Source organism: Sphingobium olei (assembly GCF_042678845.1).
Taxonomy (GTDB): domain Bacteria; phylum Pseudomonadota; class Alphaproteobacteria; order Sphingomonadales; family Sphingomonadaceae; genus Sphingobium; species Sphingobium olei.
Window position 1 is genome coordinate 1 of sequence record NZ_JBHTLS010000116.1, and the last position, 45,059, is coordinate 45,059.

General features: G+C 62.4%; 43 protein-coding genes and 4 pseudogenes. 26 read left to right on the plus strand and 21 right to left on the minus strand.

Annotated features, from left to right (window positions below; all coding sequences use genetic code 11):
* Nucleotides 1-135: 135 nt before the first annotated feature.
* From ACFQ24_RS08660 to ACFQ24_RS08670, 3 genes are all read left to right on the plus strand, one after another.
* Nucleotides 136-321, plus strand: coding sequence for a hypothetical protein (locus ACFQ24_RS08660; protein WP_380910370.1), 186 nt, complete (start codon nt 136-138; stop codon nt 319-321).
* A gap of 156 nt (nt 322-477) precedes the next feature.
* Nucleotides 478-807, plus strand: a complete 330-nt coding sequence (locus tag ACFQ24_RS08665) for a hypothetical protein (RefSeq protein ID WP_380910372.1) — start codon at nt 478-480, stop codon at nt 805-807.
* Between the two features lie 108 nt (nt 808-915).
* The gene (locus ACFQ24_RS08670) at nt 916-1,854 is read left to right on the plus strand and encodes a hypothetical protein (RefSeq protein ID WP_380910374.1); all 939 of its coding nucleotides are present in this window, start codon (nt 916-918) and stop codon (nt 1,852-1,854) included.
* Nucleotides 1,855-2,047: 193 nt separating this feature from the next.
* On the opposite strand, the gene ACFQ24_RS08675 is transcribed toward ACFQ24_RS08670, so the two are convergent.
* A complete protein-coding gene (locus ACFQ24_RS08675) occupies nt 2,048-2,497 on the minus strand; it encodes a type II toxin-antitoxin system PemK/MazF family toxin (RefSeq protein WP_380910376.1) in 450 nt (149 codons plus the stop codon).
* A complete protein-coding gene (locus ACFQ24_RS08680; RefSeq protein ID WP_017503469.1) occupies nt 2,494-2,979 on the minus strand; it encodes a helix-turn-helix domain-containing protein in 486 nt (161 codons plus the stop codon). Before ACFQ24_RS08680 ends, ACFQ24_RS08675 begins: the two co-directional genes overlap by 4 nt.
* 598 nt (nt 2,980-3,577) lie before the next feature.
* On the opposite strand from ACFQ24_RS08680, the gene ACFQ24_RS08685 reads away from it, so the two are divergent.
* Nucleotides 3,578-4,513: an ArdC family protein gene (locus ACFQ24_RS08685; RefSeq protein ID WP_380910378.1), complete on the plus strand. Its 936-nt coding sequence runs from the start codon at nt 3,578-3,580 to the stop codon at nt 4,511-4,513.
* 496 nt (nt 4,514-5,009) lie between these two features.
* Here the strand turns inward: ACFQ24_RS08685 and ACFQ24_RS08690 are convergent.
* Nucleotides 5,010-5,681 (minus strand): annotated as a pseudogene (locus ACFQ24_RS08690) (SNF2-related protein); the annotation flags it as partial.
* 30 nt (nt 5,682-5,711) lie between these two features.
* Nucleotides 5,712-6,596 carry a WYL domain-containing protein gene (locus ACFQ24_RS08695; RefSeq protein ID WP_380910380.1) on the minus strand — a complete coding sequence of 295 codons (885 nt, stop codon included), beginning with the start codon at nt 6,594-6,596 and terminating at the stop codon, nt 5,712-5,714.
* 518 nt (nt 6,597-7,114) lie between these two features.
* Between ACFQ24_RS08695 and ACFQ24_RS08700 the strand changes: the two genes are divergently transcribed.
* The 11 genes from ACFQ24_RS08700 to ACFQ24_RS08750 all read left to right on the plus strand — a co-directional run bounded on the left by ACFQ24_RS08700 (nt 7,115) and on the right by ACFQ24_RS08750 (nt 15,573).
* Complete coding sequence (locus tag ACFQ24_RS08700; protein ID WP_380910382.1) at nt 7,115-7,306, plus strand: hypothetical protein; 192 nt, start codon at nt 7,115-7,117, stop codon at nt 7,304-7,306.
* Nucleotides 7,307-7,349: 43 nt separating this feature from the next.
* On the plus strand, nt 7,350-9,197 hold the full coding sequence (locus tag ACFQ24_RS08705) for a ParB/RepB/Spo0J family partition protein (RefSeq protein ID WP_380910384.1): 1,848 nt from the start codon (nt 7,350-7,352) through the stop codon (nt 9,195-9,197).
* A 294-nt stretch (nt 9,198-9,491) separates the two neighbouring features.
* The gene (locus tag ACFQ24_RS08710) at nt 9,492-9,893 is read left to right on the plus strand and encodes a hypothetical protein (RefSeq protein WP_380910386.1); all 402 of its coding nucleotides are present in this window, start codon (nt 9,492-9,494) and stop codon (nt 9,891-9,893) included.
* A 222-nt stretch (nt 9,894-10,115) separates the two neighbouring features.
* A complete protein-coding gene (locus ACFQ24_RS08715) occupies nt 10,116-10,415 on the plus strand; it encodes a hypothetical protein (protein ID WP_380910388.1) in 300 nt (99 codons plus the stop codon).
* Between the two features lie 300 nt (nt 10,416-10,715).
* A complete protein-coding gene (locus ACFQ24_RS08720) occupies nt 10,716-11,102 on the plus strand; it encodes a DUF3768 domain-containing protein (protein ID WP_380910390.1) in 387 nt (128 codons plus the stop codon).
* Between the two features lie 126 nt (nt 11,103-11,228).
* Nucleotides 11,229-11,486 (plus strand): hypothetical protein, encoded by a 258-nt coding sequence (locus ACFQ24_RS08725; protein WP_380910392.1) that lies wholly within the window; start codon nt 11,229-11,231, stop codon nt 11,484-11,486.
* 2 nt (nt 11,487-11,488) lie between these two features.
* On the plus strand, nt 11,489-12,778 hold the full coding sequence (locus tag ACFQ24_RS08730) for a Fic/DOC family protein (protein ID WP_380910394.1): 1,290 nt from the start codon (nt 11,489-11,491) through the stop codon (nt 12,776-12,778).
* Between the two features lie 682 nt (nt 12,779-13,460).
* Nucleotides 13,461-13,679 (plus strand): YdcH family protein, encoded by a 219-nt coding sequence (locus ACFQ24_RS08735; protein ID WP_380910396.1) that lies wholly within the window; start codon nt 13,461-13,463, stop codon nt 13,677-13,679.
* 32 nt (nt 13,680-13,711) lie between these two features.
* Complete coding sequence (locus tag ACFQ24_RS08740) at nt 13,712-14,464, plus strand: carbonic anhydrase (protein ID WP_380910398.1); 753 nt, start codon at nt 13,712-13,714, stop codon at nt 14,462-14,464.
* The gene (locus ACFQ24_RS08745) at nt 14,461-15,150 is read left to right on the plus strand and encodes a DUF2490 domain-containing protein (protein WP_380910400.1); all 690 of its coding nucleotides are present in this window, start codon (nt 14,461-14,463) and stop codon (nt 15,148-15,150) included. The genes ACFQ24_RS08740 and ACFQ24_RS08745 overlap by 4 nt, the downstream gene beginning before the upstream one ends.
* A 30-nt stretch (nt 15,151-15,180) precedes the next feature.
* Entirely contained in the window at nt 15,181-15,573 is a 393-nt protein-coding gene (locus tag ACFQ24_RS08750; protein WP_380910402.1) for an acyl-CoA thioesterase, read from the plus strand.
* A 400-nt stretch (nt 15,574-15,973) separates the two neighbouring features.
* Here the strand turns inward: ACFQ24_RS08750 and ACFQ24_RS08755 are convergent.
* From ACFQ24_RS08755 to ACFQ24_RS08775, 5 genes and pseudogenes are all read right to left on the minus strand, one after another.
* Nucleotides 15,974-16,339, minus strand: a pseudogene (locus ACFQ24_RS08755) (transposase); the annotation flags it as partial.
* Nucleotides 16,340-16,409: 70 nt separating this feature from the next.
* Nucleotides 16,410-19,379 carry a Tn3 family transposase gene (locus ACFQ24_RS08760; RefSeq protein ID WP_014072601.1) on the minus strand — a complete coding sequence of 990 codons (2,970 nt, stop codon included), beginning with the start codon at nt 19,377-19,379 and terminating at the stop codon, nt 16,410-16,412.
* 91 nt (nt 19,380-19,470) lie between these two features.
* Nucleotides 19,471-20,847 (minus strand): mercury(II) reductase, encoded by a 1,377-nt coding sequence (merA, locus tag ACFQ24_RS08765; protein WP_021222959.1) that lies wholly within the window; start codon nt 20,845-20,847, stop codon nt 19,471-19,473.
* Nucleotides 20,848-20,926: 79 nt separating this feature from the next.
* Nucleotides 20,927-21,256 carry a heavy-metal-associated domain-containing protein gene (locus ACFQ24_RS08770; protein ID WP_004213249.1) on the minus strand — a complete coding sequence of 110 codons (330 nt, stop codon included), beginning with the start codon at nt 21,254-21,256 and terminating at the stop codon, nt 20,927-20,929.
* A 12-nt stretch (nt 21,257-21,268) separates the two neighbouring features.
* Nucleotides 21,269-21,664: a mercuric transporter MerT family protein gene (locus ACFQ24_RS08775; protein WP_014072602.1), complete on the minus strand. Its 396-nt coding sequence runs from the start codon at nt 21,662-21,664 to the stop codon at nt 21,269-21,271.
* Between the two features lie 76 nt (nt 21,665-21,740).
* Between ACFQ24_RS08775 and ACFQ24_RS08780 the strand changes: the two genes are divergently transcribed.
* Together ACFQ24_RS08780 and ACFQ24_RS08785 are read left to right on the plus strand one after the other, a co-directional pair.
* Complete coding sequence (locus ACFQ24_RS08780) at nt 21,741-22,163, plus strand: MerR family transcriptional regulator (RefSeq protein ID WP_014072603.1); 423 nt, start codon at nt 21,741-21,743, stop codon at nt 22,161-22,163.
* Between the two features lie 167 nt (nt 22,164-22,330).
* Entirely contained in the window at nt 22,331-22,891 is a 561-nt protein-coding gene (locus tag ACFQ24_RS08785; protein ID WP_017184234.1) for a recombinase family protein, read from the plus strand.
* A gap of 84 nt (nt 22,892-22,975) precedes the next feature.
* Here the strand turns inward: ACFQ24_RS08785 and ACFQ24_RS08790 are convergent, their stop codons facing one another.
* The 4 genes from ACFQ24_RS08790 to ACFQ24_RS08805 all read right to left on the minus strand — a co-directional run bounded on the left by ACFQ24_RS08790 (nt 22,976) and on the right by ACFQ24_RS08805 (nt 27,237).
* Entirely contained in the window at nt 22,976-24,055 is a 1,080-nt protein-coding gene (locus ACFQ24_RS08790; protein ID WP_184106684.1) for a Cj0069 family protein, read from the minus strand.
* Nucleotides 24,056-24,143: 88 nt separating this feature from the next.
* Nucleotides 24,144-24,875, minus strand: coding sequence for a Fe-Mn family superoxide dismutase (locus ACFQ24_RS08795; protein ID WP_330900703.1), 732 nt, complete (start codon nt 24,873-24,875; stop codon nt 24,144-24,146).
* Nucleotides 24,876-24,886: 11 nt separating this feature from the next.
* The gene (gene chrA, locus ACFQ24_RS08800; RefSeq protein WP_122129123.1) at nt 24,887-26,284 is read right to left on the minus strand and encodes a chromate efflux transporter; all 1,398 of its coding nucleotides are present in this window, start codon (nt 26,282-26,284) and stop codon (nt 24,887-24,889) included.
* 2 nt (nt 26,285-26,286) lie between these two features.
* Nucleotides 26,287-27,237 carry a chromate resistance protein ChrB domain-containing protein gene (locus ACFQ24_RS08805; RefSeq protein ID WP_025160483.1) on the minus strand — a complete coding sequence of 317 codons (951 nt, stop codon included), beginning with the start codon at nt 27,235-27,237 and terminating at the stop codon, nt 26,287-26,289.
* A 168-nt stretch (nt 27,238-27,405) separates the two neighbouring features.
* Between ACFQ24_RS08805 and ACFQ24_RS08810 the strand changes: the two genes are divergently transcribed.
* From ACFQ24_RS08810 to ACFQ24_RS08820, 3 genes are all read left to right on the plus strand, one after another.
* Nucleotides 27,406-28,296 carry a DUF1259 domain-containing protein gene (locus tag ACFQ24_RS08810; RefSeq protein ID WP_008603797.1) on the plus strand — a complete coding sequence of 297 codons (891 nt, stop codon included), beginning with the start codon at nt 27,406-27,408 and terminating at the stop codon, nt 28,294-28,296.
* A complete protein-coding gene (locus ACFQ24_RS08815) occupies nt 28,293-28,697 on the plus strand; it encodes a PepSY domain-containing protein (protein ID WP_228165648.1) in 405 nt (134 codons plus the stop codon). The genes ACFQ24_RS08810 and ACFQ24_RS08815 overlap by 4 nt, the downstream gene beginning before the upstream one ends.
* 75 nt (nt 28,698-28,772) lie before the next feature.
* Nucleotides 28,773-29,099, plus strand: a complete 327-nt coding sequence (locus ACFQ24_RS08820) for a Rap1a/Tai family immunity protein (RefSeq protein WP_223178489.1) — start codon at nt 28,773-28,775, stop codon at nt 29,097-29,099.
* A 178-nt stretch (nt 29,100-29,277) separates the two neighbouring features.
* Here the strand turns inward: ACFQ24_RS08820 and ACFQ24_RS08825 are convergent.
* From ACFQ24_RS08825 to ACFQ24_RS08850, 6 genes and pseudogenes are all read right to left on the minus strand, one after another.
* Nucleotides 29,278-29,940: pseudogene (locus ACFQ24_RS08825) on the minus strand (IS110 family transposase); the annotation flags it as partial.
* A gap of 282 nt (nt 29,941-30,222) precedes the next feature.
* Entirely contained in the window at nt 30,223-30,528 is a 306-nt protein-coding gene (locus ACFQ24_RS08830; protein WP_380910404.1) for a hypothetical protein, read from the minus strand.
* A gap of 39 nt (nt 30,529-30,567) precedes the next feature.
* A pseudogene (locus tag ACFQ24_RS08835) lies at nt 30,568-30,765 on the minus strand (HWE histidine kinase domain-containing protein); the annotation flags it as partial.
* 227 nt (nt 30,766-30,992) lie between these two features.
* Nucleotides 30,993-32,435 carry a TolC family protein gene (locus tag ACFQ24_RS08840; protein ID WP_380910406.1) on the minus strand — a complete coding sequence of 481 codons (1,443 nt, stop codon included), beginning with the start codon at nt 32,433-32,435 and terminating at the stop codon, nt 30,993-30,995.
* A complete protein-coding gene (locus ACFQ24_RS08845) occupies nt 32,432-33,505 on the minus strand; it encodes an efflux RND transporter periplasmic adaptor subunit (RefSeq protein WP_380910408.1) in 1,074 nt (357 codons plus the stop codon). Before ACFQ24_RS08845 ends, ACFQ24_RS08840 begins: the two co-directional genes overlap by 4 nt.
* Nucleotides 33,489-35,177 (minus strand): ABC transporter ATP-binding protein, encoded by a 1,689-nt coding sequence (locus tag ACFQ24_RS08850; RefSeq protein ID WP_380910410.1) that lies wholly within the window; start codon nt 35,175-35,177, stop codon nt 33,489-33,491. The genes ACFQ24_RS08845 and ACFQ24_RS08850 overlap by 17 nt, the downstream gene beginning before the upstream one ends.
* A 527-nt stretch (nt 35,178-35,704) precedes the next feature.
* On the opposite strand from ACFQ24_RS08850, the gene ACFQ24_RS08855 reads away from it, so the two are divergent.
* The 5 genes from ACFQ24_RS08855 to ACFQ24_RS08875 all read left to right on the plus strand — a co-directional run bounded on the left by ACFQ24_RS08855 (nt 35,705) and on the right by ACFQ24_RS08875 (nt 41,092).
* Nucleotides 35,705-36,622, plus strand: a complete 918-nt coding sequence (locus tag ACFQ24_RS08855) for a hydrogen peroxide-inducible genes activator (RefSeq protein ID WP_380910412.1) — start codon at nt 35,705-35,707, stop codon at nt 36,620-36,622.
* Between the two features lie 162 nt (nt 36,623-36,784).
* Nucleotides 36,785-37,330, plus strand: coding sequence for a DUF1269 domain-containing protein (locus ACFQ24_RS08860; protein WP_380910414.1), 546 nt, complete (start codon nt 36,785-36,787; stop codon nt 37,328-37,330).
* Nucleotides 37,331-37,397: 67 nt separating this feature from the next.
* Nucleotides 37,398-38,240, plus strand: coding sequence for a universal stress protein (locus ACFQ24_RS08865; RefSeq protein ID WP_380910416.1), 843 nt, complete (start codon nt 37,398-37,400; stop codon nt 38,238-38,240).
* Nucleotides 38,241-38,266: 26 nt separating this feature from the next.
* Nucleotides 38,267-40,762: an NAD-dependent epimerase/dehydratase family protein gene (locus tag ACFQ24_RS08870; protein ID WP_380910418.1), complete on the plus strand. Its 2,496-nt coding sequence runs from the start codon at nt 38,267-38,269 to the stop codon at nt 40,760-40,762.
* 57 nt (nt 40,763-40,819) lie between these two features.
* Nucleotides 40,820-41,092 (plus strand): hypothetical protein, encoded by a 273-nt coding sequence (locus ACFQ24_RS08875; RefSeq protein ID WP_380910420.1) that lies wholly within the window; start codon nt 40,820-40,822, stop codon nt 41,090-41,092.
* A gap of 71 nt (nt 41,093-41,163) precedes the next feature.
* On the opposite strand, the gene ACFQ24_RS08880 is transcribed toward ACFQ24_RS08875, so the two are convergent.
* Nucleotides 41,164-44,133 carry a Tn3 family transposase gene (locus ACFQ24_RS08880; RefSeq protein ID WP_380910422.1) on the minus strand — a complete coding sequence of 990 codons (2,970 nt, stop codon included), beginning with the start codon at nt 44,131-44,133 and terminating at the stop codon, nt 41,164-41,166.
* A 140-nt stretch (nt 44,134-44,273) separates the two neighbouring features.
* On the opposite strand from ACFQ24_RS08880, the gene ACFQ24_RS08885 reads away from it, so the two are divergent.
* The gene (locus ACFQ24_RS08885) at nt 44,274-44,843 is read left to right on the plus strand and encodes a recombinase family protein (RefSeq protein ID WP_011607925.1); all 570 of its coding nucleotides are present in this window, start codon (nt 44,274-44,276) and stop codon (nt 44,841-44,843) included.
* A 123-nt stretch (nt 44,844-44,966) separates the two neighbouring features.
* On the opposite strand, the gene ACFQ24_RS08890 is transcribed toward ACFQ24_RS08885, so the two are convergent.
* A partial coding sequence (locus ACFQ24_RS08890) for an integrase catalytic subunit (protein WP_380910425.1) occupies nt 44,967-45,059 on the minus strand: 93 nt, incomplete at its 5' end.

Consider the following 45,059-nt stretch of genomic DNA (forward strand, 5'->3'; position numbering starts at 1 on the left):
CACAATCTCAGCTTCACGCAGCTTGCCGATAATCTCTTCCGGCTTGTGCTTCTTGCTCGGCATTCATCGTCCCTTTCGTGGTCCAGACTATCATAGTCTCTGGGCCACTCAGCGGGGGGCAGATCAGGCGCAACGATGGTCGCCCAAGGCTATGCCGTCGATTACCGCGTTTACTCCGGTGGGGCCTATGTCGAGCTGATGCAGAAGGCGGCTGCGCAGCGCGCAGGACTGTGGGGCGTGGATTATGAGGGAATGCGTCAGCTCGCTGTTCGAAGGGCGCAGGTGCCGCAGGGATGCGAAGTAGAAACGATCAAGCAGTAGAGGGAGCCTGCCTTAGGCCCGCGCTCTACTCTGCGCCGCTACCACGGCGCTCCGCGGAACCACGCGAGCGTGTTTCCGCCCATGCGGGTGACGATCGGCTAGGCTGCAACGGGCTGCCCTTGCGGACAGGCGCAGCTTGTCCAGAGATCTGCCGCAATGCTTGAGCGCGGCTCTCCGGTTGCGGTCTTGATCGGCCGCTGGGGCATGGCGCTGACGCTCGTGATAGGCGCCGTCCTGCTGGGCCGCGTCATCCGCAAGTTCCCTTACCTGCTTCCGAACCGGCTCCCTGGTCTGGTCCTCTATGAGTTGGGGCCAGGGCTGATCCTTGCCGTCGCGATCGGGACTGCTCTTGCCATCACACGCGCCGACGGGCCGCGCTTTTGTATCACTGTGCGGCTCGCCCTGTTCGCGCTTGCCGCAACGGTTGCCGGCACCGTCATCCTCGCTATCGAGTTTGGGGCAGCACTCCGGGGGATATGGCTGTGAAGCGGGTGTGCCACATGGCACACCCTTGAAAGCGTGCACGAACCCGTCACGACAGGCTATGACTGCGGGATGACGTGGAAACCTCGAAACTTGCGTGAATTAGGTCGGATGATCGTCGGTGACGCCGAGCACTTTCACTACCGCTCCAGCAAATACATCACCGAGTTTTTTGAGGATTGTGACCTAGAGTTCCTGCACCAGGGCGAAACCCGGCCTGTTTGGGCCGCTGAGCGGGGCGAAGAAGTTCTCGCGATGCCAAAGGCGTCGGCGACGACGATGCCGGACGCTTTCGTTCGAATCATTCGCCGCCTGCTCGATAGAGGAGAGGTCGTCAACGACGATGCCGAGCGCAGCCTTGCCCTCGCCGCCCTGAACATCACACTCGCACGCGAAGGCTGGGAAGCCTTCTATGATGACCACAGCATCGCCCAGATCAAGCATATTGCGACCAACACCGTCGCACAGATGGCCAATCCGCACCGGCCTTTCACACCTTCCGAGCTGGAGCGGCGCGATCAACTCCTCGCCTTCCTCGGCCGCTGCTCCGAAGACGAGTTGATCGAGGACGTGTTGTTGCCGCTATTCCGGCAGCTTGGCTTCCACCGCATCACCGCCGCCGGGCACAAGGATAAAGCTCTGGAGTACGGCAAGGACGTCTGGATGAAATACACCCTTCCGACGCTCCACGTCCTCTATTTCGGCATCCAAGCCAAAAAGGGGAAGCTCGATTCCTCCGGCGTTAGCACGAGTAACGTCGCCGAGATCCACAATCAGGTGTCGATGATGCTCGGGCACGAAATCTTCGATCCGGAACTCAGCCGAAGGGTTCTGGTCGACCACGCCTTCATCGTTGCCGGAGGCGAAATCACCAAGCAGGCGCGCAACTGGATCGGCAACAAACTTGATGCCAGCAAGCGATCACAAGTCATGTTCATGGATCGCGACGACATCCTGAATCTCTTCGTCGTCAACAATCTCCCGCTTCCCAAAGCCGCCCTTCCCTCACCATCTTCGGCGTGGGATCAGGATGACGACGTGCCGTTTTAGCGGCTCGTCAAATTGACGGAGGGGCAACGGGCGCACTGCTCGCAGATAAGCCAAGGGCCGCCCTTTTGAGGCGGCCCCGACCATTTAGTTCCCTCGCGGGAAACGGACACTCCCCAGGGAAGGCCGCGCGTGCTCCCCATGTAGAACCCCACTCCTTGCGATTCAACTAAAATTTGAAAGGACGTCAACCGGCCTATGCGTCGGGACCGGCGGGCGCGGGCGGCACCCCCTGCGGAACCGACGGGGGCGTCGAGGGAACCGGGAGCCAGGCCAGTACCAAGCGCAGCATATCATCGAACTCGCCGACCGGCATCCGCATGATGCCGCCCTTATCGGGAATTAGCCGGCTCACCGCCACCGTCGTCAGCTTGTCGCAGATCGCGAACGCCGCCCGACCATCGATCGTGGTTTGCAACGGGAAGGCCCACTTGTTTCCCGGCTGCGCTGCCGTCGAGCAGGGCACGACCGTAACCGCGCCATGCAGCGTGTTTTTGAACGACACGATGATGACGGGGCGCCGCTTCCAGAACTCCGGGAGCTGGGCATCTTGCGGAAAGTCACACCAGTAGAGCTGCCGAATGCTCGGTGCAGCCGTCACCTTAGGGGCCACCTTCGGCGGCGGGTCTTGAATATGCGCGTTCATTCGTCGTCATCCTGTACCAGACGCAGCTTAGGTGCTCCGGCCCGGTTCTGACGACGCTTCGCCAACTCGGCCTTGTCCTTGATCTCAGCCAGCTTCTCAACCGCGAACGGCGCTACTGCCTTAATCAGACCGTCGAGATGGTAGATGTTGGTGCGGCTGCCGGTTTCGGTCCGCCGCTCCTCGCGGCGGATATACCCTGCCCCCTCCAGCGCAGCGATGTGCTTCTGGATCGTGCGCGGATGGACGTCCATAGCCTTCGCCATCGTTGTCTTGGACGGAAAGGGCTTGCCCTCCGCCGTCCACCATTTGCTCGCCAGATACACGATGATATTGAGGTCGAGCGGCGACAGCATGAGCTGGCGCTGATTTTCGATGATGACGCTCGGCAACGCAGTCCACCCCGCATCCATCAGCGGCTTGGTCCACTTCTTCTCATTCGTTCGCAGATCGGCGCTGCTGTCCTTTTGCTTTTTCGCAGCCATGTGATTATCCTTTCGACTGCGGATATGCCTCCCGCGCGAAGGGGATTCAAGTTTGAGGGGGCGGCGCTGAGGGCGCCCCACGGGGCGCAGAGGCCGCCCCCTCCCCGGCCTCTCAAACCGCCCTCCCGGGAGCCGCACGGGGCCTACAAAGCATAGGACATCCCCATATAGGAACCGCTCAGGATACACTCCTGGCGTATCAACCGAGGATAAACCAAGCGGGAGCCCCCGCGGCCTCCCCCTCCCCCGGTGTTTTCCTATTCACGCTGCCGCAAAGCAGGTGTGCCACGTGGCACACCCCCATGACACGCCTGAAGCGTGGCACAGCTTGTTGGGCACGCTGCCCTCCCCCGGAGGCCAGTCCGGTGCCGGGGAACACCAAGGGCGGCTGCCCTTTCGTTCCCGAACGACAATCAGGCCCCCCGTGTAATCCGCCAACCGCGGCACCCGACGCCCTGCGGAGCGTCGGCCGCGCTAGGCGGCTCGCCCGCGCCAGAGGCCAGATTCTCGCCCTCCCTCCCCATCCCGTTCTTCGCCGGAAAGGCAGAGCCGGTTGCTGTTGCGACCGGCTTTCAGCCTCAAAGGAAAGAAAGACATCATGGGACGGATCACCGACAATCGAGCCGACATCTATCAGGAAATCACCGACCAGATGATCGCGATGATCGAGGCAGGCACCCGGCCTTGGTCGAAATCGTGGAATGGCAGCACCGCGCCGACTATCCCGCTTCGCTCGACAGGTGTTCCCTATCGGGGCATCAACGTCCTGACCCTTTGGGTTGCCGCCATGACGAAGGGCTTTGCCTCCCCGCACTGGCTGACCTTCAAGCAGGCGCTGGCGCTTGGCGGTTGCGTCCGCAAGGGCGAGAAGGGTTCAACCGTCGTCTATGCCAATAATATCGTGGTGGACGCCGACAAGGGCGACCGTGGCGCCGATCAGGGGGGCGAGGACGGCAAGCGTCAGGTGGCGTTCCTCAAGCGCTATACCGTTTTCAATGCCGAGCAGATCAAGGGCATCGAGGCAAAATATCCTACCCCCGCGCCGATCATTAACGCGACCAACCCCGACGAGCGGGACGCCGAGTTGGATTCGCTTTTCGCCCGCGTCCCCGTCACTCTTAAGCACTTTGGATCGCAGCCCTATTATCAGCCGAGCGGGGATCGCGTCGTCATGCCCGAGTTTGCGGACTTCCACACCAGCGACGACTATTATTCGACCCTAGCGCACGAACTTTGCCACGCGACTGGACATGTTGACCGGCTTGCCCGCCCTTCCCTTTTTTCCACGAAGCGGGAGGACTACGCCCGCGAGGAATTAGTGGCCGAGCTTGGGGCCGCATTCGTCAGCGCGACAATCGGCATCAAGCTCCACGACCGCGAGGACCATGCCGCCTATCTGGCAAGCTGGCTCCAAGCCCTCAAGAACGACAAGCGGTGCATCTTCACCGCCGCCCGCCTCGCGCAGGATGCGTCCGATTGGCTGTTGAGCCGGATGGCAGTGGAAACGGCCCCTGAAATGGGCGAAGCGGCGTGACCACCGCCCATGCCCCGGCCCAGATGTGGGCTGGGGCATGGAAGCGCAACTGGTCTATGTCTCGAGCACCGCCAGGTAGCCCGAAAATCGCGCGGTTCGCCTACTTGTTCTATTGCTTGTTACTCATTCGACCTTGGCGCATGTCATTGAATATCTTCAGAGCGGCCGTCGAAGAGATATAAATGAATGGGTGAGGCTCGATCGACCGAATTTCCTTCTCGGTATCTATCTGTTTTCCGCCGACATAGGCGTAGCATCCTCCCTGAAGAAATCGAGCTAGGAACGGCTTAAAAGCATCGGCCTTCCTAAGCTCATACTCCTTCCTCTCAAATGTGACCCATCGTAGATTATTTCGAGACTTAGCCTGTCGGGCAAAGGTTGAGCGCATCTGCTGATTTGGCGCGTTCCATCCGCAGATAGTGGAGCAATGATTGGCAAGTTGACCGGTAAGGAAGCCTAGATAAACAGCTACCGCCTCCGCATACGCCTTGGCGCCTTCCCGTGCGCTCGCCAGCTTGTGTTGCAGCTCCTCGTTGCGGGCCAGGACATCAAGACGAACGATGAGCCTGTGGCGATCCTCAAATGGATTACCCGATCGCGACGTCTCGATCATGTCGCGGGTCAGAATGTCGAACTCGAGATTGAACTTCTGACCAAGCTCATCCTGCCATTGCTCGACCAGGCTGCCCGGTGCCACGATGAGGCAGCGTTCCAGGTCGCTGCGGGCGATCAGCTCTTTGATCAAAAGGCCGGCCATGATCGTCTTGCCCGCGCCAGGGTCATCCGCAAGCAGGAAGCGCAACGGCTGACGCGGCAGCATCTCGCCATATACGGCCGAGATCTGATGCGGCAGCGGATCAACCAAGCTCGTATGGATAGCCAGATATGGATCGAAATAATGCGCCAGCTTGATCCGGTTTGCCTCGGTGACAAGGCGGAGCAGCGCGCCATCGCCATCGAACGACCAAGGCCGGCCATTCACCTCGACATGGAGACGATGTTCGTCGTCCCGGTACAATACGGATTCCGCCACAGCGCCGTTCACGTCGCGATAGACGACGTTGATTGCCTGATCGCCGATCCAATCGACCGATACAATCTGCGTCGCTTGCGACGAGGCAATGCCCCGCACTGACGCGCCGTTGCGGATTTCTTCAAGCTTGGCCATGCCAACCCCCTGTTGGCTCGATGAATATCGTCACGCCGCAAACTCCGCCTTTTCGAGCGCAGCTTCGGTTTCGGCCCTGTTGATGACGACGATGTGCTGACTGCGGGCAGGCAGCTTTGTTGCGTCCCCAAGGAGCCCCAATCTTTTGAGCACATAGAAGAGCATCGCAAACCGAACCGTGAGGACGGCTGATCCGTTTTCCATGCTATAATCTTTGGCAACGACGGCCTTCTGGCTCGCTGTCAGCTCCGGGTGAGGTCCGATCACCACATCAAAACGATCCTGCCACAGGGCATCAGTGGCCGGGTCCGCGCCTCCCTCTTCCACCGTTCCGACACCCAGAATGCGAGGCAGCAGGAAGTCTTTGAACTTCCCGGTTGTGTGGCAATAGGCGCGGACGTGCCATCGGAAGCCATCGTATCCAAAAGCATGTGGAGTGATGCGTCTCCAAGCGGGATCGGGCCGTTCCTTGCTCATGGATTGATAGTGGACATTCACTGAACGGTGATCGCGGACCGCACTCAGCACGGATCGCAGCACGTCAGGGTCAATGTCTCTGCGAGGCGTGAGTGCGATGTCGGTATCCGGAACCTGGGTGATCCATGATTCCGACAGCTCGACCAATCCCTCCGCTACAGAGCGGAGCCGGGAAAGATAGCCACTAGGATCGGGCCTTAAAAAGCGTGGTTCGAACTTCTCGCTGGCGATGTACCGTTTGGCGCTCTTGTCATAGACCGCGTTTTGCGGAGCATATTCTTGATAGAGCGTGAGATCTTTGGACGCTTGCGGGACCGATACATCGAACATCCGAATGATGTCGGATCGGTTGACGCCACCCTCCCAAAACAGGCGAAACTCGATGAACTCGAGACGCCGTTCGACGCCCCATTTCAATCCTGTCGAGCTTTCTAGCACCACAAACCCCTTACTTGCGTCGCAAAACTGTATGGGAACAGATAGGCGATACAGCTAATTTCTATACCCACCAGTGCTTACAGTCAAGAGCTAGGGCGCGACCCTGCCGGGCACGGCTCTATCAGCGCACCTAGGTGCGCCGACCGAGCCACCGTGCCGGCGTCTCGTCCCAAAGGGTGACGATCCTCGCGTGAGGTGTGCCATGTGGCACACTTATGGCCGCTGCCCGACGGGCGCGACATCGCTCGCTAAGCGCCGCGTCCCTCCCCCGGAGGCCCGCCAGCGCGGGGAACACCAAGGGCTGCTGCCCTTTCGTTCCCGAAGGAAAATAGACGCCCCCGTGTGGTCCGCCGAGCGCGGCACCCGACGCCCTGATGGGCGTCGGCCGCGCTAGGGCGGCCTGCCCGCGCCAAGGCCATCGATTTTCCTCCTCCCTCCCAATCCCGCTCCTCGCCGGAGAGGCAGGCCCGGTTGCTGCGGCAACCGGCTTTCAGCCGCAGGAAGAAGGAGAAAGGACAATGGCTTACACCCGATACAAGGGCGATCCCTACTGGAAACGGGCCAAGGTGGACGGGACCAGCGCAGACGGCACCCCCTACGCCAAAGGCGACCGCGTGTTCTTCTATCCGCGATCCGGCGCAACCTACGCAGGTGACGCGGCAACGCGCGCATCCGCCGAGTTCGACGAACTGGCGAGCCTCGAAGGCTGACCCTTTTCCCCCAATCGACACCACAGATTACAGGAGTTTCATCATGGGTATCATCACCATCAAGCTGTCGCAGCTTCGCCTTTCCCCGCTCAATCAGCGCCGCGTGAAGCCTTCCGCCGTGGAAGCGATGGCCGACGACATTGCCGCGCATGGCCTGTTGCAGAACCTTGTCGCCTACGAGGATGATGGCCTGTTCTATGTGTTCGCCGGAGGGCGGCGCTATCGGGGCCTCAAGGAACTGGCGAAGCGCAAGCGGATCAAGAGCAGCGATACCTTCCCCGTCGAGGTCCGCAGCAAGGAAGAAGCCATTGAACTGTCGCTCGCGGAGAACTTCCAGCGCGAGGACATGCACCCCGCCGACAGCATCCGCGCCTTTGCGGCGCTGCGCGACACCGGCATGGACGCCGAGGAAATCGCAGCCCGGTTCGGTCAGGCAGTCAGTTTCGTTTACAAGATGCTGCGCCTTTCCGCGCTCGCACCCACGCTGATCGACCTGATCGCCAAGGACCAGTTGTCGCTTGAGGGAGCGCGTGCGCTCACCCTCACCAATGACCACGACCAACAGATCAAGGTCTGCAAGGCGGCGAACGGCCACGCCCACACCATCCGGCGGATGCTCACCACCGAGAAGGTGGACACCACCAGCGGCCCGTTCATCTTTGTCGGGCGCGATGCGTATGAGGCGAAGGGCGGGACGATCACGGTGGACCTGTTCAGCCAAGGTGCCGAGGGCTTTGCCGACCAGCCCGAGCTTGTGGAGGAACTGGCAGAGGACAAGCTGAACGCCATCGCCGACGAATATCGCGCGATCGGTTGGCATGAGGTCCGCGCTACGCTGGACCGGCCCTACGACCTTTACATGAAGGGCAGCTTGTATCCCGCCACTCGCGAGCCGACCGAGGACGAGGCAGCACGGATCGAGGCAATCGATGTCGCTATCGAGCAGATCGCCGAAGCCGAAGGCGAGGACAGCGACCGCATCGCGCTGTTGTCCGACGAGCGCGACACCATCACCGAGGGCTTGCGCGGCTTCAACGCCGAACAGGTGGCAGTCGGGGGCGTGGCGCTATGGGTTTCGCATGACGGATCGCTCGGCAAGGGCTTCTATCGTGCTAAGGCCGAGCCGAAGCCCAAGGCAGGGAGCGGCGAGCCGCAGCCGCTCTACAGCAACAGCCTTGTCGCTGACCTGTCGCGGATCAAGACCCGCATCGTGCAGGAGGCGGTTTCGGCCAACCCGGCGCTGGCGCTCGACGTGCTGCTGGACAGCCTTGCGGGCCAGTTGCTCCACGGCGCGCACAGCTACCAGATGGCGCTCGACGTGCAGGCCAAGACCATCGCGACCGATGTTGCCGACGACTTGATGGCGACCAGCGACGTGCGGGAGGTCGAAGAAACGATGGCCGACCGCTTCGCATCGATCCCCGCCGAAGGCCGGTTCGAGGTCATTCGCGCCATGAGCCACGATGACAAGATGGCATTGCTGGCTGGCCTTGTCGCCATGACCGTTGACGGCACGGTGTTCGCGGGCGGTGCCCCCGGTGCGCGTCACCATCACTTCGAGCAGGTGGCCCGCGCTACCGGCGTAGACATTGCGACCCGCTGGCAGGCCCCCATCGCCCTGTTCGACAAGATGCGCCGTGCGGCCCTGATCGATCTGTTGCGCGAGGAATGCGGTGCTTCCAGCGCCGAGAATTGCGCGACCATCAAGAAGAAGGGTGATCTTGCCGTCAATGTGTCGGGACGGCTTCCGGGAGGGTGGCTACCTGCGCCCATGAAGATCGGCGCGTTCGATCAACCCGATGCGGACCCGGAGGATTTCGACACCGATATGGACGGTCACGGGATCGAGGACATGGAGCGCGGCGAATTTGTCGACGACGAAATGGCCTGATTTGAGCGGGGGCCGGTGATAATCGGCCCCCTTCCTTCCACCCCCATCATCCCCTCCGCCGGCGCGACAGCCATGCCCCGCATGGCCGTCGCGCCCGCTGCCCTTGCAGGTCAGCGCGCGCCGCCCGCCCACAAGGGACTGGCGGCGCGATAACGGCTATTGTCGCAAGTTCCGTGGTCGCGCAGGTGTGCCACGTGGCACACCCTCGATTCCCATGATCGAGCGTGCTTCGAACCACGCGAACAGGTCCGCCACGGCGCGACGGCGATAGGCATTGAGCCATCGACGCCTCCGATGCTCGGCCGCATCGTGGATCATGTGACACCTTTGGCAGAGTGCGGCCAGGTTGCGCGGCGCATTATCGGTCGGATCATGGTTGAGGTGGGCGCAGGCGATATAGACCCTCGTAATACGGATGCTCGCCGCGAGGTCGATTGCTCCGATCCTGATCCGCTTTCCCCGCCCGTCTCGCCACTGCCGGCGATCCATGTCCCACCACCGTCCATCGCCCAAGTGGAATATGCGCTGACCATGCGGGCGGCAGCAATGCTCGCACCGCCCCTTGGCGCGGCCGAAGCGAATGGCCCTCGACAGCTCGGGCCAGTCGATCGGGTAAAGCCAGCGATGTTCGGCCATGATCGGCATGACGATTCTATGAGTCAGCGGGAACGAGAACGAAAGCAGAAAGTCGCCTGATGGACCGCCTGATGGGCGGGCGCTGTTTGGTAGGGCTGTCCGTCAGTCTCCTCCCATCGTGAGGGGCGCGGCCCGCCGCCTCAAGGATCAGCGGTCCCCCCAATTTACTGTGTAAATCGGTTCCCCCGCTGCCCAGCAAGCCGGCCACTTCGCGGTCCTATGACCCGGCGTTCCGCGCCCCTCACGCTGTCGTCGCCAATCACGGCAACACGGAGGTTTTCCATGTCCCACCATCGCCTGTTCGCGCAGCTCGCCTTCGAGCGTGCGCTTGGGATGGCCGCGCTAAATGCGCTGGCCCAGGCGATCGCCGAGTGCGATCAGTTTCGCGCCGTTGGCCGCGAGCGCGACCCGATCCATTTCTGGGTTCTTGCCGGTGAACTCGAAGACGTGGTGCAAGATCGTATCCGAGACGTGCTGGATGGTCCTGGCCTTGCCATCGTCGAGCGCGGCGAGCTTTTCCATCAGCCACGGATCGTCGAGCTGGTGATCGCTGCTCGTCATGCACGCAACGCGCCGTCGTAACGGCGCGATTGCGCGCAAAAATGGGGTGCGTAGATCCGCACCGTGCTTCATTCGCCGCCCGCGCATCGCGCGACCGGCGCGAGGGGAACACCAAGGGCGCCGCCCTTTCGTTCCCGAACGACAATCGACCGCCCGTGTAATCCGCCAAGCACGGCACCCGGCGCTCAGCGCCGACCGTGCTAAGGCGGCTCGCCCGCGCCAGCGGTAGATTCTCGCTCCCCCTCCCCATCCCGTCCTCGCCGGACAGGCAGGGCCGTGAGGCCGAGCGGCCTTGCGGCCCATGCAGCAGGAGGATCAGCTATGCGCAGCCCTGAACAACTCGACACCATCCGTCGCCTGAATGATGCGGCCCGGAGCAACCCCGGCACCGCTTCCATTGCCAATGTCACGCTAGGGTTCCAGTCCCTTCCCGATGCCGACCGCTTTGCGGCACTGGCGGCGATCGTGGGATTTTCCCGATATGACGAAGACAATGACCCCTATGCGGAACATGATTTCGGAGCGGTCTATCGGCTCGTGACGGGCACGTGGACGCAGGAGCGGCCTTCCGACGAGAAGGCGATTGTCGAAACAGTCTTCTGGAAAGTGGATTATTACGACAACACGCTCACCTATGGCAGCGAAGCGCCGTGGGATGAGCAGCAGACCAAGCGTGTGCTGACCATCATGTTAGCCAACGAATACTGATGGTTGCGCCGACGATCCCGCGTCCGAATGAGCGCGGGATATGGTGGATCGAATGACTGCCGCGTCGAGTGATTTGTTGAGGAATCGCGCCGGGGAGAGTAAGGTTAAAATAGAAAGGATGACGCGATGGCCCAGATCGATCTTGAAGCACTGCGTGAGCGCATCCGCCAGATGGATTTTGAACGCGGCACTCCCGAACAGATCGCGCTCTGGCGCGAGGATGTCGCGGAGTCCCGCGCCAATCTCGTGATTGAAGACATGACGCCGACCAGCGATGAAGACGCGATGTTCGCGATGATGCTCGAAGAGGGTGTGCCGCCCGCACTCATGCCCTCGATCATCCTTAGTCTCTACCCGCCCGGAACCCGCCAGATCGCTGCCTGACATTGGCAAGCGATCCCTACACCTATCCCGGCACCGAGACGCTTCGAAACCGGCTTGGCCTCACCGATGAAAAGACGCTTGTCGAAGCTGAGCGGCGACTAACGCAGGCGCGCGGCGCAGAGGCCGCGCGCCTGACTTTTCCAGCGACGGCCGACGGCTATCGCGCGCTTCACAAGCACTTGTTTCAAGACCTCTATGATTGGGCGGGGCAGGACCGAACCGTCAACATCGCCAAGGGCGGTTCGAGCTTCGCAGCCGTGCCTTATGTCGCGCGTGAACTCGACAAGCGCTTTGCCGACATGGGCGCGCAAAGTAGCTTTCGCGGACTTCCTCGAGACGAGTTTTTCGACCGGCTCGGCGATCACATCAACGAGATCAACGCCATCCATCCTTTCCGCGAAGGTAATGGGCGCACCATGCGCCACCACGCGGCGCAGCTCGCGCGCGAGGCCGGACACCCGATCCGCATCGCCGCGATCGACAAAGACAAGTGGATGGAGGCATCCCGGCACGGCTTTCTAACGGGGGATCATCGCGGCATGACCGCCGTTCTCTCCGCAGCGGCAGTTAAGCGCGACCTCGCGCCCGAGGCGCGCATCGGTCCCGCCGGAATCGCTATGCTTCCGAACCGCGCGCCACCCGAGGGGCAACGCTATCGCGTCACCCTCACTAAGGCGCGCGAAGAACTGGAACGCTATTTGCCTGCCGCCCGACAGCAGGCGGCCGAACGATTGCGTGAATTGATCGGAGAAAGCGCGCCATCTACTGCCATCGCGAATGCAAGAACCGAGCTTGCCTATGTCCGGCACGCCAAGGGTCCGATCTACCAGTCCCACCTTTTGACATATCTCGGCGTGCGGCAGGTCGATGCCGTCGTTACCGCCAAACAAACGCCCCTTGAGCGTGTGCGTGAGATCGGGGCCGCCCTGGGCGTCCAGATCAACGGTCAGCAATCGGCACAGCTTCAGCGCGCCGTGCGGGCGCTCGAGCGGCCGATCCTGCCCCCCGGCCATTCCCCTGGGCAGGAGCGGCTAGCCGAGCTTTTCATGAAAAACACGCCTGAGAAGAACCACGCCGATCCGCGCCTCGCGCCCGCCCAGGCGATCGTCGACGCGGCCATGAAGACCGCGCGCGATCGGGGCGAGAGCGCGCGCATGGTCGGGACCATCGGGGAGTCGACGCGCCAGCTCGTCGCGGATCGGATCAAAACGGGCGGATCGCTGGACGGCGAGATCGGCCGCGCGACCCCGGCGCAAGCGCCGGCGCCGCGCGATAAGGACCGGAGCCGCTGACAGCATTGGGAGGACGGGGGCATGTGCAATCGGTATCGACTATCGGCCAAGCAGGCGGCCGTCATGCGGGCGTGCGGGTTCGAGCCGCCCTACCCCGAGGATGAGGCCTACCCGGTGCCGCGCTAGATTTTCCCTACCGGGAAGAAGACCGCGCGGCACGGCCTGGTCGTGCGTCGATCGTCGCAGGGCAACCGGCCACTGGAGCCGGTCGCGATGTAATGGGACTTCCCGACCCAGGTGCCGAGCAAGCGCGACCCGGCCGTGAAGCTGGACAAGTATGTCACCAACGCCCGCAACCTCGCTTCCTCGATGTGGAAGCCGTCGCTCGCCAAACCGGAGCGGCGCTGCCTTGTCCCCTTCACCCACTTCGCCGAGCCCCACCCCGAGGGCGGGACCGGCGACGATGGCAATGCTAGGAGAATGGCTTCGTATGGAGGTCACCCGCTTTGTAGCTGATGCGATCGTACAAGAGCATAATCGATTATCTCGTCACACATATATAGTGCCAGCCTATCGACCCAATATGGTCCTTTCGATTGTTCCTCTCAGCTACTTTTGACTAGCTGTCAGGCGTGGCCCGGGCCCCTCTGGCGACGACCGGCAAGGTCGCTGCGATGTCGGACCACTCGTCACGCTTCCTGCAGGGTGGCGTCGTTCGATTGCGTCTAAGAGGACAGACCAGATGAAAGCTCGTGATCTTTTGCTCAGCGCCTATCGCGTCGTCAGCCGCGAACTCTTGCGCGAGCGTAGGCGCCGCTTCCCCGACCAGCAGCGATTGAGCAGGCTCAAAAAGGAGCGCCTCGCGCTGAAAGACCGGCTTGCGCAGCATCAGCTCGCGACCGGGTCGACGTTGGCTATGGCACTCCGCATCGTCGCCCGCACCAAGCCTGCCTTCGCCTGATCAGATCAGCTTTTGGCTTAAGGATTCATTTCATGTGTGAGATTAACCTTTCACGTCGTGCGCTGGTCACGGGTGCGGCAACTGTTACCGCCTTTGCTGCAGCACCTGCGGCCGCACAGGTTGTAAATCGTCCCGGAAGCGCGCGCGTCGTCCCTCCCGCCCCTACAAAGGACGGCAAGTCTGCCCTCAATCCGGATCAGGCGCTGCAGTTGCTAAAGGACGGCAACATGGCGTTCCTCCAGGGTGAGATAGCCGATCCAGACCTTTCGGTGCGGCGACGTCTCGATCTGGCTCGCGGCCAGGCTCCCTTCGTCGCGTATGTGTCATGCTCCGACAGCAGAGTGCCACCTGAGCTGCTGTTCGGCCGCGGCCTGGGCGAACTCTTCATCGTGCGAAATGCCGGCAACACTGTCGACACTGTCGCGAAGGGCTCGATCGAGTTTGCCGTAGCGGTGCTGGGTGTGCCGCTGGTTGTCGTGATGGGTCATGAGGCCTGCGGCGCCGTCAAGGCAGCCATGGACGTGGTGAATAAGAACGCGCGTTTTCCCGGCGCAATCGATGCGATGATCGAGCCGATCATTCCGGCCGTGCTGGAGGCGCGCAGCGCGTCCGGAGATGCGACGGAGGCAGCGATCCGGCAGAACGTCCGGCGAGTCGTCACCAACTTGCGCGAGCGAAGCGATCCGCTGCTGATGGAGCCGCAGGCTCAGGGCAAGCTCAAGGTGGTCGGCGCCTATTACGAGCTCGGCACAGGCCGCGTCGACTTCTTCGACATGCCGCGATGAGGCGCATCCACACGGCATGTTTCTCGTCCGTCGCTGCCGGCCTGATCGCGGCAGCGCCGGCGAGCGCGTCAGACCATGACGAGCAGGTTTGGACCTCGGCTACCGTCACTACCGCCTTGTCGCCCAAGGTCGATGCCACGCTCGAGCTGCACAGCCGCTACACCGACAACGTCTCCCGGGTGGGTCAGGTACTGATCCGGCCCAGCGTGACCTACAAGCTGCCACGCGGTTGGTCGGTCACGGCCGGTTACGTCTATGTCCGCACTCGCTTCGAGAACACCCTCTCAAATGACGAGCACCGTAGCTGGCAGCAGATCGGCTACACCCTGGCGGCCAACGCCGCGACGGGCCTTGCGATCACCGGCAGGACTCGTGTCGAGCAACGCTTCCGCCCTGACGCGGGCGGCGTGGGTTGGCGGTTGCGGCAGCAGTTGCGCGCTCAACTGTCGTTGGCGCGAGGCAACCCGGTGCGCGCCGTCGTCTGGAACGAGACCTTCATCGGTCTGAACACGACGGCTTGGGACCGGCATGACGGAGTCGACCAGGTCCGGACGTTCATCGGCGCTAGCCTGCCGGTTGCAGACGGTGTGACCGTCGAACCCGGCTACCTCAACCAAACCGTGTTCCGGATCGGACCAGAGCGGGTGAACCACATCTTGGCCGCCAACATCTTCGCCCGCTTTTGAGAGCGGCGCCTGCGCACGCAAGGATATGTGATGATTGACGAACAACCGCCAGCTGATGCTCCCGTTATCCGGGTCACAGCCATGCCGGCCGATGTGAACCCATATGGCGACATGTTCGGCGGTTGGATGATGGCGCAAATGGATTTGGCGGCCGGCTCGGTGGCATCACGCCATTGCGGCGGGCGAGCGGTCACTATCGCGGTTGACGGCATGCAGTTCCACCGACCGGTGTTCGTCGGCGACGAAGTATCTGTCCATGCTCGCCTTATCACTACAGGTACGACATCCATGACGATCGAGGTCGAGGCATGGCGACGTGGTCGTCACACGAGCGAAGCTTGCCGTGTTACCCAAGCTCAATTCATCTTCGTGGCGATCGGCGATGATAGGCGGCCGCGCCGTGTTACCCCTCTCGAAGGTTGATATCCAGCGATCTGTGGGAAGCCGTAATCGCGGCAGATCACCATCGGCTTACTCACAACCGTCACCCCGGCTTTGGTCGGCTGCGAGAGCGGCGTTCCATAAACCTGCAAAGCAGGAGTAGTCCAAGACGATCCTCTACCCGAAAAAACGTATGGCCCGCCCCGTCTGCAAGTGGAATTTTGAGGTGATCTGATCAGTCTGCGTCAACGTATACGGTCTCACGGGCACGCCCGTGGCCAAGATGGAGATCCGCGCATCTGGAGCCACGATAAAGAGTTCGGCAGCAGGTGCCATTTTTTTCGCCGGGCTTTCCAGATGCTGGTCGACTGTCAGGCCATCTTTCCAATCCTTCCTGCAAACAACGCTGGCCTATGCCCAGATGAGCATCAGGCCGATCGGTTCAAATGGCAACGGGGTAGCTGCGTTCGAAGGTTGCGCCCTTACGCAAAGCGGCCCAAGCGATCCGCGCCAGCTTGTTGGCCAGGGCGACCACGGCAGCATTGCGGTGAACACCCCGTTCCAGCATCGCTTTGAGCCATCGCCCAAGTGGCGTGTCACTTCGAGAGATCGAGGGCAGGCTGGCCCTGGCACCATGGATCAGCAGGGTTCGCAAATAGGTGTTGCCGCGTTTCGAGATACCCAGCAGCCGCGGTTTGCCTCCGGTGGTATGCTGGCGTGGGACAAGGCCAAGCCATGCCCCCAGGTCTCGGGCCTTGGCGAAGCTGCCGGCATTGCCAACCGCTGCGATCAGCGCGGTAGCGTTGAGCACTCCGATAGGCGTCACCTCAAGGTTTGTTCGCCAGACAACGATTTCTCGGACATAAGCGGAACATGGGCTACGCTACACGCTTCAACCGCGCCATTGGCTCGTTGAGTGGGTGGAATTCACCTGCTGGAAGTCGCCTGGCCTGCTCCCAGAGGTAATCGCCGGTCAGACTGATGTGCGCCCAGCCCATCGGAGAAAGGTGCGCAAGCAGTGCCGCATCGAACGTCGTGCCGACAGCGTTGAGGTGCTGGGCGGCCCGGTCGAGATAGACCGTGTTCCAGTAGGAAATCGCCGCAATCAGCAGGTTCAGCCCAGATGCGCGAAATTCCTGATTTTCCAGCGAGCGATCGGTGAACCGACCCTGCCGGTTGGTATAGATGGCGGCGGCAAGCGTGTGCCTCGCCTCGCCTTTGTTGAGACCGGCCTGACAGGCACGTCGCAGTTCCGGTTGTTCAAGCCAATCGAGCGTGAACAAAGTGCGCTCGATACGGCCCAGTTCAGCCAATGCAAAATCCAGCCTGTTCTGGCGTTTGTAGGCGGCAAGTTTTCGCAAGATTACTGACGGCGCCACCGTGCCATCCTTGATTGAGGCGACAATCCTGACGATGTCATCCCAATCGGCCTCGATCGCTGCCGTTTTGATGGTGCGGCCCATCAGATTTTCGATGCCCTTGTATGTCGATGGCGCAGCGATCGAACCCAGCTTGCGGTCGCCAATATCGCGCAGCCGGGGCGCGAAGCGGAACCCGAGTAGGTGGCAGAGTGCGAAAACATGATCGGTGGCGCCGCCGGTATCGGTATAGTGCTCATGCAACGGAAGGTTGCCGGCGCCCAGGACAAGCCCGTCGAGCACGTAAGGCGCTTCACCTGCCGTCGCGGACATGATCCGTGATCCGAATGATGCGAAGTGATCGGAAAGGTGAGAATAGATTTTCACGCCAGGTTCGGCGCCATATTTGGCATTGACGTCCGCCGCCCCTGAACGGCTCCGCCCCGACCGGAAGAACTGGCCATCGGACGACGAACTGGTGCCAGCGCCCCAATGCCGCGCGAAGGGTAATTCGTGATGGGCTGAGATGATCATGGCCAGCGCGGCCTGATAGTTCTCGGGTGAAAGATACCAGTTGTGGGTCCATGCGAGTTGGGCATAGCTGACGCCTTCGCTGGCATTGGCCATCCGCTCCAGCCCGAGGTTGGTGCCATCAGCCAGAATTGCGGCGAGTACCGTGCTGGGGTTGTCGTGCTCCTTGCCTGAGCGCAGGTCACGGAATGCGTTCAAAAAACCAGTGCGTTCGGCGACTTCAAGCAGCAGCTCGGTGATGCGCACGCGGGGAAGCAGGGTATCGAGCTTGCGATCGAGGGCTTCAGCTTCCGGTGGGGTGACAGGCGGCATTTGCTGAAGCTTGAGCCGGTCTCGTTCGAGCGACACTCCCTCAAGCTTGTTTGTTTTCAACTGCTTGGCAAATCGGCGCAGCCGCCAGTCAAGATTTCGTGCCCGGTCAGCGAGGTAGGATGCAGCATTTGAATCGAACGGAAGCACATCCGCCACTTTGGCGGCGTCGCGCCGACCCAGCAAATAGGCATCGAAGCGCTGATAGTTGCGGGTTCCCTCGATCCATACATCACCGGCGCGCAAACGATCACGCAAGGTTGCCATGATCGCAATTTCATAACGTCGGCGGTCGATACGGCCGCTTTCGGTGATGAGACGCTTCCACTGCCGATTGGGGAATGGCAGTGGAACGCCATCGGGAAGGTCGCGCGACTTTCGTGTGTTCGCATCGCGAATGACATCGATGGCTTTGATCAGTGCCGTCCCTGTTCCAGACGCCTTGAAGGTGAAGGCGTCCAGAAATGCCGGGCTGAAACGCCGTAGCGTGGCGTAACGCTCGGTTGCCGTTACCAGTGCGTCCTCGCCGGCAAGATCAGCAAGGGCATCTACTTGGGCCTTTGCCGCAACAAGCCGGTGCCAGCCCACCGCTTCGTCAATCAATTCGAGCGGATCGCCGCCATTCTGGACAGCCTCATCAAGTGCTGTAATCGTGGCGCCAAACAGCCGCATGAGTTGCCCCACCGACTGAATACTATCTTGGTAGCGACGCTCGCGCCCACGCCGCGCGCGCGTGAACATGCCGCCGATAAGTCGGTCAAACATTTGGATCGCGGCATCGGCAAGTCTGGCCTCAAGGTCGATCACTGCGGCCGTCAACGTCGCCCGCCTGCGATTGACGCTGTAATCCGAAAGCAGGAATGCCGGTGCCACGCCGCCCTCGCGGACAAATTGGGCAAAGCGGAATTCCGGAATGGCGCCCCCAACTACCGGGTGGATACCTATGCCGCGAACATAGCGCAGGCGCTCAAGCAAGCCATTGATATTGGCCGCAGTCGGGGCTTCTTCGAAATTACGCAACCACGCCAGCGGTGTCATGCCGAAATCCGGGTTGTTGATTACGAGTTCGTCTAGCCGTGTCAGTTCAGCAGAGCTGAGGCCTTCGACGATTGCGGCTGCGGCAGCTTTGCGTGCGCGTGCCCGGCCAGCAAGACCGGCGCGTTCCAGTGTGTCGCCTGACGGAAGAATGAACCGCTCACCCTTCAGGCCAACCATGAGGGCGCGAACAATCGGTTCACCTCTGTCTGTATACTCGGCGGCTTGCGCGGCAAGATTCAGGGCAAGTGCCAGGTCGCCGCGTCGAAACGGGCGTATGCCAAGATAACGCGCCACGAGATCGGCATGATCGGTACGGGTTTGCGCGCGCTGACCATATGCAGAGAAGGAGGAAGGATCGACGAATAACTGTGCCGCGAGGTACTGAAGAATGACGTCGGGAAGCCCGATCTCGGGTTGCAGACCAAAGCCGGGATGTCGCATCAAAGCGATTTGTGCAGCCAGACCGAGGCGATTTGCTGGACCATAGCGGCGCCCAACCAATTCAACATCTTCCGCAGAAAGGGTATAATGCCCAATGATCGCGGTTTCTTGGACAGGAGGATCGAACAGGCGCCGGCGCTCGTCTCCGGTCAGAAGTCGGCGTCGTGCCATTTTGCTCTCCCGCTGAGGCGAATAACAAAATTGACACCAAAGCGGCTTGCACTGGAGGGAGGCCATTCGTTGCCGGTTGATCCCCGAGCAATCACCCGGCGCAGCAAGACAGTTTGGCGACATCCTTATCAAACGTTTGGGCCGCCAGTTTGAGGCCTTCCACAGTGGTCAGGTAAGGAAATATCGTTGCACCCAATTCCAGGGTGGTCATGCCGTGTTTGATCGCCAGCACCAGTGTCTGGATCGAATCCGCGCCTTCGGGTGCCATGATCTGGCCGCCCAGCAAACGGTCGTTCGCCTTGTCGGCAATCAGTTTGATGAGACCCCGCGTATCGCGTGCTGCCAGTGCCCTTGGCACAGCATCGAGCGGGAGCAGCGAAACCTTGATGTCCAGGCCTTGCGCCCGTGCTGTCGTTTCAGTGAGGCCGGCGCTGGCGACTTGCGGGTCGGTGAAGACGACGGATGGCATGGAGGAATTGTCGTAGCGGTATTGGTTGCCCGTCACCGCGTTGCGCGCGGCCAGTTTTGCGCCATAGGCGGCCATGTAGACGAACTGGTCCCGTCCCGTTACATCGCCCGCCGCGTAAATGCCTGGAACCGACGTTTCGAGGTGGTCATCGACGACGATTCCACCATTACGGGCAAGCACTATGCCGCGCTCCTCCAGCCCAAGCCCGTCGCTATTGGGTCGGCGTCCGGTGGCGATGAGCACCTGTTCCGCCGCGACGGTGTCACAATGCCCCTCGCAGGTCAATTCGACCCCGCTCTGTGTTTGGGCGATACGCTGATAGCCGACACCTGCGCAAACCCGCACGCCCTCGGCTTCCAAATAGTTTTTCAGCGCGGCACTCACTTCCGGGTCCATTTCGGGGAGCAGGCGGCTTCGGCAGCAGATGGTGACATCAACGCCCAGACGCGAAAACATCTGTCCCAGTTCTACCCCGATCACCCCGCCACCGATCACCAGCAGCGATTTGGGCAAGCGATCCAGCGCCAGCGCCGATGTGCTGGTTAGGTAGGGCACGCTGTCCATCCCCGGAATCGGCGGCACGGCGGCGTGCGCACCCATCGCCAATATGACCTTGCCGACCTTCATGGGCGCATCGCCGACAATCAGCGCACCATCGGCAAAGCGTGCCTTGCCCTCGATATAGCTCACACCGTCATAGGCGGGCAGCAGATCGACATATTTTTTTTGGCGCAGCGTCGTGACAAGATCGTCCTTCGACGCCGCCAATACGGACCAGTCATCCATCTGGACAGCGCCCCCAAGGCCGGGAAAGCGCGCGGCGGCAAGCCCACCATGCACCGCTTCGGCGGCGCGGATCAGCGTCTTGGAAGGAACGCAGCCAACATTGACACAGGTGCCGCCAATCGTGCCGTGACCGACGAGCGCCACTTTCGCGCCCAGATCGGCAGCGGCGATCGCGGCGGAGAACCCGGCAGAACCCGCGCCGATGACGGCCACGTCAAATCCTTCCTGCCCGGGGCGGTTGCAACAGTCGTTCATTGCTTATCGCTTTCTTGAGGCGCTGGCGGCGCCCCGCTCAGTTTTGAATAGCGCGCGCCGGATAACCCGCGTTGGTTGATGCAGCGGCAATCGCAGCAGCATTGGTGCGGCGCGGGTTATAGGTTGCGCGCGCGGTCTTGGCTGCGAAATCGACCGTGACCGCCGTTACCCCGGCGACGCCTTCCATCGCCTTCTTCACGGTGATCGGGCAGGTGGCGCAGGTCATGTTCTCTATGGCAAAGGTGGTTTGCTTCTGAGCGGTTGCGGTAGCCGCGGGGCGATCTTGCGCCGTGCCACTAACTGCATAGGCGACCCCGCCGCCAGCCATAGCCAGCACGGCCATAGCGATACATACTGTCTTTTTCATGGGTATTTCCTTTCAATAGAACCAGGGTGCCCACCAGTCGATGGTGAGCGCCAGGATGGCGACGGCAAGGCCCAGCCACAGCACCGCCTTGGTGGTCCAAGCCGATTGTGGACGAGCGCAGTAGGAACCGTCTTCACAGGGCGGTTTCGGCTTGAAATAGACATGCCAGAAGCCGTAGCCGAGCAGCGCGAGCGTTACGCCTGCGACATAGGGCTTGTAAGGTTCGAGCGCCGTCAGGTTGGCGATCCACGCGCCGGAAATTCCGAGCATAACCAACAGTAGCGGGACGACGCAGCAAGCCGAGGCGAGCCCCGCGCCGATCAATGCGCCCGCCGCAACCCAGTTTGCCTGCTTCGGCTCGTGGTTTTCGGTGAGGGCTGGCTGTCCCGCTTCCGGCGTTGAGACCATGGCTTGAATCCCTTGTTCCAACTGAGTGATTCGCAGTGTAGGCTCTGTAGCCACTACAGACTCAAGAGGTATTTTCATGGAGCAACAGGTCGGCATCTTGCGTGCCCAGCTTGCCCGGAAAACAGGCTGCAATCTCGAAACCATCCGCTATTACGAGAAGGTGGGATTGCTGCCGGGGCCGCCTCGCAGTTCCAACGGCTACCGCGTCTATTCGCCGGAACTGGTGCAAAGGTTGCAGTTCATCCTGCGCGCGCGCGACCTTGGCTATGCAATGGATGAGATACGGTCATTGTTGTCGCTCACCGATACCGGTGCACAAACCTGCGCGGAGGTTATGGCGAGAACCGAACTCCACCTTGAAGATGTCCGCCGCCGCATTGCAGATTTGCAGAAGATAGAGGTGACGCTGGCGACCACGTTAGCCAGATGCACTGGAGATGACGTTGCCGAATGTCCCATCCTGGAAGCACTCCAGTTTTTACCCCATCAAGGCAATTGACGCCATCTTTGAGGGATTTGATTTCGTGATGTCAGCTTGGAGTATAGCCTAACCGGACGTCAGGATGCAGCGGCGGTTTCTGTCAGGATAGGGTTATGGCAAGCATTTATTGACGCATGTTCCGCCGTGTCATAGAATTCAACCTGACATTTTGACCGGAGGCGGCGATGAAAGGCCAGAGGATCGGTTACGTCCGGGTGAGCACATTCGATCAGAATGTCGATCGCCAGTTGGACGGGCAGTCGCTCGACCGGATTTTCACCGACAAGGCATCGGGCAAGGACATCAACCGCCCCGAACTCGATGCCATGCTCGCCTTCGCCCGCGAGGGTGACACCGTCGTGGTCCACAGCATGGATCGATTGGCGCGTAATCTCGACGATCTGCGCAAACTGGTTCAGTCCCTCACCAAAAGAGGCGTCCGGATCGAGTTCGTGAAGGAAAGCCTGGCCTTCTCGGGCGAGGATTCCCCGATGGCCAACCTGATGCTCTCGGTCATGGGTGCGTTCGCCGAATTCGAGCGCGCCCTGATCCGGGAGCGGCAGCGCGAAGGCATTGCGGTCGCCAGACAACGCGGTGCTTATCGCGGGCGGAAACGTTCCCTCTCCGACGAAATGGTCGCCGAGCTGCACCGCCGTGTTGATGACGGCGAGCGCAAGGCCGTCATCGCCCGTGACCTGGGGATCAGTCGCGAAACCCTCTACCAGTATCTCCGCGCTGCCACCTGAGCCGGTTTCACCCAGCCTCGCTCACCCTTAGGCTTGTCTGATTGATACGACCAATGTCACGTCTCTTGAATTGCTTGAATCATATCAATGAGGATTGGAGGTCTCCTTCGTCAAACGAATGGCAAGAACGCGACCGATTGCCGCTGCGGCGACTGGCTGGACGGCGCTTGGCGGAAATGGTGCAACCGAACTAGCATTGATCTCGCAAAGCGCATAGGAGCCATCGCTGATGGCTTCACCAGGGCGAAATAGGAAGTCGGCGTCCCAAAGAAGCGGAAGATCGTGGTCGGCGATCGACAGCAACCTTTGCATCTCTGGAATCCAGCGATCCTCCATCGCTTTCCGTAAGGCTGCGAAGCGCGTCACCTCCGGTCCGAACATGGCGCGGCCCATCGGCTGTGGGGTTGACGACGTTGTATCAATGGCCGTTGGCGTCATCAGCGCAGTGATCAGGTTGTGCCCAAAGCCAACCACTCGGTGCCCGCACACGTAGCAGCGGACCATGCCCTCGGACGACTGCGGCTGATAAGCCTGATCGATCAGCACGCCGCCGTCGTTTAGAAACGGCACCCACCTTTCCAAGCACTCGGCTAGGCTGATGCGCTCCGATTTGCTTCCTTGGCGGGCCTCTTGAACTTTCACCGACGTTTTCAAAGCCGGAGCGTTTCCCGCTTCGTCTAGTTGGACACGCCATACATTCCTGCCGCCGTTGCCGTAGTTCGGCTTCAGCACGCGCGGGCCTGCGGCAAGATGTTCGGGGAAACGAGCGCGAAGGCCTTCAGCGTCCACGTATCGATCGACATCGCTGCCCCATTCCATGGATCGCGTTGTGTAGAGCACTTCCTTGACGCCGATTTTGGCGATCACGTCAGGATGCGCGCTGACGACAACGCCGCACCCCGCGACTTCGCGCAGCATTGGATCGAGCTGCGAGCGGTCGCCTGAAATGTCCAACGGATTCACCCAGACCAGCACTGTGTCGCACGACAGCAGCTCGTCCCGAATCTCGCGAACCGCCTCGTCCCTGTACAGTACAGGCCTTGCGGTCGCCCCGAGCGCCCGCAAGGCCTGCATTATCGGCCACTGCCGGGCTTCATGAAAGCGATGCGTCCACTCGGCTGCTTGCCCACGCCAAAGAAGAGCGATGTTCGGGCCGGATGTCATTGTTGCATCTCCCCATCGGACCTGTCCCCTTTGTGGTCGCGAACTCAGGTGTCGCGCAGCAGTGGGTGTTAAGCCACGGCGGTCGGGTTCAGCCGCCGCCGCGCAAAGCCGCGGCATAGCGCCGGTCGACCACTTCCCAGTCGATGTTGCGGAAGAAGGCGTCGACATATTTGGCGGCGGCGGTGCCGTAATCCATGTGGAAACTGTGCTCGTACATATCGAGCGCGAGCAGCGGCACGCCGGCAATCGCACCGTGCATATGATCCCACGCCCAATGGTTGTGCAGCGAGCGCGTGTGGAGATTGTAGACGAGCACGCACCAGCCCGATCCGCCGGCAAGGCTCATCCCGGTACGGCGGAAGTCGGCTTCCCAGCGGTCGAACGAGCCGAACGCCGCGCCCAGCGCGTCGCGGATGGAACCGGCTGCCTGGCCGTTGCCGCCGAGCCCGTCGAAATAGACCTCATGGAGCACCACCGAGCCGGTGCGGTGCAGCTCCTCGCGCTTCAATCCGCCATAGACCACCGGCGGCAGGTCCGTGTCAGCGAGCGCGGCGGCAAGTCGTGTCTCGATCATATTCAGGGCCTTGACCGAGCCCGCATAATTGTTCTCGTGGTGCGATGTGATCAGCCTTTCGGAGAGGCCGTGAAGCCTGGCGGGATTGAACCTGAGCGGCTTGACCTGATGATTTCCGGCAAAGGCGGGGGCAGCCGCCGGCGCTGCGGCCGGCGTCTGCGCAGAGGCTTCGTTGATAGTCATGGCGGCGGCTCCGATGCCAAGAGTTGCGATTGCACTGCGTCGGGAAAGATGGTCGATCGTCACGCGTCACTCCTTCAGATGATCATTACATATGCGGCCCCGAGGACCGAGCAGACGCCGAGCACCGGCAGCATGCCGGCCTTGAACCGGAACATGGCGAGTATCGCACCCACCGCGAGCGCCAGCGCCGGCCAGTTGACGGACGTTAGGACTGGGAGATCGATGGTGCCGGCTGCGAACGGCACTTCGCGGACTTGCTCGAACAGAGTGTGGATACCAAACCAGACCGCCAGATTGAGGATCACGCCGACCACTGCGGCGGTGATCGCCGAAAGCGCGGCCGACAATGCGCGGTTGCCGCGCAGCCGCTCGATGAATGGCGCGCCGGCGAAGATCCACAGGAAGCATGGCAGGAAGGTAACCCAGGTGGTGAGGATTGCGCCGAAGGTCGCGGCGACGAGCGGCGGCAGCCCGGTCGCTTCGCGGAAGGCCGCGAGGAAGCCGACGAACTGCGTCACCATGATCAGCGGCCCGGGCGTGGTCTCGGCCATGCCGAGCCCGTCGAGCATCTCGCCGGGCTGGAGCCAGCCATAGGTCTCGACTGCCTCCTGCGCGACATAGGCGAGCACCGCATAGGCGCCGCCGAAGGTCATCACCGCCATCTGGCTGAAGAAGGTGGCGATGCGGCTGAACACGTCGTCGGGGCCGAACGCGAACAGCAGCGCTGCGACCGGCCCGAGCCAGAGCAGCAGCAGGACGCCGGAGATGCGCAGCGACCAAGAGAGGTTCGGCCGGGCATGGTCGGGAAGGCCCTCGCCAAGAGCGGTGTCGCGGTCGTGGATTATCTCAGCGCCGGCGGGACCATGTCCGCCGCCGCCCTTGAATGCGGCGTAACCAGCGCGGCCACTGAAGAAGCCGATCAGCGCGGCGGCAAGCACGATCAGCGGGAAGGGCACGTCGAGCACGAAGATCGCGACGAACGCCAGCGCGGCAAAACCGCGCATGACGTTGTTCTTCAAGGCACGCGAACCCACCCGGACCACCGCCTGTAGCACCACCGCCAGCACGGCGGCCTTCAATCCGAAGAACAATCCCTCGACCAGCGGCACTTCGCCGAGCAGCACATAGACATAGCTGAGCCCTAAAATCGCGAGGAAGCCGGGCAGCACGAATAGCGCGCCCGCGACCAGGCCCCCCTTGGTCTTATGGAGCAACCAGCCAATATAGACAGCTAGCTGTTGCGCTTCAGGGCCGGGCAGCAGCATGCAATAGTTGAGCGCGTGGAGGAACCGCTCCTCGCCGATCCAGCGCTTCTCCTCGACCAGGATGCGATGCATCACCGCTATCTGGCCCGCCGGTCCGCCGAAGCTGAGCAGCGCGACCCTGATCCAGACGCGCACCGCCTCGCCAAAGCTGATGCCGTGCTCGTGCAGCGTCTCGACTGCGATTTCAGCGCGTGCGCTGGCCTCCATCTTTAGTCCTCTTTTCGCCGGGTGAAGTGAGCATAGAATCCGTCGAGCGCGGTCGATCCGCGCGCGATCCGCTCCTCGTCGTCGTCGGTGCCGGCACAGATGCCGGCGATAAGCGCGCTCACTCCCGGAGTTTCCGGGCGCTCGAACCGAGCATCGGCAATATCAAGGTCGTGAACAATTTCGCCGAGCGCCCGCAGCGCGGGGTCGGTCTCGAGACCGGTGAGGAACACCAAGGTCTCGAAGGAGCAGCGGTCGCCTTCGTGGGTGAACTCAGCGTCCGCCATGTCGAACCTCAGTTCGTCAGGCTCCGGCACATATCCTTTGCCCTCGACGAACTTGAAGCTCGCCTCGGGGTCGATGAAGCGGCGAATGAGCCAGGCGGACGCGATGCGATCGACATGGACATGGCGGCGCGTCACCCAAACGCGGCGCTTTAGCTCCGCCGGGGTCAGCTCGGGCGCACCGGGGCCGCTCACATCGGGATGTTGGTGAGAGCGGCGGTCCGCCTCGGTGATGGCGGCCTGTGCCGCCTGCCGACCATGCGCACCGAAAAAGTCGATCGCGGCGACCTCGTTCAGGCGTTTGCGCAGGCGGCCCACATCCGCCGCCGCGACATACTCGCCCTCACACAGCGCGCGCGCCTCGCGTGCCAACTCCTCATAGTCGGCGTCACGCGCAGCGTCGAACACTCCGCGCAGCTCCGCATCGCCCATGCCGCCGACAAGGCGCGCTTCGAGGATCAGCGCCTCGCCGCCATTTTCGGTGATCTCGCGATGCAGTTCTTCGAACAGCGCGCGCGTGTCCTCGCGATTGGGGAGCGCATGGACGGCGTTCTTGAGCGGCGCGGCCCCGATCGCCTGCAAACGCCGCCAGACCTTCACCCGCAAATAGGCAGGCTTAGCCGGAAGCTGCGGGATCAGGAGCAACCAAGGGGAAGCTTGTGTGTTTGTCATAGTTGTATCGTCACTAGCCTACAAGTGTAAGGGTTGCATCACAAGCCTCATGAGCATAGGACTGCTTATCCCGAAGAAAGAAACCGGAGCGCAATGTCGCGGCTCGCCGGCGGCGCGCTCGCATGACGTGAGGCTTTCCGTGTCGAGTGCGCTGATGAAGGATCAATTATGCTGAAAAAGACCATCGCCTTGGGATTCGCCAGCCTCCTGCTGGCAAGCCCGGCATGGGCAGCGCCGGACTGGTCGGCTGTCGACCGGGCGATAGGACGAGCGGGGGCCGAACAGCCGGGGGGCGTTCACCGCTACAGCTTCCCGCGTTCGGACCTGAGCGTCACGCTGGATGGGGTGACGATCAAGCCCTCCCTCGCGCTCGGCTCTTGGGCGGCGTTTCAGCCGATGGGCGACGAGGCGATGGTGATGGGCGATCTCGTGCTGACCCACGACGAGGTGAACCCCGTTTTGAGCCGCCTGCTCGCAAGCGGTTTTACGATCACCGCGCTCCACAATCACCTGCTCCGCTCTTCGCCTGCGACCATGTACATGCACATTGCCGGCCACGGCGACCCGGTGAAGCTCGCGGCCGCGCTCCGGCAAGCGCTATCAGCCAGTCGGACCCCGCTCGCCGCGCCGCAATCGCCTTCGGCCAGCGCAGCCGCATCGCGGCTCGACCTCGATGTGGCCGCGCTCAACCGGTTGATGGGCGGTGAGGGCAAGACGGCCGGTGGCATCCTCCAATACAGCTTTCCGCGCGCCGAGCGGCTGATGGACGGCGATATGGAGACTCCGCCGACGATGGGCACGGCGACCGCGATCAACTTTCAGCCAACCGGGGACGGCCGAGCCGCCATCACCGGCGATTTCGTACTTGTCGCAAACGAGGTCGATCCGGTCCTGCGCGTGCTGCGGACGAACGGGATCGAGGTCACGGCGCTGCATAATCATATGCTAAACGACGAGCCGCGGCTGTTCTTCATGCACTTCTGGGCCAACGACGACGCAGCCAAGCTCGCCCGTGGGCTGCGCGCGGCGCTCGACAGGATGAACAATCAGAGGAGTTGAACTCGGACGACGGCTCATTGGGCCGTAACCGCCGCCCGCCCGACCCCACGGCCCTTATGCAGGAAGTGGAATGGAACATGGCTAGCAAACGAACTCTCACTGTTGTCGCAGGCGTGGGCGCGGCCGCGCTGGCGATCGCGGGCGTGGCGATCGCGCAAAACCACGAGGCGAACGAAAACCGGATAATCGGCAAGCACAGCGAACGAGACATCCCGCTTGCTCAGGTGCCCGAGGCCGCGATGAACGCGGCACGCGCGCAACTCGCGTCAATAAGCAAAGCGGAGCAAGTCACCCGAAAGGCGGACGGAAGCACGCTCTATGAAATCAAGGGCAAGAACAGCGACGGAAAGACGATCGAACTGTTCGTCACGCCCGAAGGCCAGGTGCTCGGCCGCGAATGATGGATCAGCACGGGGCGCCGGCCGTCGAGGGCCGTGCGCCCCTTCCGAAATGATACTGCGGAATAGGAGACGAAAATGCGGCCAAGGCGATGGATATTGTTATGCGCCGCTTTGGCCGCCCTGCCTGATAGTGCGATCGGCCAAACCGAACCCGCGTCGGCGACGGGCTCGGCGTTGTTCGTAAGCTGTCAAGCGAATGAGCCGCGATGCGGCGCTTACCTCCAAGGCGTGCTCGACATGATGATCGTCGCGCGAAAAGCGGAATGCCGCGCTCCACGCTATGACCGATCGGCGCTGCGCGCGGCATATTTACGCTGGGCGGAGCAGAATAGCTATTTTATGAGTGTTCATATGGTGGCCGGAGCTGAACGCTCGTTAGCGAAGGCTTGGCCATGTCAGTAGCATCGTACCCCGCGGCGTAGCCTGCCCGGCGGCTGCCTTTGAGGGCAGGCGGAGCGTCCGCCTGGCGGTGAATTCCGCCAGCTCAACGATCCCATGTCGCGCCTCAAGCTCGCTAATTAGCCGATGTTCGCATTATGTCTGCCAAATCGTTGTCTGGCGCACAAACCTTGAGGTGACGCCCGATACCGGGGATGGATGTCAGGCGCCGGGCTGCGGCATCGTTGCGAGCGAGTTCGACGAACTCCGCGTTCAGGCTCTCAATCTTCTCATCGAGATCCCGCCATTCGGCACGAAGGTCACCGATGAGCCGACGAATCCGAGAGGAGAGCGCAGTCTCTTCCTGAGTGAGCAAGGCATCGACACCCAGTTCCAGCTTCCGACGACCAACAGGGAAAATCGTGCCGCGCTCCAGCATGATCGCACGCAACTGGTTGATCAGGCTCCTGCGCTCAGCCACCAAACGGGACCGGACGCGGTGAAGGGTCTGGATGTCTAACTGATCCTGGCTTTTGAGTTCTACGAAGCGCATCGTCGGGCGTGATGCTGCCTCGGCGATGCCTTCGGCATCCCGGTCGTCATTTTTCTGCGCTTTCACGTAGGGGCGAACGTATTCCGGTGACATCAGCCGGATCTCGTGCCCATGATCGGCGAAGAGACGGCCCATATGATGAGCGCCGCAACACGCCTCCATCGCCACAATGCATGCTGGTAGCTTCGAGACGTAATCGATCAGTGTTTGTCGGCGCATCGATCGGCGCAGGACAACCGCCCCGGTCGCATCCACACCGACGATGCTGCAAGCGTTCTTGCCCAGATCAACGCCAAGGATCACAATAGACATCGGTCCGTTCCTTTCCCTTCTCAAGCACCGGCATCATACCCGATGCCGGGGAAAAGGGGCGGGCCATCCCATAAAGCAAATCGGCGACGTAGGTTATCGCCGAGATCCAAAACAGCGAGGGCAATCTTGTCGCACTCAGCGCGATCGCCGATTGAACCGCAGCGGCCTTCAGGCAGCGCTTCCAGATCCCCTTGCTATCCTGAATCTCAGTTGATGCCGGCCTGCTGGAGACATGGTTGTCAGGCTCCCATCGAAGGACCCAGGTTTGAGCAGCGCCTCAGCTCAGCCGCGAAGCGCTGCTAACGGAGCGACGAGCGTCCAGGTCACCCCAGACTGCGGAAAGTCGATCTCTGCTCGTCCGCGAAGGCTTCGACCGGCAGCAGTGCTGATCAACCGACTTCCAAAGCCTTGGCGCTCAGGCTTGCGTACCGGTGGTCCTCCCCGCTCTGTCCACAAAAGCCAAAGCTGCGTTGCGCCGCCTACCTCCACGATCTGCCAGGTCAGTTCGACTGTCCCTGTCTCGTTGGAGAAGGCGCCAAACTTTACCGCGTTGGTCGCCAGCTCATTCAACGCGAGCATCAACGTCATGGCTGAACTCGGACCCAAGTCGACAGGTGGCCCGCTGCATTGCCATCTGCCAGCGTAAGGGGAGAAGTTGACAAGCGCATTCTGGACTAGAGCATCTAACGGAGCTGCGCCCCAGTCAGCGTCAAGGAGTTGCTCAACTGTCCTGTTAAGGGTCGCAAGTCTGGTATCAATCGCCGCTCCCGCTTCTTCAATCGACACTGTCGACTTGAGGCTTTGGCTAACAATAGCCCGAACAATTTAAGAAGGTTCTTGAATCTGTGAGCCAACTCGTAAAGTCTCAGATCATTATCCAAATCGCTCATCTTACCTACCGTTTACATGTTTGCCGTCAGGAGGTCTTTGCTTGAAGATCGAGCAGCTGAATTGCCGCTGCCGCGAAACCTGCGTCTGACTCAAGCGATGCTGCAAGCTAGTGCAGAGAAGGGACGCTGCTCGCCTACGGCCTGCACAATATGGCGCGATGATCATTGTGTCAGGCCAAGTGCAGCGCGGTCTGCGGTAGCGGCGGCCAGTTCGGCGCGAGCGGCCGCGATCCGGGCCTGGGCGTCCACAAGTCGCACGCGTGCGTCGGTTGCTGTTTCCTCCCGCTGATTGACCAGAAAGAAGTCGCTGGAGCCAAGTTCGAAACGTCGCCTCTCGGCCGCAGCCAACCGCTCCGCCAACTGCTGTTCTTGTTCTGCAATGCCGGCGAGACGCTCTGCCGCGCCTACGCCGATGTTGATGCCCTCCACTTCCGTCGCGATCTGATCACGCAGAAATCGGCTGCGCGCTTCAAGCGCATCGATCTCGGCACGAGCCTCGGCGATGCGGCCCTTCGCGGCACGGTTCTGAAGCGGAAGGGAGAAGCGGAAACCTACAATGCCCTCAAGCGGCGTCCGCGAGCGCCCCCCCAGCCCCTCGTTACCGACATCCTTGCCAAGCTCTCCCCGCAAGTCGAGCCGGGGTCGGAGATCGTTCTGCGCCAGGGCCAGTCGCGCCGCGCCTTGGTCGATGCGGGCGAGCAACACTTGCAGGTCGGGGCGGCGCTGGGCGAACTCAGCTTGTGCCGCGGCCGCAACCCCCGCCAGTGCCGAAGCATCGGCAGGGAGGCGTTCGGCGCCCACGACCACGGGGCTGCCCGCCTCGTCACGAAAGTAGAGGGAAAGCGCGTTGGCGGCCGCCTGAAAGTCGCCCTCGGCTCGAACAACCAGTGCGCGTCGGCGAACAAGGTTCTGGTCATTTTCGGCAAGCAATATGTCCGGTCGCGCACCGAGCTGCACCTGTCGCGCGAGCGCGCCGCGCCGGTTCTCCGAGAGTTCGAGAAGATCGCGATAAGCGCGGAGCCTCAGGCCGGTTGCGACCCAATTCTGATAAGCATCGACGGCGCGCCGCTGCACGCCAATCGCCACCGCCTCGCGCTCAAACCGGGCAATGTCGATGTCGCCGGCAGCCAGCGTGCGGCGGGTGCGACGCTCGTCGATCAGCCGGTCGCGCAGCAGGGAATAGAGCGCTCCAACCTTCAGCTCGCCCAGCCGATTGGTGTAATATTCGTCCTCGTAGATCGGGAAGTCGCCGCGGCTCACCCGGTAGCCGCCGTAGAGGTATCCGCCATTACTCTCGAGCGGCCGAGTGGCGCGGCCCGACACGATCGAACCATCATAGTAGCCGAGCGCACGCGAGCGACCGTCGACCTCGAATACGGTGTCGAAGGCGCCCGCGGCGCTCAGCGCCCGCCCTTCCGCCGCGCGCTCTCGTGCCAGCGCCTCAATGATCTGTGGTGCCGCTCGCGCCGAGGCACGCAGGACCTCATCGAGCGTCAGCGGTCCCGACGCTGGCGCTCTGACGATCGCCTCCGGCGGACTTGCCTGCGGCGCGCCGAGCACCGGTGCCGCCGCCAATAGCGGCAGGAGAAGCAAGGATCGGATCATTTCGGCTTGCCCACCTTTGCCGCGACTTTGTCCTCATCCTCATATGCAGCGGCTTTACCCGTGGCCGGCTGACCGAACTCGAGTGGGAAGTCGTTCAGCTGGCGCCACAGCTCATAGCCGACCGTCACCGTCTCGCCCTGCACCCAGCCGCGCACCTTGCCGCCCAGCCGGACGAAGCGGCGGGCGGGCCAGGCGGGCTTGCCTGGCGCAGGCTCTACGAGAATGCGGAACAGGCCTTGCGCGTTGGCGGTCGCATCGATGGTCCGCACGCGACCGTCGAAATACCCATAGGCGATGGACGGCCAGCCGCTGAACTGGATGGCGGGCCAGCCCTCAAATTCGAGCCGAACTGGCCGTCCCGGTCGCAGCAGCGGCACGTCGCGGCCGTCGATCATCAGCTCAACCGCCCGCTCGACGCGCTCGGGTGCGATCGTCGCGAGGGGTGTGCCGGCGGACACCAGCGCCCCGCCTGCGGCTGCATTGAGATTCTGGATACGGCCATCGCGCGGCGCGCGGACCAGCTGCGCCGATTGGCGGTTCAGCTGGACGTCGATGCGATTAAGCTTGGCTCTAGATTCGGCGAGCTTGGCCGCGGCGTCCGCGACCTTGATCTGCGCCTGCTCAAAGTCGCGCCGCGATGAGAGCCCTTCGGCGAACAGCTGGCGGTTGCGGTCTACGTCGATGCCAGCCACTCGCTGCGACTGGCGGACGGCGGCGATCTCCGCCTCGATTTGCGCGCGCTCGGCAGCGAGGCGGGAGAGGAGATTGGGGTCGAGGTCGACCACGCGCGCGATCGGTTGGCCGCGATCGACATGCTGGCCGTCCTGCACGAACCAGCGCTCCACGCGACCCGGGACGAGCGCCGTCACCTCCTGCGCACGATCCTCGGGGTCTAGCGCGACGACCTGCCCCTGCCCCTGCGCTGTCTGCAGCCATGGCACGAGGAACAGCACGATGAGCGCGGCAGCGATCCCGACGGCAATCAACCACGCCACCGCCACGCCGACCCGCGGCGGCTTGAGCGACGCGAGCGTCGTGAAGTGGACGATATGCTCAGGCCTTTGCGGCATGATCGCCCTCCCCTTCAATAGCCGCGCGCTGCAAGTCGGCGAGGTTCTCACACCGATGCTGTTCGCTCATGCCGAGGTACAGATATCCATCGAGCTTCAGATCCTCCGGCCGTCCGGTGCACAGGAGCACCGTCGTGCCATGCTCTTTGAGCAGCCGGAGCGACGCGCCTAGTCGCTCGGGCGGTAGCAGATCGAACAGGTGCCCGAGGATCAGCACCTTGGGGCGGAACAGCAGCGCGTTGGCGAGCTTCAGCGCCATGATCTCACCGACGCTGAGCGGGTGACCGGAAGAGGCGAGCAGCGTGTCCAATCCTTGCGGCAGCCCTGCAATGCGGCGTTCCAGCCCCACAACCGAGAGCGCCTCCATCGCCTCGTTGGCCCGGCCCCCGGACGCGAGGCGAAGATAGTCGCGTATCGTCACTTCGATGATGGTCGGGCGATCGATCACGGTCACGTCGGAGCGCAGATGGTATATGTCGAGCGAGCCGAGATCGGTGCCGCCGATGCGGATCAACCCGCGGTCGGGCTGGACGTGGCGCTTCAGGAGATGGGCGAGGCGCTGTTCGGCCCCTGGCTGCGCTACCGTGACGAGCTGCTCACCCGCGGCGATCGACAGGTCGAACCGCGCCTCGCCCGACGACACATCGGTCAGCCTGACTGCACCGTCCCGCGGGCCGTTGTCGTTGCGGACGACCGTCTCCTGCGGGATCGCGAACAGAAGGGACAGCTCCTCCGAACTCGCGACCAGATCGTAGAAGGTGTCGAGGTACCAGCCGAGCTGCGAGATGCCGTAGAAGACCCCCGACAGGATCAGCTCGGCCGCGACCAGTTGCCCGAGCGACAGCTGCCCGCGCAGGATGAGAGTGCCACCGAGCAACAGCAGTGCCGCGCTGGCAAGCGCGTAGATCAGCAGGAATGCGACCGTCTGCGCGAACTGATACCGGAAATAGCGCCGGTGCGCGCCGACATAGGTCGCGGTCACCGCTTCCGATCCATCCATCGCGAAATCGAGATGGCGTGCCGACTTGTAGAAGCCGTTCGAGCCGCCGACACTCTCGAGCCAGCGCGCCGCATTGTGCTTGGCGTGGCTGAGGGCGACGGCACCGGTGATCGCGCCACGGCGCCAAATCAGCCAGACCAGCAGGACGGACACAATCAGCACGACGTTGAAGGCGAGAAAGAACGGATGATAGAAGCTGGTGATCGTTAGCCCCACAACCGCCTGCAGCACGATGGTGAAGCCGCCGATGACGAGGCTCGGCACCGCCTTTTGCACCACCACCAGGTCGAAGTAGCGGTTGAACAGGTCGCTGCGGTTAGCGTCGCCGAAGAAGGGGTTCTGCGCATGCACCGCGCGCACGGTGACCTCGGCGACGACGCGCGAGAACACCCGCCGCTCGAATGCGGCCATGATCCACACCCTGAGTGCGCTGAGCCCCGCCACCATTAGAAGGAGCAGTAGCAGCACACCCGACAGTGCCCACAAGGGCGCCGGTAAGGCGGTGTTTGCCACGCTGTTGATCAGCAACTGAACCGAAATAGGGGTGGCCAGCGCCAACAGGCTGATCGCGACCGTGTAGATGATGCCGAGCCGCACATAGGCGGCATCCGGCCCTATGATCTGTACTAGCCATGTGGCCGCATGCCGGAATCCCAAACGTTCAATTGCCACCAGCTAATTCCCCCTGCGCCCGCCCGATTGGCATCTAGGCCGCACGTTGGCGCTTAACGACTTTGTTTCGGCGCTCCACGGTCAAGCTGCGAACTTCCGCCATCCCGCTGGGCGCGATAGCCACAGCGTATTGAGGCCCGTCTTGGCATTATGCGACGTAGAGAGGGGCGCCGCCCCGGTCAGGCTGACCAATGTCCTTCACGACCCCTTGGCAAGCGTCACCGTCACGGATCGCTCGAATGAGTACGACGTGGCGTAGTCGGTTGGGCAAGTCGACACCTTCTGTTGAGTCTGCGTGTACCCACTGGGCTATGACCCCGCCTCCGTTGCGACAGATGTCGCGTTGTTGGTGTCAGCCGCTTCGCAGCCGACCAATAGAAGGGCGCTGGCGAGCATAATGGATGAACGGATGTACATCGCTTCTCCTTCTCAATCTCCGAATCGAGCGCCTTAGCTATGATACTAGAGGGCCTGCGCCCAATCGGAATGGTTGCCCACAGGCTATAGGCTATGATTATATCGCTGTCATGCCAACACTTCGCCAACTTGAGTATCTCGTGACGATTGCGGACACGCAGTCGTTCGTGGAAGCCGCGCGAATCACCAACGTGTCGCAGCCGACGCTCAGCCAGCAGGTCAGGGCGCTCGAAGATCGTTTGGGCGTCAGGCTGCTCGATCGTGGAACCGCCGGTGCCGTACTGACACCGGTCGGGCGTAGCATCGTGGTCACGGCGCGACGTATGCTGAGCGACGCGCGCGACATCATTGGTCTGGCGTCCAGCTCCGCCAATAGTCTGACCGGCACGCTGAAGCTCGGCACCACACCGACTCTGGGCCCTTATCTGCTGTCGCCGATCATCGCCGAGCTTCACCGCATAGCGCCGGGTCTCAGACTACATGTCCGCGAAGGCATCCCCGACGATCAGGCGCTCGAATTGGCGCGCGGCAACATCGACGTCGTACTCGGCCCTATGCCGATTGCAGGCGAGGGGCTGACCATCGAGCCTCTGTTCCGAGAACCTCTGCATCTCGTGGCGGCGCGGGACCACACGCTTGCTAGTGGAAAGGAGGTTGCGCCCGAAGCGCTTGCCGGCTGTCCCCTCTTGACGCTCGATCCGCGCCACCATTTCGCACGGCAAGCAGCCGAGATCGCAGATGCCTATGCCATGAAGATGGCGCCGGACTATTACGGCACAAGCCTCGATAGCCTACACCAGATGGTGGCGAGCGGTCTTGGTCTGAGTGTGCTCCCGAGCCTCTACCTTCGGTCAGACGTTGGAGGATCGGCGGGCCTCGTCACGCTCAGCGTCCATGGATGGCGCCGGCATCGCTCGATTGCGATGGCGTGGCGGAAGCACTCGCCGGTGGATGCGGCGTTCCGGCTGATCGCTGAACACGTGCAGAACTGCGCACGGCAGATCCTGGATCCTATAGCCTCGGCCTAACGCGCGGGCGCCAATCTTTCTATTTTCCGCAGGACCGGACCGGACTTACCTTTTCTCCAAGGCTGAACCGCTGCCGCCTGTGAGCCTGCTGAGCAGGTTCACTTCGGCACGGCCAAGCCAGCCGCGTGCGGCGGCTCGATCAACTTTTGGAGGAGAATGAACATGTCTGAATTGCTGGTCGTCGGCTTCGACAAGCAAACCGACGCCGACCGCGTGCTGAGTGACCTCAACAAGCTACGCCGCGAGTATCTGATCGACCTCGCTGACGCGGTGGTCGCGATCCGCGATCCCGATGGCAAGGTTCACATCAAGCAGTCGATCAGCATGGTTGGGCATGGCGCCAGCTACGGCGCGCTGTCCGGCGCACTTTGGGGTACGCTGATCGGCCTGCTGTTCCTCAATCCGCTCGCAGGGCTGGCCCTCGGCAGTGCGGTGGGCGCGGGCACCGGCGCGCTCTCGGGCAGCCTCGTGGACTACGGCATCGACGATGATTTCATCCGCGAGATCGGCGACACGCTGACACCCGAAAGCTCGGCTTTGTTCCTGCTGATCCGCAAGGTGCAGCCCGAGAAGGTTCTGGCCGAACTCGAAGGGTATAGCGGCCGCATCCTGCGCTCCTCGCTCTCCCCCGAGGACGAGGCCAAGCTGCAGGCCGTGCTGATCAAGGAACAGACCGCCACGCCGTCATCGGAACCCATCGCGGCGTGAGCCATCGCACCGCGCTGCCCGCGAGGGTGGAGTGGACGCCTTCATGAAGCATCGAAAGGAAGCAATAATGCGCAGCATTCTCCTGCCGCTCAGCAACGAGCGGCAAGACCGCCAAGCCTTGGCGGTCGGCACTCAACTCGCAGACTTCTTCGGCGGGCACCTCACCGCGCTCCTGCCGCTCACCGACTTTGCGTCCCTGCCCGTGCCGCACCATCCGCTGCTCGTGGGCTGGGACGGGCTGGTGGCGGAGAGCCACGCTTTCGCCGAGCGGCGTGAAGCCGAGGTGCGCAGACTGCTTCGCGAATTGCAGTTGCTGCCTGAGCCGGGCGGGAAGGAACGACCCGATTTCACCTTCCAAGCCGTCTACGGAAATGATGATGCTCTTGTCATGGACGCGGCGCTCACCCACGATCTGGTGGTCTTCGCGCGGGCGGACGCAAAGGGCGACGACGAAGGCGTTCCGGTCAGCCCATTGCTGAAATGCACGATCGAGTCCGCTGGCCGGCCGGTGCTGATCACGACCGGCAAATTGGCGCTCGATTGGACGCGGACCGCAGCGATCGCTTGGAACGGCAGCCTTGAAGCGGCGCATGCCGTGACGGCGGCGCTCCCCCTCCTCCGCAGGGCGGAAGCGGTTCACATCGTGACATTCCCCACCACCCGAACCGATTCCGCGCGCGCGCAGCAGCTGGTCGACTACCTTGCTCGTCACGGAATCAAGGCTACGCCGCGCATCAAGGATGCAGAAGCGCCGGTCGGGGAAGCGTTGCTGGAAGCAGTCGAGAACCTCTCCGCAACCTTTCTGGTGATGGGCGGGTACACCCATTCTCGGCTGCGCCAGACGCTATTCGGCGGCGTCACCCACCATATTCTGGAAGAAGCCAGGTTGCCAGTGTTCATGGCGCGCTAGCGCCTTCGGTGGATCGAGGAGGCGATATGTCCCTAACCGCAAGAAAACATGATCGAGCTGGTAAAGATACTCCCATTGTCATCGTCACCGGTGCGTCTGGGAACCTCGGTCGAGCCATCTCGTCCGCTCTCTCGCGTGAATACCGGGTGGTAGGTCTTGATCGCACCGCCGCTGAAGTTCCGTTCCCGACATTCGCGACCGACTTCTCCAACGCCGCGGCCGTTGAGCTGGCGCTGGTGAAGTTTCGTGAACGCTATGGATCGCGGATCGCCAGCGTGGTGCATCTGGCAGCATACTTCGACCAGTCGGGGCAGGATCACCCGCTCTACGAGTCGGTCAACGTGGAGGGCACACGCCACCTGCTGCGCGCCCTCCAGGCGTTCGAAGTCGATCAGTTCGTCTATGCGAGCACGCTGCTCGTCCATGCGCCCTGCAAGCCGGGCGAGCGGATCACCGAGGATCAGCCGTTCGATCCGGCGTACGCCTATCCGCAGTCGAAGCTCGCGGCCGAGCGCGTGGTCGAGCAGGAGTGTGGTCGCATCCCCTTTGTTACGCTGCGCCTCGCTGGCGTCTATGATCGCGATCATCTGATTCCGACGCTGGCACAACAGATTGCCCGCATCCACCAGCGCGATCTGCAGGGCTATTTCTACGCCGGATCGCCGCTGACTGGTCAATCGATGCTGCACAAGGACGACTTGGCCGATGCGGTGCACCGGGCGGTTGATCGACGTGCCACGCTGCCACCGGACGCTATCATGCTGATCGGGGAAGCGGACCCACTGAGTTACGACACGCTGCAGGATGAGATCGGCTACCTGATCCACGGCGTCGAGGACTGGCCAACGCTGCGCGTGCCAAAGCCTTTGGCGGCAGCAGGAGTATGGGGGCTGGAGCGGCTCGAACCGCTGATCCCTGACGCTATCGATCGCGGGGAGAAGCCCTTCATTCGCCCGTACATGGCGATGATGGGCGACCACCACTACGCCCTCGATATTTGGCGCGCCAAAACGCTGCTCGGCTGGGAGCCGAAGCGTCGGCTGAAGGACGAACTGCCCGAGATGGTCGCCGCGCTCCGCCGGGATCCCGTGGGTTGGTATCAGCGACACGACATCACACCCCCCGATTGGCTGCTCTCGGCGAAGGAGGCGGGGCACGAGCCCGACACCTTGCACGCCGGCTATGTCCGCGCACGGCGAGAAGAGCATGGCCGCTTCCGGTGGGCGCACTTCGTCAATGTCGCGCTCGGCACCTGGCTCATCACCTCACCGCCGCTGATCGGCGTCACCGACCCGCGCATGATCGCAAGCGACATGACAGCGGGCGCGCTTGTCATCGCGCTCGCACTCGCGTCGATGGCGTGGCGGGCGACTTGGGCACGCTGGGCCACGGGAGCGGTCGGTATCTGGCTGCTCTTCGCCCCGTTGATCTTCTGGACGACGTCCGGCGCTGCCTATCTAAACGACACGCTGGTCGGCACGCTGGTGATCGGTTTCGCTCTTGCACTCCCGCCCGAGCCAGGCCCCTCCCCTGCAGCGGCCATGACCGGACCCGACGTCCCGCCTGGCTGGACCTACAATCCGTCTGCCTGGACACAGCGCCTGCCGATCATCGCGCTGGCGCTCGTGGGGCTTTACGTCTCGCGCTACCTCGCCGCCTATCAGCTCGGCCAGATCGACGGTGTCTGGGAGCCGTTCTTCGCCGGCAGTGCCGCCGACCCGCAGAACGGCACGGAGGAGATCATCACCTCACCCGTGGCCGAAGCTTGGCCGATTTCCGATGGGGGCCTGGGCGGCATCACCTACATTCTGGAGATCCTGACGGGCGTCATCGGGTTGAAAGCGCGTTGGCGAACCATGCCTTGGCTCGTGATCCTCTTTGGTCTCCTCATCGTGCCGCTGTCGGTCACCTCAATCAGTTTCGTCATCATCCAACCGCTCGTGATCGGCACTTGGGGCACGCTGACTCTCATCGGTGCCGCGGCGATGCTGCTTCAGATCCCGTTCGCCGTGGACGAGCTGATCGCATCGCTCCAGTTTGTGCGACGCCGCGCGCAGGCCGGTCGCAACTGGCTGCGGGTGCTGCTGATGGGCGACACCGATAACGGCGATGATAAGGACACGGGCGACACGTTCGACCGTCCGCTGGGGCCGATCGTCCGCGACAGCGTGACTGGCGGCGTCAGCCTGCCGCCAACACTTGCGCTCAGTGCCCTGATCGGCACGTGGCTGCTCTTCACCCGGCTGACTCTCGGCAGCACGGAGTCGATGGCCAACTCCGACCACGTGATCGGCTTCCTGGTCCTGACGACGGTGTCAATCGCCGCGGCGGAAGCGACCCGGGTGGTGCGCTTCCTCAACATGGCGTTCGGCGCGGCGCTGATCGCGCTACCCTTCTGGTACGGCGCGCCAATAGCCGGGCTCATCAACGGCCTCGGATGCGGTGTCGCCCTCATACTGTTGAGCTGGCCCCGTGGCGCCATTCTCCAGCGCTACGGCAAGTGGGACCGCCTGATCGTCTGAGAGGATCGTGGCCCTGCCAGCGGGGCAGGGCCACGCTTGTCACCAGAGGAGCATCTAATGAACAGCCTTGTTCTGCGACTGGTCAAACATCGAATGCCGACACGCGAACTCGTTCGCGAGCGAAGCAGGCTCGCTCCCGACTTCAATCGTATCGTCGCTTTGCGGTCGAAACGGCTGAAGGTGAAGCTTGCCGTTATGCGCCATTTGCCGCGCTCGGGCATGGCACTGAAGCTAGCCCGTCAGATCGTCGCAGAGATCGGCGGACGCACTAAGCACAAGCCGGGTCGCAATAAACCGGCTGATGACAGCATCGGGGCGCCACCGTGCTGATCGTCAGCTTCATGAGGGCATAGCGTGGAAGGTACGCTAAACAACGCTAAGGGAGAATAACCGAGGAACGCTTAGGCGGCGCGGCTGTCCGGCGGAAGATTGAGGGCCTTGCGGCCAGCGGAAGCGGCGGCTCGATCCCAGAGGAAATCGCCGGAAAAGGCAATATGCTCCCAGCCAACCGGCGACGTATGGACAAGCAGATCATCGGGGACCGGGGCCGCTGCCGATCGCAGATGCTGGGCGGCGTCGGCCATGTAGATCGTGTTCCAATAGGCGATCGCCGCGATGACTAGGTTGAGGCCTGATGCCCGATATTGTTGAGCTTCATGGCTGCGGTCGATGATGCGGCCCTGGCGGAAGGTGTAGATCGCTTGCGTCAGGGCATGGCGCTGCTCGCTGTTGTTAAGGCCGGCATGGCATCGCCGGCGCAGATCGGGATTTTCAAGCCAGTCCAGCATGAACAGGGTCCGTTCGATCTTGCCGATCTCCTGTAGTGCGACGTCGAGCTGGTTCTGCCGTTCGTAGGCGGCGAGCTTTCGCAGCATGACCGACGGCGCGACGTGGCCAGCCTTGATCGACCCCACGAGGCGCAGCACGTCGTCCCATTGTTCATTGATGATGTCGGTGCGGATACGCTTGCCCAACAACGGGGCGATGGACGGATAGGCCGAAACCGGCGCGATCGGCGCAAGCCGCCTGTCCGGAAAGTCGCGCAGGCGCGGGCAGAAGCGAAATCCCAGCATCGCGCACAGGGCGAAGACATGATCGGTCGCTCCGCCGGTGTCGGTGTAATGCTCGACGATCCTGAGATCGGTGCCATGGCTGATGAGGCCGTCGAGGACATAGGGCGCTTCATGCGTGGCGGCCGAGATCACATTGACGTGGTAGGGCCCGCGCTGATCGGAAACATGGGTGTAGAAGCTGAAGCCATGATCGACGCCATAGCGGGCGTTGATGTCGCCGCCCGATGCGCCGCGCTTCGCGCCCCTGAAGAACTGACCATCGGAACTGGACGTTGTGCCGTCGCCCCATACCCGCGAGAATGGCAGGCGGTGGTGCGCGTTGATGAGGACGGCGAGCGCCGCGCGGTAGCTCTCGTCGCGGATATAGGCGTCATGGGTCCATAGGAGTTGATCGCGCGTGACGCCCTGGCTCGCGGCGGCCATGCGCGACAGGCCGAGATTGGTGGCGTCGGCGAGGATCGTGGCGAGCAGCGCATTTTCATTGGGACATAGCTCGCCGGTGCGCAGGTTGGTGAACGCCGAAAGAAAGCCAGTTTCCTGCGCCACCTCATGTAGCAGTTCGGTGATACGGATGCGTGGCATCATCGCATCGAGCCGGTCGGCCAGGGCTTCGGCGTCGGGCGTTGCGATCGTGCGAACGGGGGATATCTGGAGGCGGCCGTCGCGGTATCGCACACCCTCCAGAGCGTCGCGCTTCAGGCTCCGGGCGAATTTCTTCAGCCGCCAGTCCAGTTCGCGGCCCCGCTGTTCGAGCCATTCGCCGGCTGTGGGTGGCAGACCAAGAGCCGACACGATCGGCTTGGCCTTCGGTTCGCTTAGCAGGTAGCTGTCGAACTGGCGGTATCCCGTCGATCGTTCCACCCAGACATCACCGGAGCGCAGCTTGTTGCGTAGATGCGCGATAGTCGCGATTTCCCAGAGCCGCCGATTGATCTTGCCGTCATCGCCCATGACGATTTTCTGCCATTCCTTGCGGAAGGGCATCGGAGCGTCGGCAGGCAGATCGCGCTTGCCCGACCTATTGAGGTCGCGCAGCATCTCGATAGCGGCAATCGTTTTCGCGCTGCCCTTTCCGGCCCTGAACTGTAGCGCTTCAAGCAGATCAGGGGCGAACTTGCGCAACGTCGCATAGCGGTCGGCCGCGACCCTCAGCGGATCAAGATTGGCGGTTTCCGCGATCGTCGCCACTTCCGGTCTGGCCTTCAGGAGGGTGTGCCATCCTACTGAGGCATCCAGGACCTCCATAGGATCTTCGCCAGTATCGACTGCATCGGTGAGCGCGTCGATCGTCCTGCGGAAGATCAGCATCAGCCGGGCCACGTTCTTCGACGTGGCGGCATAGCTGCGCGCCTGGGCGTTCTTCGCGCGGGTGAAGATGCCGCCGATCAGCTTGTCCGCCATCTCCAGGGCGCTGTCCGTCAGCCGTTCTTCAAGATCGAGCAGGAAGGCAACGAGCGTGGCGCGTCGCCGGGAGGGAATATAGCGCTCGATCATATAGGCAGGCGACGCACGGCCTTCCCTGACATATTGCCGAAATCGGTCCGCGTGGATGCGGCCCGCGACGTCGGGGGAAATGCCGATCTTCCGCACCTGCCTCAGACGGTCGAGGATCTGGCGGACGTGATCGGGCTTGGCCGCGACGGGGATGGTCTTAAGCAAGGCGAGATGGCTCATGCCGCCGGCGGCGTCGAAGAGCTGATCGAGGGCCTGGACCTGTTCGGCGCTGAGATCGGCGATCAGGGCGTGGGCGGCCTGCTTGCGCGCGCGGGCACGTCCCGCGCTGCTGGCGCGTTCGATGGTGGAGATGGACGGCAGCAAAATCCGGGCCTCGCGCAGGGCGGTGACCACGCCCATCGCAATCGTCATCCCCTTGTCGGTCGCCCATGCCGTTCTCGCGGCCGCCTCGACCATGAAGGGAATATCGGCGCGGGTTGGCCCCCGAAGCCCCAAACGCGCCGCCAGCTCACGGACATGATCCGTCATTGTCTGATCCCGCGCCGCATAGTTGGCCAGCTCGGTTACGTGCAGACCAAGTTGCTCCGCGACGAAAGCGGCGAGATCATGGGGTATTGCTCCCCTGTCCTGTATCAACTGCGCAAGGGTGATGCCCGGGTGCCGCAGGAGCGCGAGTTGCAGCGCCACGCCCAACTGGTTCCGTCGCTCCCGTCGCGCGCCGATGATCTCGATATCGGAAGGCTCGAAGGTATAGAGCCGGGCCAAATGGTCGCGATCGGTCGGGATGGCGAGTATCTGATCGCGTTCGCTCTCGGTCAGGAGTTGATGCTTGCGCTTCGTCATGCCGTTTCCTGTCCACAAAAGGTCATCTGGGCCTATGGACAGCGAGGAGTAAAGAGACATAGTATGTGGACGGATATGGGTGGGGCGCAGCGGCTGCCCTCCATAGCGTCCACAGAACGACCGTTTGGGAGACGTGCGGCATGGGTGATATTCTGGGCTATGCCCGCGTCAGCACCGGCGATCAGGACGTTGCGGGCCAGACCATGCGTCTGGAGAAGGCTGGCGCCATCAAAATCTTCACCGATGTCATTTCAGGTAAGAGCATGGAACGGCCCGGTCTGGCTGAGCTAATCGCCTATGCCCGCAAGGGTGACACGCTGGCGGTGGTCCGCCTCGATCGGCTTGGGCGCTCGCTTGCCGAACTTCTCACCACGGTTGAGACGCTACGCGGTCAGGGCATCGCGCTCCTGAGCCTTGAAGAAAAGATCGACACTTCGTCAGCTGCCGGCGAGCTCATCTTCCATGTGTTTGGGGCCATCGCCCATTTTGAGCGACGGCTGATTTCTGAGCGAACCAGAGATGGTATTGCCGCCGCCCGTGCTAAGGGCAAACAGCCTGGCCGTCAGCCGCTGGACATGTCCAAAGTGGATGCGGCCATCAAGCTGGTCGAAGCTCGTATCTCGCCTACCGAAGCAGCGCGGCAACTCGGCATCGGCCGATCGACCATTTATCGCGAAATGCGTAGGATGGGAATCGAACGGCCCGCCTGATTAAGCGCCCGTCCGTTCGCATCGAGCGTTCGCCATGCGTTCTCGCTTAGCGTTGTTTAGCGTACTTTCCACGCTATGCCCTCTTCATATGATCTGCCCCCACCGAGTGGACCGATTGGTTTGTTAGTGGATTAAGCCCATCGCCGCCATATTCGGACGGAGGTGGAGCGAAGCGGAACCGGAGGCCGGATATGGCGGTGTCGCCGTTTCCGGTGC

Excerpts from the sequence above, each read along its gene's own strand:
- ACFQ24_RS08740 (WP_380910398.1), top strand. The coding sequence starts at position 13,712 with ATGTGTGAGATTAACCTTTCACGTCGTGCGCTGGTCACGGGTGCGGCA.
- chrA (WP_122129123.1), bottom strand. The coding sequence starts at position 26,284 with ATGGAGGCCAGCGCACGCGCTGAAATCGCAGTCGAGACGCTGCACGAG.
- ACFQ24_RS08770 (WP_004213249.1), bottom strand. The coding sequence starts at position 21,256 with ATGAAAAAGACAGTATGTATCGCTATGGCCGTGCTGGCTATGGCTGGC.
- ACFQ24_RS08865 (WP_380910416.1), top strand. The coding sequence starts at position 37,398 with ATGCGCAGCATTCTCCTGCCGCTCAGCAACGAGCGGCAAGACCGCCAA.
- ACFQ24_RS08775 (WP_014072602.1), bottom strand. The coding sequence starts at position 21,664 with ATGGTCTCAACGCCGGAAGCGGGACAGCCAGCCCTCACCGAAAACCAC.
- ACFQ24_RS08840 (WP_380910406.1), bottom strand. The coding sequence starts at position 32,435 with ATGATCCGATCCTTGCTTCTCCTGCCGCTATTGGCGGCGGCACCGGTG.
- ACFQ24_RS08875 (WP_380910420.1), top strand. The coding sequence starts at position 40,820 with ATGAACAGCCTTGTTCTGCGACTGGTCAAACATCGAATGCCGACACGC.
- ACFQ24_RS08680 (WP_017503469.1), bottom strand. The coding sequence starts at position 2,979 with ATGGCTGCGAAAAAGCAAAAGGACAGCAGCGCCGATCTGCGAACGAAT.
- ACFQ24_RS08810 (WP_008603797.1), top strand. The coding sequence starts at position 27,406 with ATGCTGAAAAAGACCATCGCCTTGGGATTCGCCAGCCTCCTGCTGGCA.
- ACFQ24_RS08720 (WP_380910390.1), top strand. The coding sequence starts at position 10,716 with ATGCGCAGCCCTGAACAACTCGACACCATCCGTCGCCTGAATGATGCG.
- ACFQ24_RS08855 (WP_380910412.1), top strand. The coding sequence starts at position 35,705 with ATGCCAACACTTCGCCAACTTGAGTATCTCGTGACGATTGCGGACACG.
- ACFQ24_RS08660 (WP_380910370.1), top strand. The coding sequence starts at position 136 with ATGGTCGCCCAAGGCTATGCCGTCGATTACCGCGTTTACTCCGGTGGG.
- ACFQ24_RS08820 (WP_223178489.1), top strand. The coding sequence starts at position 28,773 with ATGCGGCCAAGGCGATGGATATTGTTATGCGCCGCTTTGGCCGCCCTG.
- ACFQ24_RS08685 (WP_380910378.1), top strand. The coding sequence starts at position 3,578 with ATGGGACGGATCACCGACAATCGAGCCGACATCTATCAGGAAATCACC.
- ACFQ24_RS08715 (WP_380910388.1), top strand. The coding sequence starts at position 10,116 with ATGTCCCACCATCGCCTGTTCGCGCAGCTCGCCTTCGAGCGTGCGCTT.
- ACFQ24_RS08790 (WP_184106684.1), bottom strand. The coding sequence starts at position 24,055 with ATGACATCCGGCCCGAACATCGCTCTTCTTTGGCGTGGGCAAGCAGCC.
- ACFQ24_RS08700 (WP_380910382.1), top strand. The coding sequence starts at position 7,115 with ATGGCTTACACCCGATACAAGGGCGATCCCTACTGGAAACGGGCCAAG.
- ACFQ24_RS08745 (WP_380910400.1), top strand. The coding sequence starts at position 14,461 with ATGAGGCGCATCCACACGGCATGTTTCTCGTCCGTCGCTGCCGGCCTG.
- ACFQ24_RS08780 (WP_014072603.1), top strand. The coding sequence starts at position 21,741 with ATGGAGCAACAGGTCGGCATCTTGCGTGCCCAGCTTGCCCGGAAAACA.
- ACFQ24_RS08830 (WP_380910404.1), bottom strand. The coding sequence starts at position 30,528 with ATGACGTTGATGCTCGCGTTGAATGAGCTGGCGACCAACGCGGTAAAG.
- ACFQ24_RS08725 (WP_380910392.1), top strand. The coding sequence starts at position 11,229 with ATGGCCCAGATCGATCTTGAAGCACTGCGTGAGCGCATCCGCCAGATG.
- ACFQ24_RS08670 (WP_380910374.1), top strand. The coding sequence starts at position 916 with ATGATCGTCGGTGACGCCGAGCACTTTCACTACCGCTCCAGCAAATAC.
- ACFQ24_RS08845 (WP_380910408.1), bottom strand. The coding sequence starts at position 33,505 with ATGCCGCAAAGGCCTGAGCATATCGTCCACTTCACGACGCTCGCGTCG.
- ACFQ24_RS08750 (WP_380910402.1), top strand. The coding sequence starts at position 15,181 with ATGATTGACGAACAACCGCCAGCTGATGCTCCCGTTATCCGGGTCACA.
- ACFQ24_RS08805 (WP_025160483.1), bottom strand. The coding sequence starts at position 27,237 with ATGACAAACACACAAGCTTCCCCTTGGTTGCTCCTGATCCCGCAGCTT.
- ACFQ24_RS08760 (WP_014072601.1), bottom strand. The coding sequence starts at position 19,379 with ATGGCACGACGCCGACTTCTGACCGGAGACGAGCGCCGGCGCCTGTTC.
- ACFQ24_RS08735 (WP_380910396.1), top strand. The coding sequence starts at position 13,461 with ATGAAAGCTCGTGATCTTTTGCTCAGCGCCTATCGCGTCGTCAGCCGC.
- ACFQ24_RS08675 (WP_380910376.1), bottom strand. The coding sequence starts at position 2,497 with ATGAACGCGCATATTCAAGACCCGCCGCCGAAGGTGGCCCCTAAGGTG.
- ACFQ24_RS08785 (WP_017184234.1), top strand. The coding sequence starts at position 22,331 with ATGAAAGGCCAGAGGATCGGTTACGTCCGGGTGAGCACATTCGATCAG.
- ACFQ24_RS08705 (WP_380910384.1), top strand. The coding sequence starts at position 7,350 with ATGGGTATCATCACCATCAAGCTGTCGCAGCTTCGCCTTTCCCCGCTC.
- ACFQ24_RS08885 (WP_011607925.1), top strand. The coding sequence starts at position 44,274 with ATGGGTGATATTCTGGGCTATGCCCGCGTCAGCACCGGCGATCAGGAC.
- ACFQ24_RS08880 (WP_380910422.1), bottom strand. The coding sequence starts at position 44,133 with ATGACGAAGCGCAAGCATCAACTCCTGACCGAGAGCGAACGCGATCAG.
- ACFQ24_RS08860 (WP_380910414.1), top strand. The coding sequence starts at position 36,785 with ATGTCTGAATTGCTGGTCGTCGGCTTCGACAAGCAAACCGACGCCGAC.
- ACFQ24_RS08870 (WP_380910418.1), top strand. The coding sequence starts at position 38,267 with ATGTCCCTAACCGCAAGAAAACATGATCGAGCTGGTAAAGATACTCCC.
- ACFQ24_RS08710 (WP_380910386.1), top strand. The coding sequence starts at position 9,492 with ATGCTCGGCCGCATCGTGGATCATGTGACACCTTTGGCAGAGTGCGGC.
- ACFQ24_RS08665 (WP_380910372.1), top strand. The coding sequence starts at position 478 with ATGCTTGAGCGCGGCTCTCCGGTTGCGGTCTTGATCGGCCGCTGGGGC.